This is a genomic window from Micromonospora terminaliae (assembly GCF_009671205.1).
Taxonomy (GTDB): Bacteria; Actinomycetota; Actinomycetes; order Mycobacteriales; family Micromonosporaceae; genus Micromonospora; species Micromonospora terminaliae.
In genome coordinates, this window is record NZ_CP045309.1 from 3,973,513 (window position 1) to 4,030,031 (window position 56,519).

At 74.9% G+C, this 56,519-nt stretch carries 53 protein-coding genes and 1 riboswitch (2 of these 54 only partly in view); of the genes, 33 read left to right on the forward strand and 20 right to left on the reverse strand.

The features are described from left to right. A protein-coding gene (locus GCE86_RS18005; protein ID WP_154228042.1) for an orotate phosphoribosyltransferase crosses the window boundary here: on the reverse strand, positions 1-166 show its 5' portion. Its footprint begins 380 nt before the window's first position; the window shows 166 of its 546 coding nt (coding positions 1-166); its start codon is at positions 164-166; its stop codon lies beyond the left edge, outside the window. Between the two features lie 91 nt (positions 167-257). On the opposite strand from GCE86_RS18005, the gene GCE86_RS18010 reads away from it, so the two are divergent. The 5 genes from GCE86_RS18010 to fabF all read left to right on the forward strand — a co-directional run bounded on the left by GCE86_RS18010 (position 258) and on the right by fabF (position 5,079). After that, positions 258-1,523 (forward strand): PucR family transcriptional regulator, encoded by a 1,266-nt coding sequence (locus tag GCE86_RS18010; protein ID WP_154228043.1) that lies wholly within the window; start codon positions 258-260, stop codon positions 1,521-1,523. Positions 1,524-1,601: 78 nt separating this feature from the next. Then, positions 1,602-2,522 (forward strand): ACP S-malonyltransferase, encoded by a 921-nt coding sequence (locus tag GCE86_RS18015; protein WP_154228044.1) that lies wholly within the window; start codon positions 1,602-1,604, stop codon positions 2,520-2,522. A gap of 58 nt (positions 2,523-2,580) precedes the next feature. Beyond that, positions 2,581-3,525, forward strand: coding sequence for a beta-ketoacyl-ACP synthase III (locus GCE86_RS18020; RefSeq protein WP_154228045.1), 945 nt, complete (start codon positions 2,581-2,583; stop codon positions 3,523-3,525). An 85-nt stretch (positions 3,526-3,610) separates the two neighbouring features. Then, complete coding sequence (locus GCE86_RS18025) at positions 3,611-3,850, forward strand: acyl carrier protein (protein ID WP_007072348.1); 240 nt, start codon at positions 3,611-3,613, stop codon at positions 3,848-3,850. A gap of 2 nt (positions 3,851-3,852) precedes the next feature. Next, the gene (gene fabF / locus GCE86_RS18030) at positions 3,853-5,079 is read left to right on the forward strand and encodes a beta-ketoacyl-ACP synthase II (RefSeq protein WP_154228046.1); all 1,227 of its coding nucleotides are present in this window, start codon (positions 3,853-3,855) and stop codon (positions 5,077-5,079) included. Between the two features lie 56 nt (positions 5,080-5,135). Here fabF and GCE86_RS18035 read toward each other — a convergent pair whose 3' ends face one another. Then, on the reverse strand, positions 5,136-5,357 hold the full coding sequence (locus GCE86_RS18035; protein WP_154228047.1) for a hypothetical protein: 222 nt from the start codon (positions 5,355-5,357) through the stop codon (positions 5,136-5,138). Between the two features lie 117 nt (positions 5,358-5,474). Here GCE86_RS18035 and GCE86_RS18040 point away from each other — a divergent pair, with 117 nt between their 5' ends. Then, positions 5,475-6,191, forward strand: a complete 717-nt coding sequence (locus tag GCE86_RS18040) for a class I SAM-dependent methyltransferase (RefSeq protein ID WP_154228048.1) — start codon at positions 5,475-5,477, stop codon at positions 6,189-6,191. A 374-nt stretch (positions 6,192-6,565) separates the two neighbouring features. On the opposite strand, the gene GCE86_RS18045 is transcribed toward GCE86_RS18040, so the two are convergent. The 4 genes from GCE86_RS18045 to GCE86_RS18060 form a co-directional block, all read right to left on the reverse strand. Continuing rightward, positions 6,566-8,842: a DUF2298 domain-containing protein gene (locus GCE86_RS18045; protein WP_154228049.1), complete on the reverse strand. Its 2,277-nt coding sequence runs from the start codon at positions 8,840-8,842 to the stop codon at positions 6,566-6,568. Further along, positions 8,839-9,816: a glycosyltransferase family 2 protein gene (locus tag GCE86_RS18050; protein ID WP_338106355.1), complete on the reverse strand. Its 978-nt coding sequence runs from the start codon at positions 9,814-9,816 to the stop codon at positions 8,839-8,841. Before GCE86_RS18050 ends, GCE86_RS18045 begins: the two co-directional genes overlap by 4 nt. Before the next feature lie 94 nt (positions 9,817-9,910). Further along, positions 9,911-11,641 (reverse strand): glycoside hydrolase family 3 protein, encoded by a 1,731-nt coding sequence (locus tag GCE86_RS18055; RefSeq protein ID WP_244317010.1) that lies wholly within the window; start codon positions 11,639-11,641, stop codon positions 9,911-9,913. A 25-nt stretch (positions 11,642-11,666) separates the two neighbouring features. After that, positions 11,667-12,158, reverse strand: a complete 492-nt coding sequence (locus tag GCE86_RS18060; protein ID WP_154228051.1) for a DUF3145 domain-containing protein — start codon at positions 12,156-12,158, stop codon at positions 11,667-11,669. 330 nt (positions 12,159-12,488) lie between these two features. Between GCE86_RS18060 and GCE86_RS18065 the strand changes: the two genes are divergently transcribed. Then, positions 12,489-12,818, forward strand: coding sequence for a hypothetical protein (locus tag GCE86_RS18065; RefSeq protein WP_154228052.1), 330 nt, complete (start codon positions 12,489-12,491; stop codon positions 12,816-12,818). 62 nt (positions 12,819-12,880) lie between these two features. Here the strand turns inward: GCE86_RS18065 and GCE86_RS18070 are convergent, their stop codons facing one another. Further along, entirely contained in the window at positions 12,881-13,489 is a 609-nt protein-coding gene (locus GCE86_RS18070) for a carbonic anhydrase (RefSeq protein WP_154228053.1), read from the reverse strand. Positions 13,490-13,640: 151 nt separating this feature from the next. Between GCE86_RS18070 and GCE86_RS18075 the strand changes: the two genes are divergently transcribed. The 5 genes from GCE86_RS18075 (at position 13,641) to GCE86_RS18095 (ending at position 19,760) form a co-directional block, all read left to right on the forward strand. After that, the gene (locus GCE86_RS18075; protein ID WP_154228054.1) at positions 13,641-14,582 is read left to right on the forward strand and encodes an alpha/beta fold hydrolase; all 942 of its coding nucleotides are present in this window, start codon (positions 13,641-13,643) and stop codon (positions 14,580-14,582) included. Between the two features lie 109 nt (positions 14,583-14,691). Then, positions 14,692-16,806 (forward strand): HelD family protein, encoded by a 2,115-nt coding sequence (locus GCE86_RS18080; protein ID WP_154228055.1) that lies wholly within the window; start codon positions 14,692-14,694, stop codon positions 16,804-16,806. Positions 16,807-16,893: 87 nt separating this feature from the next. After that, positions 16,894-17,808: a cation diffusion facilitator family transporter gene (locus GCE86_RS18085; protein ID WP_154228056.1), complete on the forward strand. Its 915-nt coding sequence runs from the start codon at positions 16,894-16,896 to the stop codon at positions 17,806-17,808. A gap of 143 nt (positions 17,809-17,951) precedes the next feature. Beyond that, positions 17,952-18,083: riboswitch (cyclic di-AMP (ydaO/yuaA leader) on the forward strand. A 4-nt stretch (positions 18,084-18,087) separates the two neighbouring features. Further along, positions 18,088-19,155, forward strand: coding sequence for a coiled-coil domain-containing protein (locus tag GCE86_RS18090; protein ID WP_154228057.1), 1,068 nt, complete (start codon positions 18,088-18,090; stop codon positions 19,153-19,155). Positions 19,156-19,250: 95 nt separating this feature from the next. Continuing rightward, positions 19,251-19,760, forward strand: coding sequence for a hypothetical protein (locus GCE86_RS18095; RefSeq protein ID WP_154228058.1), 510 nt, complete (start codon positions 19,251-19,253; stop codon positions 19,758-19,760). Position 19,761: 1 nt separating this feature from the next. On the opposite strand, the gene GCE86_RS18100 is transcribed toward GCE86_RS18095, so the two are convergent. Then, positions 19,762-20,214, reverse strand: a complete 453-nt coding sequence (locus tag GCE86_RS18100; protein ID WP_154228059.1) for an SRPBCC family protein — start codon at positions 20,212-20,214, stop codon at positions 19,762-19,764. A 116-nt stretch (positions 20,215-20,330) separates the two neighbouring features. After that, positions 20,331-20,690 carry an STAS domain-containing protein gene (locus GCE86_RS18105; protein ID WP_154228060.1) on the reverse strand — a complete coding sequence of 120 codons (360 nt, stop codon included), beginning with the start codon at positions 20,688-20,690 and terminating at the stop codon, positions 20,331-20,333. 410 nt (positions 20,691-21,100) lie between these two features. Here GCE86_RS18105 and GCE86_RS18110 point away from each other — a divergent pair, with 410 nt between their 5' ends. The 3 genes from GCE86_RS18110 to GCE86_RS18120 all read left to right on the forward strand — a co-directional run bounded on the left by GCE86_RS18110 (position 21,101) and on the right by GCE86_RS18120 (position 23,132). Then, on the forward strand, positions 21,101-21,505 hold the full coding sequence (locus GCE86_RS18110; protein WP_154228061.1) for a hypothetical protein: 405 nt from the start codon (positions 21,101-21,103) through the stop codon (positions 21,503-21,505). Positions 21,506-21,799: 294 nt separating this feature from the next. Continuing rightward, entirely contained in the window at positions 21,800-22,477 is a 678-nt protein-coding gene (locus tag GCE86_RS18115; RefSeq protein WP_154228062.1) for a BON domain-containing protein, read from the forward strand. A gap of 103 nt (positions 22,478-22,580) precedes the next feature. Beyond that, positions 22,581-23,132: a DsbA family protein gene (locus GCE86_RS18120; protein ID WP_154228063.1), complete on the forward strand. Its 552-nt coding sequence runs from the start codon at positions 22,581-22,583 to the stop codon at positions 23,130-23,132. 5 nt (positions 23,133-23,137) lie between these two features. On the opposite strand, the gene GCE86_RS18125 is transcribed toward GCE86_RS18120, so the two are convergent. Beyond that, positions 23,138-26,053, reverse strand: a complete 2,916-nt coding sequence (locus GCE86_RS18125) for a winged helix-turn-helix domain-containing protein (protein WP_154228064.1) — start codon at positions 26,051-26,053, stop codon at positions 23,138-23,140. A 172-nt stretch (positions 26,054-26,225) separates the two neighbouring features. Between GCE86_RS18125 and GCE86_RS18130 the strand changes: the two genes are divergently transcribed. From GCE86_RS18130 to serS, 13 genes are all read left to right on the forward strand, one after another. Then, a complete protein-coding gene (locus GCE86_RS18130) occupies positions 26,226-26,636 on the forward strand; it encodes a hypothetical protein (protein WP_204342584.1) in 411 nt (136 codons plus the stop codon). A gap of 53 nt (positions 26,637-26,689) precedes the next feature. Then, entirely contained in the window at positions 26,690-27,862 is a 1,173-nt protein-coding gene (locus GCE86_RS18135; protein WP_154228065.1) for a saccharopine dehydrogenase family protein, read from the forward strand. A gap of 47 nt (positions 27,863-27,909) precedes the next feature. After that, positions 27,910-28,983, forward strand: a complete 1,074-nt coding sequence (locus tag GCE86_RS18140; RefSeq protein WP_154230569.1) for a DNA polymerase III subunit beta family protein — start codon at positions 27,910-27,912, stop codon at positions 28,981-28,983. Positions 28,984-29,149: 166 nt separating this feature from the next. Then, positions 29,150-29,641: a MarR family winged helix-turn-helix transcriptional regulator gene (locus GCE86_RS18145; RefSeq protein WP_154228066.1), complete on the forward strand. Its 492-nt coding sequence runs from the start codon at positions 29,150-29,152 to the stop codon at positions 29,639-29,641. A 538-nt stretch (positions 29,642-30,179) separates the two neighbouring features. After that, the gene (locus GCE86_RS18150) at positions 30,180-31,286 is read left to right on the forward strand and encodes a TauD/TfdA family dioxygenase (protein WP_239542910.1); all 1,107 of its coding nucleotides are present in this window, start codon (positions 30,180-30,182) and stop codon (positions 31,284-31,286) included. Positions 31,287-31,302: 16 nt separating this feature from the next. Then, on the forward strand, positions 31,303-32,877 hold the full coding sequence (locus tag GCE86_RS18155; protein WP_154228068.1) for an MFS transporter: 1,575 nt from the start codon (positions 31,303-31,305) through the stop codon (positions 32,875-32,877). Next, positions 32,874-33,803, forward strand: a complete 930-nt coding sequence (locus tag GCE86_RS18160) for a ThiF family adenylyltransferase (protein ID WP_154228069.1) — start codon at positions 32,874-32,876, stop codon at positions 33,801-33,803. Before GCE86_RS18155 ends, GCE86_RS18160 begins: the two co-directional genes overlap by 4 nt. A 78-nt stretch (positions 33,804-33,881) precedes the next feature. Further along, positions 33,882-34,286, forward strand: a complete 405-nt coding sequence (locus GCE86_RS18165; protein WP_154228070.1) for an SCP2 sterol-binding domain-containing protein — start codon at positions 33,882-33,884, stop codon at positions 34,284-34,286. Continuing rightward, complete coding sequence (locus tag GCE86_RS18170; protein ID WP_204342523.1) at positions 34,283-35,521, forward strand: acyl-CoA dehydrogenase family protein; 1,239 nt, start codon at positions 34,283-34,285, stop codon at positions 35,519-35,521. The genes GCE86_RS18165 and GCE86_RS18170 overlap by 4 nt, the downstream gene beginning before the upstream one ends. Continuing rightward, complete coding sequence (locus GCE86_RS18175) at positions 35,508-36,446, forward strand: hypothetical protein (RefSeq protein WP_154228071.1); 939 nt, start codon at positions 35,508-35,510, stop codon at positions 36,444-36,446. The genes GCE86_RS18170 and GCE86_RS18175 overlap by 14 nt, the downstream gene beginning before the upstream one ends. Next, positions 36,443-37,831 (forward strand): amidase, encoded by a 1,389-nt coding sequence (locus tag GCE86_RS18180; protein WP_163636838.1) that lies wholly within the window; start codon positions 36,443-36,445, stop codon positions 37,829-37,831. The genes GCE86_RS18175 and GCE86_RS18180 overlap by 4 nt, the downstream gene beginning before the upstream one ends. Next, positions 37,828-38,559, forward strand: a complete 732-nt coding sequence (locus GCE86_RS18185; protein ID WP_163636836.1) for an alpha/beta hydrolase — start codon at positions 37,828-37,830, stop codon at positions 38,557-38,559. Before GCE86_RS18180 ends, GCE86_RS18185 begins: the two co-directional genes overlap by 4 nt. Positions 38,560-38,669: 110 nt before the next feature. Beyond that, a complete protein-coding gene (gene serS / locus GCE86_RS18190) occupies positions 38,670-39,953 on the forward strand; it encodes a serine--tRNA ligase (protein ID WP_154228074.1) in 1,284 nt (427 codons plus the stop codon). Here serS and GCE86_RS18195 read toward each other — a convergent pair. From GCE86_RS18195 to GCE86_RS18210, 4 genes are read right to left on the reverse strand one after another with little or no spacing between them, the layout of a single operon-like run. Continuing rightward, positions 39,937-40,854: a cytochrome c biogenesis CcdA family protein gene (locus tag GCE86_RS18195; RefSeq protein ID WP_154228075.1), complete on the reverse strand. Its 918-nt coding sequence runs from the start codon at positions 40,852-40,854 to the stop codon at positions 39,937-39,939. The genes serS and GCE86_RS18195 overlap by 17 nt on opposite strands. Beyond that, positions 40,851-41,423: a redoxin domain-containing protein gene (locus tag GCE86_RS18200; protein WP_154228076.1), complete on the reverse strand. Its 573-nt coding sequence runs from the start codon at positions 41,421-41,423 to the stop codon at positions 40,851-40,853. The genes GCE86_RS18195 and GCE86_RS18200 overlap by 4 nt, the downstream gene beginning before the upstream one ends. Positions 41,424-41,444: 21 nt before the next feature. Continuing rightward, positions 41,445-42,911: an NADH-quinone oxidoreductase subunit NuoF family protein gene (locus GCE86_RS18205; RefSeq protein WP_154228077.1), complete on the reverse strand. Its 1,467-nt coding sequence runs from the start codon at positions 42,909-42,911 to the stop codon at positions 41,445-41,447. After that, complete coding sequence (locus GCE86_RS18210; protein ID WP_244317012.1) at positions 42,908-44,611, reverse strand: ferric reductase-like transmembrane domain-containing protein; 1,704 nt, start codon at positions 44,609-44,611, stop codon at positions 42,908-42,910. The genes GCE86_RS18205 and GCE86_RS18210 overlap by 4 nt, the downstream gene beginning before the upstream one ends. A 254-nt stretch (positions 44,612-44,865) precedes the next feature. Here GCE86_RS18210 and GCE86_RS18215 point away from each other — a divergent pair, with 254 nt between their 5' ends. Next, a complete protein-coding gene (locus tag GCE86_RS18215) occupies positions 44,866-46,311 on the forward strand; it encodes an alpha-amylase (protein ID WP_154228078.1) in 1,446 nt (481 codons plus the stop codon). 73 nt (positions 46,312-46,384) lie between these two features. Beyond that, positions 46,385-47,299: a L,D-transpeptidase gene (locus tag GCE86_RS32395; RefSeq protein WP_154228079.1), complete on the forward strand. Its 915-nt coding sequence runs from the start codon at positions 46,385-46,387 to the stop codon at positions 47,297-47,299. Positions 47,300-47,305: 6 nt separating this feature from the next. On the opposite strand, the gene GCE86_RS18225 is transcribed toward GCE86_RS32395, so the two are convergent. The 5 genes from GCE86_RS18225 to GCE86_RS18245 all read right to left on the reverse strand — a co-directional run bounded on the left by GCE86_RS18225 (position 47,306) and on the right by GCE86_RS18245 (position 52,370). After that, positions 47,306-47,929 carry a response regulator transcription factor gene (locus GCE86_RS18225; RefSeq protein ID WP_154228080.1) on the reverse strand — a complete coding sequence of 208 codons (624 nt, stop codon included), beginning with the start codon at positions 47,927-47,929 and terminating at the stop codon, positions 47,306-47,308. Next, positions 47,926-49,080: a sensor histidine kinase gene (locus tag GCE86_RS18230; protein WP_154228081.1), complete on the reverse strand. Its 1,155-nt coding sequence runs from the start codon at positions 49,078-49,080 to the stop codon at positions 47,926-47,928. Before GCE86_RS18230 ends, GCE86_RS18225 begins: the two co-directional genes overlap by 4 nt. 21 nt (positions 49,081-49,101) lie before the next feature. Further along, entirely contained in the window at positions 49,102-49,908 is an 807-nt protein-coding gene (locus GCE86_RS18235; RefSeq protein ID WP_154228082.1) for an ABC transporter permease, read from the reverse strand. Between the two features lie 30 nt (positions 49,909-49,938). Further along, entirely contained in the window at positions 49,939-50,835 is an 897-nt protein-coding gene (locus GCE86_RS18240; protein ID WP_154228083.1) for an ABC transporter ATP-binding protein, read from the reverse strand. 83 nt (positions 50,836-50,918) lie between these two features. Next, on the reverse strand, positions 50,919-52,370 hold the full coding sequence (locus tag GCE86_RS18245; protein ID WP_154228084.1) for an MFS transporter: 1,452 nt from the start codon (positions 52,368-52,370) through the stop codon (positions 50,919-50,921). 111 nt (positions 52,371-52,481) lie between these two features. Here GCE86_RS18245 and GCE86_RS18250 point away from each other — a divergent pair, with 111 nt between their 5' ends. From GCE86_RS18250 to GCE86_RS18260, 3 genes are read left to right on the forward strand one after another with little or no spacing between them, the layout of a single operon-like run. Further along, positions 52,482-53,222 carry a TetR/AcrR family transcriptional regulator gene (locus GCE86_RS18250; RefSeq protein WP_154228085.1) on the forward strand — a complete coding sequence of 247 codons (741 nt, stop codon included), beginning with the start codon at positions 52,482-52,484 and terminating at the stop codon, positions 53,220-53,222. Between the two features lie 43 nt (positions 53,223-53,265). Continuing rightward, entirely contained in the window at positions 53,266-54,117 is an 852-nt protein-coding gene (locus GCE86_RS18255) for an alpha/beta hydrolase (protein WP_154228086.1), read from the forward strand. Between the two features lie 54 nt (positions 54,118-54,171). Next, entirely contained in the window at positions 54,172-55,314 is a 1,143-nt protein-coding gene (locus tag GCE86_RS18260) for a site-2 protease family protein (protein ID WP_154228087.1), read from the forward strand. A gap of 86 nt (positions 55,315-55,400) precedes the next feature. Here GCE86_RS18260 and GCE86_RS18265 read toward each other — a convergent pair whose 3' ends face one another. After that, on the reverse strand, positions 55,401-56,519 hold the 3' portion of the coding sequence (locus GCE86_RS18265) for an FAD-binding protein (RefSeq protein ID WP_154228088.1). The gene runs 108 nt beyond the window's last position; only the last 1,119 of its 1,227 coding nucleotides appear in the window; the start codon falls outside the window, past its right edge; it ends in the stop codon at positions 55,401-55,403.

Sequence of the window (56,519 nt, forward strand, 5' to 3'; positions counted from 1 at the left end):
GGCCGGCGGCGACCCGGTCCAGCAGCACGGGGTCGGCCTCGAACCGGTACTTGTCGAAGTACTCGTCGGCGACCCGGCCGGAGCGGAGCAGGAAGCGTCCGGTGAGTCGGCAGGTGGCGTCGATGTCGCGGGCGAGGTCGGCGAGGGCGCGCGGGGTGTCGGTCACGAGAGATCATTGTCACCGGTCGCCGCCGTAGCCCGGCCCCCGGGCGGGCCTCGGAGTGGAGCCGCTGGTCAGGGCGTGTCAGGCTGGTGCCGTGAGCGAACCGGGCGGGACCGAGCTGTCGGCGACGCTGCGCCGCATCGAGCGGGCGGCGGGCGCGCTGTCGACCGCCAGCGTGGCGCGGATGGACGAGACGCTGCCCTGGTTCCGGGAGCTGCCGGCCGACCAGCGCTCCTGGGTCATGCTGGTCGCCCAGGCCGGCGTCCGGTCGCTGGTGCAGTGGCTGCACCAGGGCGGCGGCGCCACCGACAGCACCCAGGAGGTGTCGGACGAGGTCTTCGCCGCCGCGCCGCAGGCCCTCGCCCGCTCGATCACCCTCCAGCAGACCGTGGCGCTCATCAAGGTCACCATCGAGGTGGTCGAGGAGCAGGTGTCCCACCTGGCCGTGAAGGGTGAGGAGCAGCTCCTGCGGGAGGCGGTGCTGCGCTTCTCCCGGGAGATCGCCTTCGCCGCCGCCCGGGTCTACGCCCGCGCCGCGGAGACCCGGGGCTCCTGGGACGCCCGGTTGCAGGCGTTGCTCGTGGACGCGCTGCTGCGCGGCGACTCCCCCGACGTGCTGGCCAGCCGGGCGGCGGCGCTGGGCTGGTCGGACGCGCCCCCGGTGGCGGTGGCGGTGGGCCGCTCCCCGGGTGGCGAGGTGGCCGCCGTGCTGCACACCGTCTACCGGCAGGCCCGCCGGATCGGCGTCGAGGTGATCGGCGGCGTGCACGGTGACCGGCTGGTCATCGTGCTGGGCGGGGCGGCCGACCCGGTGGCGGCCACCGAGAAGCTGCTCACCGCGTTCGGCGAGGGTCCCGTGGTGGTCGGACCGGCCGTGCCCAGCCTGGACGAGGCGACCGACTCGGCGCGCGCCGCGCTGGCCGGCTTCCGGGCCGCGCCGGCCTGGCCGACCGCGCCCCGCCCGGTCTCCGCCGCCGACCTGCTGCCCGAGCGCGCCCTCGCCGGCGACGCCGAGGCCCGCCGCCGGCTGCGCCACGACGTGTACGCACCCCTGGCCCGGGCCGGCGGCGAGCTGCTGGAGACGCTGGACGCCTTCTTCGCCGCCGGTGGCACGCTGGAGAGCGCGGCCCGGGCACTCTTCGTGCACCCGAACACCGTGCGTTACCGGCTCAAGCGGGTCGCCGAGGTGGCCGGTTTCTCGCCGCTCACGCCGCGGGACGCGTTCACCCTGCAGGTGGCCCTGACGGTCGGCCGGCTGGACCCGGTGGTCCCGGGCGTCGCACCGGTCCCGACCCAGACAATGGGCCCAGCGACGGGCAAAACGCCACAGACAGGTGATGATCGGCGCCGATCTTTGTAGGTATCCTCCAAACCTTCTAGTGCGGTTTCGTGCCGTGCGTTACAGCGCGACCCGCGAGTATCCGTCACAGTCGTAGACGTGCTCGCCGTACTCTCACCCGGACAGGGTTCGCAGAAGCCCGGTTTCCTGACGCCCTGGCTCGACCTGCCCGACGCCGCGGCGCGCCTGCGCTCGTGGTCGGAGCTGGCCGGGGTCGACCTGCTCCACCTGGGCACCGAGGCGGACGCGGACGAGATCAAGGACACCGCCCGCACCCAGCCGCTGCTCGTCGCCGCCGCACTGCTCGCCGCCGAGCACCTCCCGATGCAGGACGTCGGGCTGGTCGCCGGCCACAGCGTCGGCGAGCTGGGCGCCGCGGCCCTGGCCGGGGTGCTGCCCGCCGAGGCGGCCGTGACCCTCGCCGGCGCTCGGGGCCGGGAGATGGCCGCCGCCTGCGCGCTGGAGCCGACCGGGATGGCCGCCGTGCTCGGCGGCGACCCCGACGAGGTGCTCGCCGCCCTGGAGTCGCACGGGCTGCACCCGGCCAACCGCAACGGCGCCGGCCAGATCGTCGCCGCCGGCGCGGTGGCCGGGCTGGAGAAGCTCGCCGCCGAGCCGCCGGCCCGGACCCGGGTCATCATGCTCAAGGTGGCCGGCGCCTTCCACACGCCGTACATGGCCCCGGCCGAGGCCGCGCTGGCCGAGGTGGCCGCCGGCATCACCCCCGCCGACCCGGCCCGGATCCTCCTCTCCAACCTGGACGGCACCGCGGTCGAGGACGGCGGGGAGCTGGTCCAGCGGCTGGTCCGCCAGGTCACCGCCCCGGTCCGCTGGGATCTCTGCATGCGCACGATGGCCGACCTCGGCGTGACCGGCGTCATCGAGCTGCCGCCGGCCGGCACCCTCGCGGGCCTGGTGAAGCGGGAGCTCAAGGGCCCGGGCGCGCCCGAGATCGTCACCCTGAACACCCCCGACGACCTGCCCGCCGCGCGGGACCTGATCGCCCGGCACAGCGCGTGAGCACGAACAACGAGCCGACCCTGCGGGTCCCGCAGTCGCGAACGGAAGGTAACCACTGATGCCCGGCAGCCGGATCGTCGCGATGGGGCACTACCAGCCCTCCCGCGTGGTCACCAACGACGACCTCGCCCAGATGGTCGACACCAACGACGAGTGGATCCGGGACCGGGTCGGCATCGTCACCCGGCGGATCGCCGGTGACGAGACGGTTGCCGACATGGCGACCGCCGCCGCCGGCAAGGCGCTGGCCAACTCGGGCCTCACCGCGGCCGACATCGACCTCGTCGTGGTGGCCACCTGCACCTCGGTGGACCGCAGCCCCAACGTGGCCTGCCGGGTCGCGGCCAAGCTGGGCATCAACGCGCCGGGCGCGTACGACATCAACACCGCCTGCTCCGGCTTCGCGTACGCGCTGGGCACCGTCGACCACGCCATCCGGGCCGGCGCCGCGCGCAACGCGATCGTCATCGGCGCCGAGAAGCTCTCCGACTTCACCGACTGGACCGACCGCTCGACCTGCATCATCTTCGGCGACGGCGCCGGCGCGGCCGTGGTCACGGCGACCGCCGAGGGCGAGCCGGCGGGGGTGGGCCCGGTGGTGTGGGGCTCGGTGCCGGAGAAGAGCGACGCGGTCCGGATCGAGGGCTGGCGGCCGTACATCGCGCAGGAGGGGCAGGCGGTCTTCCGCTGGGCCACCACGGCGCTGGCCCCGCTCGCGCTCGAGGCCTGCGAGAAGGCCGGGGTCGCCCCGTCGGAGCTGGCCGCGTTCGTGCCGCACCAGGCCAACGCGCGGATCATCGACGGGATCGCCAAGCGGCTCGACATCCCCAACGCGATCGTCGCGAAGGACATCGTCGAGTCCGGCAACACGTCGGCGGCGAGCGTGCCGCTGGCCCTGTCGAAGATGGTCGAGCGGCGCGAGGTGCCCTCCGGGGCCCCGGTGCTGCTGTTCGGCTTCGGCGGTGGCCTGACCTACGCGGGTCAGGTCGTCCGCTGCCCCTGAAGACCCCCTCGGGCGTGAGCGCCGAGGTGTGACGACCGGCGTCGCCGGCCGTCGAGTGAACCCCCGATGAGAGGAACCAACCGCAATGACCCGTGACGAGATCACCGCCGGCCTCGCCGAGATCCTCGAAGAGGTTGCCGGGGTGAACCCGGACGACGTGGCCGAGGGGAAGTCCTTCACCGACGACCTCGACGTCGACTCGCTCTCCATGGTGGAGGTCGTGGTGGCGGCCGAGGAGAAGTTCGGCGTCAAGATCCCGGACAACGAGGTGCAGAACCTCAAGACCGTCGGTGACGCCGTCAGCTACATCGAGGCGCAGTCCTGATCATGAGTCGCCCCGACGTCGTCGTCACCGGGCTCGGCGCGACGACCCCGCTCGGCGGGGACGTCGCGTCGACCTGGGACGCCATGCTCGCCGGCCGCTCCGGGGTGAGTGCGCTCACCCAGGAGTGGGCCGCGCAACTGCCCGTGCGGATCGCCGCGCAGCTCGCCGTCGAGCCGTCGACGGTGCTGGACCGGGTCAAGCTCCGTCGGCTCGACCGCTCCGAGGCGATCGCCATCGTGGCGGCGCAGCAGGCCTGGGCGGACGCCGGCCTGGCCGACTCCGGGCTGGACCCGGAGCGGCTGGCGGTCAGCGTCGGCTCCGGCATCGGCGGCGCCACCACCCTGCTCGCCCAGGACGACATCCTGGAGGCGTCCGGCCCGCGGCGGGTCTCCCCGCACACCGTGCCGATGCTGATGCCGAACGGCCCGGCCGCCTGGGTCGGCCTGGAACTCGGCGCCAAGGCCGGGGTGCACTCGGTGGCCAGCGCCTGCGCGACCGGCGCGGAGGCGATCGCGCTGGGGCTGGACATCATCCGTTCCGGCCGGGCCGACGTGGTGGTGGCCGGCGGCACCGAGGCGGTCATCCACCCGCTGCCGATCGCCGGCTTCGCGTCGATGCGGGCCATGTCGACCCGCAACGACGATCCGGAGAAGGCGTCCCGCCCCTGGGACAAGGGCCGCGACGGCTTCGTCCTCGGCGAGGGCGCGGGCGTGGTGGTCCTGGAGCGCGCCGACCACGCCGCCGCCCGCGGCGCCCGGGTCTACGCGCGCCTCGCCGGCGCCGGCATCACCTCGGACGCGTACGACATCGTGCAGCCGCACGCCGAGGGCGAGGGCGCCATCCGGGCCATCGCCAAGGCGGTCGCGGACGCGGACGTCGCGAAGACCGACATCCGGCACGTCAACGCGCACGCCACCTCGACCCCGGTCGGCGACATGCTGGAGATCGGCGCGCTGCGCACGGCGGTGGGCGACCACCCGCTGCTGACGGCCACCAAGTCGATGACCGGGCACCTGCTCGGCGCGGCCGGCGCGCTGGAGTCGATCGCCACCATCCTGGCCATCCGGGACGGCGTCGTGCCGCCGACGATCAACCTGGACGACCCGGACGACGGGCTCACCCTGGAGGTCGCCGCGCACAAGGCGCGCCACCTGGAGATCCCCGCGGCGCTGAACAACGCGTTCGGCTTCGGCGGGCACAACGTGGCCCTGGTCTTCACCCGGGCCTGAGCACCACGCACCCGTCCGGGCCCGCGTCCTGTCAGGACGCGGGCCCGTACCGCGTCTCAGCCCCGGTTGCGGGGATGCTGCCGGGCGGTCCGTTCGTTGCCCCGCCGGTAGTTGCCGGTCCACCGGGCCATCACCAGTTGCGGGTCGTCGCCGACCTCGGCGAGGAACTGCGCGGCGCGCCCGCCTCGCAGCGTGGCGGCGACCCGGCCGTGGTGGGTGATCACCACGGAGCCGTCGGCCCGTTCGTCGTAGCGGAAGCCCTGCGCGCGCTCTCCCATGGGCGCCCACCCTGCCAGCGCCCGCGCCGGGTCGCACCCGGATTTGCCGGCGGGCCGGTCCGGGCCGGCCGCGGTCGTTAGGGTGAGGACCGCCGAGCCGTCGAGGAGCACCCGCCCGTGGAAGCGACCGAGATCCGCAAGCTCGCCGCGCTGGAGGACACCCACTGGTGGTACCGGGAGCGGCGGGTCCTGCTGGGCCGGGCGCTGCGCCGGTTGGCCGCGGCCGGCACCCGCCCGGGACGGGCGCTGGATATCGGCGCGGCCGGCGGCGGCAACACGCGGGTGCTGCGGGCGCACGGCTGGCGGCCCCTCGCGCTGGAATACAGCGCCGAGGGCGCCGGGGTGGCCCGGGAGCGGGGCCTGGCCGTGGTCCGGGCCGATGCCCGGCACCTGCCGGTGCCCTCGGCCGGCCTGGGCCTGGTGGTCGCCTTCGACATCCTGGAGCATTTCGACGAGGACCATCTCGCCGCCGCCGAGATCCGGCGGGTGCTGCGCCCCGGCGGGACGGCGCTCATCGCGGTGCCGGCCGACATGCGGCTCTGGTCGGCGCACGACGTGGCGGTCGGGCACGTCCGCCGCTACGACCGCGCCGGGCTGCGGGCCGTCGTGGCGAAGGCCGGCCTGGTGGTCGACGAGCTGTGGAGCTGGAACGTGCTGCTCCGCCCCGTCGCCGCCTGGCGGCGGCGCCGCTCGACCGGCTCGGATCTGGACGCGCCGCACCCGCTGGTCAACCTGGGGCTGCGCACGGTCGTCACGGCCGAGCGCCACCTGCCGGTGCGGGCGCTGCCCGGGGTATCGCTGATGCTGCGCGCCCACCGCCCCGCCGGCGGCTGAGCCGCAACGGGCGGCCAACCACTCTGCGTGACAGAGCTTTCCTCAGCCTCAGATTCACGCTGTGTGAGCGTCGCCGGTTGCCGATTTTCGTCTCATTTGCCCTACCAAGGACCCCGGACCAGGCACTCTTCCACGTTGGACGACGGAGCCCGGAACCCCACCCCGCCGCCTTTGCTCTGCAGCCATGAACGCAGCAGTGACCGCGCGTGCCTGCTGCGTGGAGGGCTGCAGAGCAAAGCGTCGGAGGGGCCCTCCTCCGCCCCCAGCCGGTTCATCACGCTGCGTCACTGCTGGCGCCGTGTCGGCCGCGCTGACCCCTTGGCGGGATCGCCGGCTGCGGCGACGAGCACCCCCGGGCCACCGCGAGCGCACCCTCAGCGCAGCCGGTAGACGGCCGTCCGGGAGTTCTCGAAGCGCAGGTCGGCCAGCGTCCGCAGGGCCGGTGACTCGGCGCCGACCTGCCGGTCCACCACCAGCCAACGCACCCCGTACCGGTCGCGCAGGTCGGCCAGGCCGGTGGCCGTGGGGGCCGTGAAGGCCTCGTCGTTGGCACGCTGCCGGTCGGTGTCCCAGAACGGCGCGTAGGGGCCGTCCGGCCGGCCGACCATCCGCGGCGCGAACGCCCACCCCTCGACCAGCACGGACCGCTCGGCGTAGCCGCTGAGCCAGAACGACCGGGCGTCGCACCACCCGTCCACCACCTCCCGGCAGTGCGCGTTGGTGGCGAGCACGTCGCCGGGGGCGCTGTGCGCGTGGACCCAGCGGGCCGCCTCGACCCGGGAGGCGGGCATCGCCACCACCGGGTACGCGCCGCCGTTCGGGTAGACCCGGGTCGCCGCGGCGTCCAGTACCAGCCCCGGCGCACCGGCGGTCAGCACGGCGGTGAGCAGCACGAGCCCGCCCCGGCCGGCCAGCCCCGGCCAGCGCCCCACGAGGGCCGGCCAGCAGAGGAACACCAGCACCGCCGGAACGGTCAGCACGGCCGCCCAGCGCAGCAGCGGCAGCACCGGGGCGTACGCGGGAACGGCCGGCGAACTGGTCGCGGAGCCGAGCTGCACCGCGGTGAGCAGCACGGCGAACCCCGCGGTGCCGGCGCCCAGCAGCCACCGGCCCCGGGGGGAGAGGGCGGCCCGCTCGGCCACCTCGGCCCAGCCCCAGGCGGACAGCAGCACCCCGAACGCGAAGCCGGTGCGGGTGAAGTACTGGTTGCTGCTGCCGGGGTGGCCGACGAGCAGGTAGATCGCCGGGCCGGCGAGCGCGCCGCCGAGCAGGAACACCTGCACGGGCTCGAGCCGCCCCCGGCGCAGCCGGAGCAGGGCCGCGGCGCCGGCCACCCGGAGCTGGAGATTGAGCAGGAACGCCAGACCGACCAGCGCCCACCACAGCGCCGTCCCCCCGGCCGATCGGCCGGCCGGCACGTAGGGGCGCAGCCCGGAGAAAGGGGCGAGGACCACGCCGTGGCTCTCGAAGGCGAACAGCACCGCTGTGGCGAACCCCTGCGCGGCCAGGGCCAGGCCGGCCGCGACCAGCGCCTTCCGGGGCAGCCGGCGGCACAGCACCAGGGTCGCCGCGGCGGTGAGGGCGAGCGCGGCCAGCACCACCGGCAGGGAACTGGCCTTCGCGCCGGTGGACGCGGCCAGGAAGAGGACCGCCAGCGCCCAGGCGCCGCGTCCCAGCGCGGGCACGGCCACCCCGCGGGCCCGGCCGACGAGCTCACCGAGCGCGGCGATCAGCGGGAGCAGCAACACCCAGCTGTACGTCATCGACGGGCTGCCCCAGACGATGAAGGTGGCCTGGCTGCCGAAGAGCTGGCGCCAGCCGTTCTCGAAGCCGAACTCGCCCACCGTGAACAGCAGCGCGGCGGCCACCACCCCGGCGTACGGGCGGCCGGTGATCCGCCAGCCGACCACGGCCACCAGCACGGCGGCGAGCGCGCAGAGCGCCGGCACGGCCAGCCGGAACAGCACCGTGGGCAGGTCCACCCCGCTGACCAGGCTGGTGGCGGCCAGGTGGGCGAAGCCGAACCAGTGGTAATGCAGCGGCTCCCCCGCGACCTGCGGCACCTCGGGCGGCACCTGGTGGGTGGCCGCCCCGGCGATGGAGAGCTGGAAGGCCAGGTCGATGTACTGGGCCTGCCCCTCGTCGGTGGGCAGCACCGGGTTGACGGCGAGGAACGAGCCGTACAGGTAGAGGGTGAACCCGGCCACCACCCCGGCCAGCGACCAGGCCCACCCCACCGGCGCCACGGTCGGGTACCGCACCCGCCAGTGCCGGCGCAGCCGGGGCACGGCCGCGAACGGCGCCACCACGGCGAGCGGCCAGAGCCGCAGCCAGCCGGGCAGCCCCGCCGCGGTGAAGCCGGCCCACGCCACGAGCTCCAGCACCAGGCCGACGGCCGCACCCATGGCCAGGTCCTCGACCAGGGTGTGCGGCCGGCGGCGCAGCGCGCGGAACACCAGCGTGCCGGGCAGCAGCACGGCCAGCGCCGCGTACGCCGTCCAGCGGGCGATCGCGCCGGCCGGGGTGCCGGCGGCCAGCAGCACCGCGGCCACGGCGGCGTACCCGGCCACGGCCGGGGCAACGCGCAGCGCGGCCGGACGGCGGCGCGGGTCGACGGCCGCCGTGGCGGCGCCGGTGGCGACGGCGGTCACCGCAGGCTGTCGGCCAGCTCGGCGGGATCCGGGTGGGCGGCGGCGCTGTCGGCGGCCACCAGGTACGCGGGCCGGCCCTGCACGGCCGTGTAGATGCGGGCCACGTACTCGCCGAGCAGGCCGAGGCAGAGCAGCTGCACCGCGCCGAGGAAGAGGATCGCCACGTAGAGCGAGGGCCAGCCGCTGACCGTGGCGCCGGCGAACCAGGCCAGCACGGCCACCACCACGAGCACCCCGCAGACGGCCACCCCGGCCAGGCCCAGCCAGGTGGCCACCCGCAGCGGGGCGGCGGAGAAGCTCGTGACGCTCTCGGCGGCCAGCCCGGCCATCCGGGACAGCGGGTACTTCGTCCGGCCGGCGGCGCGTTCCTGCCGCTCGTAGGTCACCTCGGCGCTGGGGAAGCCGAGCCAGGGCACCACCAACCGGAGCACCGGGCTGCGCTCGGGCAGCTCCCGCAGCGCCTCCACGACGGCCCGGCTGAGCAGCCGGAAGTCGCCGGCCTGGGCGGGAACCTGCTCGCCGACCACCCGCCGGACCAGCCGGTAGTAGCCGGCGGCGCTCCACCGCTTGAACCGGGTGTCCCGGCTGCGATCGGCGCGCACGGCGTAGACCACGTCGAGGCCGTCGGCGCGGGCCCGGCGGAGCAGCTCGACGATCACCTCGGGCGGATCCTGGAGGTCGGCGTCGATGCTGACCACGTACGCGCCCCGGGCGCGGAGCAGGCCGGCGTGCAGGGCAGCCTGGTGCCCGCTGTTGCGGCGCAGCCGGAGCACCCGCAGCTCGGGCCAGCCGACCCGCAGCGCGGCCAGCGCCGCCGGGGTGGCGTCGGTGCTGCCGTCGTCGACGGCCACCACCTCGTACGCCTCGCCGAGCCCGTCCAGCACGCCGCGCAGCCGCAGGGCGAGCAGCGGGAGGACGGCCTCCTCGTTGAACATCGGCACCACCACGGACAGGGCCGGCTGCGGCGCGGTCACGGCACTCGACCCCCCGGACTCCCTGGCGGCGGACGGGGCCGACGCTACCAGTCGGGCAGGTCGTGACCGGGCCGGTCGCCCCGCCTCGCCCCGGTCAGGTGCCGCAGGTGGTGGCGGGCAGGCCGGACACCTTGACCGGGGAGTGGCCGGTCGGGCGGGCCTTGCCGGCGAGCACCGCGGCCAGCGCGGTCATCGACGCCCGGGTGGACGAGTAGGTGGCCAGGAGGGTCGGCGACTTCGCCCCGGCCAGCACGTACGGGGTGTCCATGGCCACCGTCACGGTCGCGTCGGCGCGCAGGTCCTTGCTGCCGTCGCCGTACCCGACGAGGTGCACCACGGTGCCGCCGCTCGGCACCACCTTGACCCCGGCCGCGGTGAGCGCGTCGGCCAGCGCGGCCCGGGTGCGGTCCCGGCCCGCGGAGGCGGTGACGGTGACCGGGCCGGCGACCGGGCTGCCGCACCGGCCGCGCAGGATGGTCACCGCGGCGGCGGCCAGGTCGGCGGCGGCCTTGCGGTGCGCGGGGCTGTCCAGCGTCGACAGGGCCGGCGCCGGCCGGTCGGCCAGCTTGAACTTCATGGTCAGCACCCGGGTGACCGCCTCGACCAGCCGGGTCCGGGGCAGCGAGCCGTCCTTGAGCGCGGCGCGCAGCCCGTCGTACGCCTGGCCCACGTTCGGGGTCATGAGGATGAGGTCGTTGCCGGCGTTCAACGCCCGGACCGCGGCCTCCCCCGGCGACCACCGCTTGGCCGGCGCCATGTTCATCCCGTCGGTGATCACCACGCCCTGGAAGCCCAGCTGCCCGCGGAGCACGTCGGTGAGCAGCTTGTGGGAGAAGGTGGCCGGGGTGCCCGGGTCGACCGCCTTGACGTCCAGGTGGGCCGACATCACGGCCATGGCCCCGGCGTCGATCCCGGCGTGGAACGGCGGGAACGCGACCCGGTCCAGCACGGCGCGGGACTGCCCGACCACGGGCAGGTCGGTGTGCGAGTCGGCGGCGGTGAGGCCGTGCCCGGGGAAGTGCTTGACGGCGGCGCCGACCCCCTCGGCCTGGAGGCCGCGGACCGCGCCGGCCACCTGGGCCGAGGCGGTCGCCGGGTCGGCGCCGAAGGAGCGGGAGCCGATCACCGTGCTGCGGGTGGCCAGCACGTCGGCGACCGGCGCGAAGTCCAGGTTGACGCCCATGGCGGCCAGCTCGGCGCCGGCGGCCCGCCAGGCGGCCTCGGTGAGCGCCGGGTTGCCGGCGGCGCCGGCGGCGAGCGGGCTGGGCAGCAGCGTCACCCCGTCGGTGATCCGGGTGACCACCCCGTACTCCTGGTCGGTGCCGACCAGGAAGGGGGCGGCGCCGGCGGGCAGCCGGCCGGCGGCCGCCCGCAGGCCGTCGGTCAGGGCGCGGACCTGCTTCGGGTTGTCGACGTTGGTGGTGGCCTGGTTGCCCGAGGTGGGGTCGTCGGCGCTGAAGCCGACCAGGATGAGGCCGCCGAGGCGGTACTTCGCGACCATCTCCGCGGGGGTGCCGACCCCGGCCAGAGCGCGGTTGCCGGCCGCCGAGCCGGGCGAGACCTTCGTGGCGGAGCTGCCGTACGCGTAGGGCATCAGCACCTGGCCGACGAGATCCTCGTCGGAGAGCGTCGCCACCAGGGCGGCCGCCCGGGCGGCCGGGTCGGCGCCGGTCGGGGTGGGGGCGGCCGACGACGGGGCCGGCGCCGGGCTCGACGGGGCGGGTCGGGGCCGTTCGGGCTCACCCGAGCACCCGGAGACGAGCAGCGCGGTCAGTGCGGCGAACGCGACGCCGACGCGACGCGGGGAAATCGACACGCGCCCCACCGTATCGGGGCAACTTGACCTTCCGTCAGCCCACCCGGGTGAGCAGCGTCACGGGGGCGCCGTCCCCGGCGTAGCGGTAGGGCTCCAGTTCGGCGTCCCACGCGGTGCCGAGGGCCTTGTCGAGGGCGTGGGCGAGCGCCTCCGGTGCCCGGGCGGAGGCCATGATGCTGCGCAGCCGGTCCTCGCCGAGCTGGATGTCACCGGCCGCGCCCACGGTGGCCCGGAACAGGCCGCGCCCCGGGACGTACATGAACCGCTCGCCGTCGACTCCGGGGCTGGGCTCCTCGGTCACCTCGAAACGGATCATGGGCCACTGCCGGAGGGCAGCAGCCAGTTCGGCGCCGGTCCCCGGGCTGCCGGTCCACCCGCACTCGGCGCGGCGCGCCCCCGGATCGACGGGCTGGGCCGTCCAGTGCAGGTTGACCGGCGCGGCGAGGACGCGCGCGATCGCCCACTCGACGTGCGAGCACACGGCGAGCGGGGTCGAGTGGACGTATACGACGCCACGCGTTGGCACGGTGACCTCCCGGTGAGCCGAGGTGCGTCTTCCCCTACGACCTCGTCCACACGAGTGGCCTCTGGAACACATGATGACCCGTGTGACGGATGGTGCGCCAGCGAATCGGAAAATTCGCCGGTGCCGGTGACCGGGAAATACCCGGGAGGCTGACCCGGTTGTGCTCCCTGACGGCGCGATGACCAGCCAGGCGTCGAGGTCGTGTACAGTTCTCTGGGCGGTTCTGTGCCGCCGCACGTCTTCGCGGGCTGACGCTCACCCCGGGCGTCAAACCGCACATCAGCCCCCGGACGGTTTCCGTCCTCCCGTACGTCTGCAAGGAGTACCTCCGTGGCGAGCAACACCTCTAAGACCGCGCGCGCGTCAGTCCGGGCCGGCCAGGCTGGCCAGGGTGGCGCCCTCAGCGTGCTGGGCGAGTTCAAGTACCTGATCCCGCTCAACGGCGGCAAGCACGCCTACGTGCGCAACCTGACCAACGGCAAGACCGCGCACCTGCGCACCGACTCCGACGCCTTCGTCGAGGAGATCCGCGTGCTGGCCGCCGCCGGCCACGCCGCCAAGGTCCGCGCCGAGATCAACGCGCTGGCCGCCACCCACCCGGACCACGGCTGGGACAAGACCGAGAAGCGTCTCGTCGAGGCCGGCGTCTTCGAGGGCTGAGCGCCCTCACCCGCGACACCACGAACCGCCCGCCGGGTCACCCGGCGGGCGGTTCTGTCTGCTCACTCCTCCGGGAGCAGCGCCACCTCGCCGGTGGCCAGGTCGTAGAGGGCGCCGACCACGGCCACCTGCCCGGCCGCCACCGGGCCGGCCAGCAGGTCCTCGGCGCGCAGGGCGGCCACCGTGCGCCGGACGTGCCGCCGCACGGCCAGGGGGTGGGCGGCCGGGTCGTCCACGCCCACCTCGTGGACCGCCGGTGTGATCCGGTCCACCACGTAGCCCAGCGCACCACCGGGTCGTTCCCCGGCGCGCAGCGCGTCGACCGCCGCGCCCACCGCGCCGCAGCGCTCGTGCCCGAGCACCATCACCAGCCGCACGCCGAGCTGCCCGACCACGTACTCGATCGAGCCGCAGACCGCCCGGTCGAGCACGTGCGCGCCGGTGCGGATCACACAGATCGAGCCGAACGTCTGGTCGAAGATCGCCTCCAGCGGCACCCGCGAGTCGATGCAGCCCAGCACCACGGCGTACGGCTGCTGGTCGCCGGAGGCCACCGCGGCGGCCGCCGTCACGTCGTGGCCGTGCACCGGCTGCCCGCTGACGAAGCGCCGGTTGCCGGCGAGCAGCTCGGCCAGGGCGGCCCGGGGCGTCCGGGCGGCGGGGGTGGGCATGCCCTCCAGCCTGGTCACCGATCCGGCGCCGTGCGGCGGGGTTGGGAATCTTCTCACCACCCCGGTTGCCGTGCTGTCATGACGGGTACGCCGGTGTTACCGCCGGGTCACTCCGGTGTGACGGACACCGGCCGGCCCGGGGAGGTGGCACATGCCGGAGCATCTGGAGGTGCGGCTTCCGGACGGCGTACGCCTGCACGTGACCGCGACCGGGCCGGTCGACGCCGAGGTCACCGCCGTCCTGCTGCACGGCTGGACGCTGGACGGGCGCAGCTGGCACCACCAGCTCGCGGGGCTGCGCGACCGCTTCGGCGACCGGGTCCGGGTGCTCACCTACGACGCCCGGGGGCACGGCCGGTCGAGCTGCATGGCGCTGCGCACCGCCACCCTGGCCCAGCTCGGCGACGACCTGGCCGCCGTGGTCGACCAGCTCGTCCCGTCCGGGCCGATCGTGCTGGTCGGGCACTCCATGGGCGGGATGACCGTGATGGAGTACGCCCACCGTCACCCCGACCGGTTCGCCGACCGGGTCGCCGGCCTGGTCTTCGTCTCGACCACCGCCGAGGGGCACACCCACACCGTCTACGGGCTGTCCCCGCGGATCGCCCGGCTGATCCGGCTCGCCGAGACCACCGGCGCCGGGGTGCTGGCCCGCTGCGGCGCCTGGCGCCCGCCGCACGCGCTGCTGCGGGCGCTCCGCCCGAGCATCCGCTGGATGCTCTTCGGCGACCGCTGCGACCCCGCCGACATCCGGCTGGTCACCTCGGCGGTGGCCCGTGCCTCGCTGCGCTCGATCGGCGGGTTCCGCGCCTCGATCGGGGCCCAGCACCGGCTGGACACCCTCGCGGCGCTCGGCCGGTTGCCGGCCGCCGCGCTGGTCGGCGACCGGGACCGGCTCACCCCGCCGCCGTGCGCCGAGTCGATCGCCGCGGCGCTGCCCACCACCGAGCTGACCGTCTGCCCGGGCGCCGGTCACATGCTCATGATGGAACGTCCCGACGAGGTGACCGCGACCGTCGCCGGGGTGCTGGGCCAGGTGCTCACGGGGACGGGGGCGGGCGCGTCCGGGCACGGGGTGGGAACGCCCGGATAACGGGCAACCCGCACGGGCGGGCGACGGGCAGCGGCATGGCCCCGACACGGGCCGGGTGGGCGGCCCGTACCCTCATTCAGCCCGCCGTCTGACCACAGGAGCCCCCGCGTTGAGCGACCAGACCACCCTGGAACGGGAGATCGCCGTCGAACAACGGCATCTCGACCGGGTGTACGCCCGGCTGGCCGAACTGCGTCGGTCGGCCGCCGACGCCGAGCGGGAGGGCTACCGGCTGGCCCGGGTCGGCAACTTCGGCGCGCTGGTCGAGCGGGACGCCATGGTCTTCCATGCCGCGCAGCGCCGGCACGTGCTGGACGCCGAGCACGAGGGGCTGGTCTTCGGCCGGCTGGACCTGCGGACCGGGCAGGTGCTGCACGTGGGGCGGCTCGGGGTGCGCGGGGAGAACGCCGAGACCCTCGTGGTGGACTGGCGCGCGCCGGCCGCCGCGGCGTTCTACCAGGCCACCCCGGCCGAGCCGCAGGGCGTGGTGCGGCGGCGCACGATCCAGTCGTCGGCCGAGAAGGTCACCCGGATCGAGGACGACCTGCTGGACCCGGAGTCCGCGCCGCCGGAGATGGCGGTGGTCGGCGACGGGGCGCTGCTGGCCACCCTGTCCCGGGCCACCGGCCACGGCATGCGGGACATCGTGGCCACCATCCAGCGGGAGCAGGACGAGGCGATCCGCTCCCCCGGCAACGGGGTCACGATCGTGTCCGGCGGCCCGGGCACCGGCAAGACGGCCGTGGCCCTGCACCGGGCCGCGTACCTGCTGTACTCCGACCGCGCCCGGTACGCCGGCGGCGGCATCCTGGTGGTCGGCCCGTCGAGCGTGTTCGTGCAGTACATCGCCTCGGTGCTCCCCTCGCTCGGCGAGGAGACGGCCACCCTGCACTCGCTCGGCTCGCTCTTTCCGGGCGTGTCGGCGACCCGGACCGACCCGCCCGAGGTGGCGGCCGTGAAGGGGTCGCTGCGGATGCGCCGGGTGCTGGAGCGGGCGGTCCGGGACGGGGTGCCCGGGTCCCCCACCGAGCTGCGCCTGCTCTACCGGGGTGAGCTGCTGCGGTTGGAGCGGACCGAGCTGGACGCGATCCGGGACCGGACGCTGTCCCGGGGCGCGCGCCGCAACGAGGTGCGCCGTGCCGCCTTCGACGCGGTCCTGGCGGCGCTCTGGGCGCAGGCCCGGACGCTGCGGATCGGCCGGCTGCCGGAGCAGCCCGCGTTCGAGGACGAGATCATCGAGCGGCCGGAGTTCCGGGAGTTCCTCAAGGCCTGGTGGCCGCGGTTGCACCCGCGCCACGTGCTCGGCTGGCTGGCCCGCCCGGAGCGGCTGCGCCGGTACGCCGGCGGGGTCCTGTCCGGGGCCGAGATCCGGCTGCTGACCGGCGCGTACCGGAGCCTGGACGGCGACGGGCCGACCATCGCCGACGTGGCGCTGCTGGACGAGCTGGACGCGCTGCTGGGCCAGCCGGTGCGGCGGGCGAAGCCGAAGCGGGACCCGTTCCAGCTGGCCGGCGGTGTCCGCGAGCTGAGCACGGCCGCCGACCGGCAGCGGGCCGCCCGGGCCGCCGCGCGGGAACGCCCGGAGGACTACCGCGACTACGCCCACGTGGTGGTCGACGAGTCCCAGGACGTCTCGCCGATGCAGTGGCGGATGATCGGCCGGCGCGGCCGGCTGGCCTCCTGGACGGTCGTGGGCGACCCCGCGCAGACCGCGTGGACGGGCGACCCGCAGGAGCTGGCGCGGGCCCGCGACCAGGCGCTGGGCCGGCGCCGGCGCTACCGGTACGAGCTGACCACCAACTACCGCAACTCCGCGGAGATCTTCGCGGTGGCGGCCGCGGAGATCCGCCGCGTGTACCCCGATCTCGCGCTGCCCACCGCGGTCCGGTCCACCGGGGTGGTGCCGGTCGAGCGCACCGTGCCGGCCGCCGACCTGCCCGCCGCCACGGCGGCCGCGGCCCGGGCGCTGCTGGCGGACGTCGAGGGCACGGTCGGCGTGATCACGCCGGTGCCGCGCCGGGACGAGGTGGCCGGCTGGCTGGGCGACCTGGGCGGCCGGCTCCAGGTGGTGACCAGCCTCCAGGCCAAGGGCATGGAGTACGACGGGGTCGTGCTGGTCGCCCCGAGCGAGATCCGGGCCGATCCGGGGTCGGGCGTGCGCACCCTCTATGTGGCGCTGTCCCGGGCCACCCAGCGGCTCACCACGCTCGACCCGGCCGCCTGACGGCGGCGGATCCGGCGTTCACTTGCACACATAGCGATGTGAGCATAGATTGAGCCCGGCCGGGGTGGCGGACGGGAGGGTGTGTGCGTGGGCGCAGGTCATGACCACAGCGGCGCGGTGGCCAACGCCGCGCAGCGGCACCGTGGCCGGCTGTGGGGCGCGTTCGCGCTGCTCACCGCCCTCATGGTGGTCGAGGCGGTGGCCGCGTTCGCGACCGGCTCGCTGGCCCTGCTCTCCGACGCCGGGCACATGTTCACCGACGTCCTCGGCATCGGCATGGCGCTCGCCGCGATCACCGCGACCCGGCACGCCGACACCGACCCCCAGCGCACCTTCGGGCTCTACCGGCTCGAGGTGCTGGCCGCGCTCGCCAACGCCGTGCTGCTCGGCGCCGTGGCCGTCTACGTCCTCGTCGAGGCGGTACGCCGGTTCGGCGAGCCGCCGGAGGTGCTCGCCGGGCCGATGCTCGCCGTGGCGGTGCTCGGCCTGCTCGCCAACATCGCCGCGTTCGCGCTGCTGCGCGCCGGCGCCCAGGAGAGCATCAACCTGCGCGGGGCGTACCTGGAGGTGCTGGGCGACCTGCTCGGCTCGCTCGGCGTCATCGGGGCCGCCGTGGTCATCGCGCTCACCGACTGGTGGTGGGCCGATCCACTGGTCGCCGTGGCGATCGGGCTCTTCATCCTGCCGCGCACCTGGCGGCTCGGCCGCGCCGCGGTCCGGATCCTCGTGCAGGCCGCTCCCGAACACCTCCAGGTGACCGCCGTGCACGACCGGCTGGCCGCCGTGCCCGGCGTCGCCGAGGTGCACGACCTGCACGTCTGGACGCTCACCTCGGGCATGGAGGTGGCCTCGGCCCACCTGACCATGACCCCGGGCGCCGAGGTCGGCGAGGTGCTGGCCGCCGCGCGGACCGCCCTGCACGAGGACTTCTCGATCGATCACGCCACGTTGCAGATCGAACCCGGAGCGTCGCCGGGAGCCTGCGGCGCAGTCGAGTGGTAATTAGGGCAATCTTAAATCCAAGTGACTATTGTGCACTTGTGCCGGTTTTGCCCGGGACACCGGCTCCGACCTGCGGAGCCGGCCCGGCACAGCGCCGGTAGGCTCGACCGCGGCCTCCGCCGGGCGGCGCACACCGGCGTCCGCGGCGGCCAGCGCCTAATCGCCCGCACGGGCGAGCCGGGGAACCATGTTCGTGGGGTGCATCCGCGTCAGCGGTAGGGATCTTCCGTCCCGAACCCGTCAGCTAACCCGGTCGGCGGCTGACGGAAGGACACGTGAATGCCCCCAGTGGCACCTGTACGACGGACGGTCGCCCGGTTGGCGGCCCTGCTCGTCGCGACGCTCGCCCTCGGCGTCGCGACCGCGCCGGTCTCCCCCGCCTCGGCGGCTCCGGCGACCGGCCTGCTCGCCGCCGCACCCGGCGACGACGAGGGCGGCACCCCGGCGCTTCGCGCCCAGCTCGACGCCGCCAGCAAGGGATGGCTCGAGGCGCGGGCCGCGTTGAACCGCTCGGTGACCCGGCAGCAGCAGCTCACCACGCAGCTCAAGACGATCAACGGCGAGTTGACCGTCCGCGACGCCAAGGTCGGCGAGATCGCCGGGGTGGCGTACCGGGCCGGGCGGCTCGGCACCGCCGCGGCGCTGCTCGGCAGCAGCAGCCCGGAGGGCTTCATGGACCGCGCCGCGGCGCTGGAACAGGTGGCCGCGCACGAGGACCGGGTGCTCCGCGACCTCATCGAGACCCGGGACGAGGCCACCCGCACGCAGACGGCGCTCACCGGCGAGATCCAGGAACAGCGCAAGCAGGTCGCCACGATGGCCAAGCGCAAGCAGCAGGCCGAACGCGCCCTGGAGGTGGCGAACGACCGGGCGTCCAGCAGCGGCGGCGGCAGCGTGCAGGGCACCTCGTCGGCCAACGCCGAGCCGGCCAAGCGCAACGCCGACGGCTCCTGGCCGCCCGAGTCGTGCAGCGTCAACGACCCGACTCCGGCCGACGGCTGCATCACCCCGCGTACGCTGCACGCGCTCCAGCAGGCCCAGGCGGCCGGCTTCACCCGCTACGTCTCCTGCCACCGGCCCAGCGGCTCGGGCGAGCACCCGAAGGGGCGGGCCTGCGACTTCGCCGCGCAGAAGGACGGCTTCGGCGGGGTGGCCAGCGGCGGCGACAAGACGTACGGCAACAACCTGGCCGCCTACTTCATCCGCAACGCCGACGCGCTCGCCGTGCTCTACGTGATCTGGTTCAAGCAGATCTGGCTGCCCAGCAGCGGCTGGAAGGCGTACAGCGGGGGCAACGGGGACCCGTCCAGCGACCACACCAACCACGTGCACCTGTCGGTGTACTGATCGCGCCGGCGGCACCCGGCTACGCCCCACGACGTACGCCGGGTGTCGCCGCGCGGCCCACGACGCGGCGCCCCCACCGGCCGACCATCGGGGGCATGACTCGACTCTCCCCCACCGGGCGCAAGGCCCTGCTGACCCTGCACCTGCTCACCTCGCTGGGGTGGCTCGGCGCCGACCTGGTGCTGCTGGCCCTCGGCGTGGCCGGGTTGCGCGGGGCCGACCCCGAGGTGGTCTATCCGGCGGCCGCGCTGCTGGTCACCTGGCTGTTCGCCCCGCTGAGCGTGCTCGTCTGGCTGGTCGGGCTCGCCAGTGCGCTGTTCACCCCGTGGGGGCTGCTGCGCTGGCGCTGGGTGCTGGTGAAGTTCGCGGTCACCACCGTGGTGGTCGTGCTCGTGCTGTTCCTGCTCACCCCCACGGTCCGGCACCTCGGTGCGCTGGCCGGGGCGGCCGGCACCCACGAGCGCGTCGACCTCGTGGTCGCGCCCACCGTCTCCAGCACGCTGCTGCTCGTCGTCACGGTGCTGTCCACCTACAAGCCGTGGGGCCGGTTGCGGCCGGCCCGGCCGGCGGCCCGGCGACCGGTGGTCGCGGGGCGGCGCGGCTGAGTCAGGCCGCCCCGCCCTCCAGCGTGGCGCCGAGCCGGCTGGCCAGGCCGAGGTGGGCCGCCCGGGCCTGCCGGAACGCGTAGCCGAACAGCGGCGCGGGCGCGGACAGGGTGATCTCCACGTCGATGCGCACCACCCCGTCGGGCTCGTCGCGCAGCCGGGTGTGGTTACGCACCGTGGTGGCCGGCTGCTGCCGGGCCACGGTCACGACCTCGTCCTCGTTGGCGATGAGCACGTCCGCCTGGTAGGTGACCGGGAAGTGCAGCGGGCCGAGCGCGAGCCGGTCGGTGATCGCGTAGCTCGCCAGCGCGCCCGGACGGGGCGGCAGCTGGCGGACCCGGACGATCAGCGGATGCAGCTCGCCCTGCCGGCTCAGGTCGCCGAGCAGGGCCACCGCGTGCGCCCGGGTGCACCGGGCCTGCACGGTGTAGCTGAAGCTGTCGCTGCTGAGCAAGCGGCACCCCTTCACCGTCGTGGGTCGGCACGATCGTCCCGTACCGGAGCCAGGCTCGCAACGGGTCGAAAGTCCCAGGCCGCGCGGCAGGTCGGCGAGCGGTGAGGGGTGGGCGCTCAGGCGCCGGGAAGCACCTCGGGAGCGGCGTCGGCGAACCAGGGCTCGGGCGCGCCGAACAGGCCCAGCAGGCCGGTCACCCAGAGCTGCCGGTGCACGAACCGGCTGGGCTCGGTGACCACCAGCTTGACGCCGCTGACCTCGCAGGTCTGGAAGCCGGCGACCATGGCGCTGATGCCGACGGAGTCGATGAAGCTGACGAGCCGCATGTTCAGCTCAATCCGGGAGGGGCGGCCCTTGGCGAGCACCTCGGCGATCGCTTCCCGCACCTCGTACGCGGTGTCGACGTCGATCTCCCCTCGCGGAGCGATCTGGACGACACCACCCGGCAGCACCGACTTCACGATCGACAGGCTCACGCGAGCACCTCCACTCGCCCGTACGGGCGCCTCATCAGTACGCGGGCCGCGACCGAGAGTATTCCTCCGACCGCCTCGGTCGCCACCCCTCGGGATGAGCAATTCGCGTACTGGGCACACCTGGGCATCCCAATCCGGACCTTCGGGCTCCTCATTTTCCCCGCGGTGCGGGGCGCAACCGGTCGATCGGCCGGGGCGGGCCCCGGCCGATCCGCCGACCCAGGGTAGCGGGCCGGCGCACCCCCGGGTGGCACCCGCCCCCCGGCGCGTTGGGGTGGTTCGTCCCGTCCCGCTCCGACACGATGGTTTGCGCGGTGTCCGGCCGGGGCACTGCCCGGGTGAGCGAACCGCCGGATGACACCGGAGTCCGGACCGGCCGCCGGGCTTCGGCACCCCGAGGAGGTAACACGATGTTCGGATCCACCCTGCTGGACCGCCGCAGCAAGCCCGAGCGGGTCGCCGACCAGGCATGGCAGCACCTGCTCACCGCCGTCGGCTCGGCCGGCGACAGCGTCCGGGACGCCGCCCGGTCGGCCCGCCGGAACTCCTCCGGATTCGCCGACGACGCCACCGACCTGGTCGGCTCCGCCGCCGAGGAGGCCCGCCGCCGCGCCAGCCTCGCCTTCGACGCGCTCGCCGGCCGCCGGCCGGCGCTGCCCTGGACGCTGCTGATCGCCGCGGCGCTCGCGGGCGCCGCGATCGGCTGGGCCGCCGGCACCGCCGCCCGGGCCGCCGGCAGCCGCGAACGGGACGTCGACGAGATCGAGTTCGTCGACGTCGACCGCCCCAACTCCCCCGCCGGCCTCGACGGCTGAGGCCGCACCGCACCCGCACCGACGGCGGCGCTCCCGGGCTCGGGGGCGCCGCCGTCGCGCGTCGGGACGCGGTGACGCTGGCCGGGGCGCGCTCGGCCCGGCGAGCACATCGGCGTACCCCTCTCGTCGCGTCTCGGGAGGCCGAGCGTGCTGACCAAGATCGAGGAGGGCGGCTGTCCACCCGGATCGGGTGAGGGCGGGTCACCCGGCGCGCACACAGGATCGGAGTTGCGGGACTCCGTGCCGGTGGCGGAGCCCGGCCGAACCGCGAAACCGACCCCGGAGGGAGCCAGCATGGCCACCGCGACGACCACCCGTACCGACCAGGAGATCCAGTCCGCCGTCCTCGACGAGCTGACCTGGGAGCCCCGGGTACGCCCCAACGAGATCGGGGTGACCGTCACCGAGGGGGTGGTGACGCTGGCCGGATCGGTGGACAGCTACGCCAAGAAGTGGGCCGCCGAACGGGCCGCGCACCGGGTGCCCCGGGTGCGGGCGGTCGCCAACGACCTGGCCGTCCGGATCGCCACCTCGGCCGAGAAGAGCGACCCGGAGATCGCCACCGCGGCCAGCCGGGCCCTGGAGTGGGACGCCTTCGTGCCCATCGAGGCGCTCGACGTGACCGTGGCCGACGGCTGGGTCACCCTGCACGGCGAGGTCGAGTGGGAGTACCAGCGCCGCGCCGCCGAGCGCTCCGTGGCCCGGCTCACCGGCGTACGCGGGGTGAGCAACGGCATCACCGTACGGCCGAGCACCGGCCCGGACGGGCGCGACCTGGCCGAGCGGATCGTGGACGCCCTGGCCCGCAACGCCGCCACCGAAGCGGAGGGGATCAGCGTCCGCGTGCACGGCGACACCGTGGTGCTGGAGGGGTTGGTCCACTCGTCCGGCGAGCGCGCGGAGATCGAGCGGGTGGTGTGGAGCGCACCCGGCATCCGGGAGGTGCAGAACCACGTGACCGTGGGCCGCTGACGCGGACCACCCGGGCCGGGTGATCCCGGCTCACCCCGGCGCGCGCGAGGCTGGGAACCATGACTGATCCGAACGCCACGCCGGATCGGCGGGTGATGGCCCGATGACCACGCCACTGCAGGTCACCACCGCCCGGCTGCGGCTGCCGGTGACCGGGACGGACCACGCCCGCGGGCCGGCCGACGCGCCGGTCACCCTCGTGGAGTACGGCGACTTCCAGTGCCGGTTCTGCGGGGCCGCGTACACCAACCTGGCCGAGGTGCTGCGCCAGCGCGCCGACACGGTCCGGCTGGTCTACCGGCACTTCCCCATCGCCAACGTCCACCCGTACGCCGAGAGCGCCGCGGAGACGGCCGAGGCCGCCGGCCGGCGGGGCCGGTTCTGGGAAATGCACGACTGGCTCTACGAGCATCAGGACCAGCTCGACCCGGTGCACCTGTCGCTCGGGGTGGAGCAGCTGGGGCTGCCGCCCGACGAGGTCGGCGCGGAGGTGGGGCGGCACGCCCACGCCGACCGGGTCCGGCAGGACTTCGTCGGCGGCATCCGCAGCGGGGTCGACGCCACACCCACGCTCTTCGTCAACGACGTACGGCACGACGGCGGCTACGACGTGGCCGACCTGCTGGCCGCCGTGGACGGCGCCGGGAACGCCTGACCCGGTCAGATCAGCCGTAGTTCGCGCGCCCGCCGGACGGCCTCCCGCCGGCGGGTCGCGTCGAGCTTCCGGTAGATGTTGCGCACGTGCGTCTTCACGGTGTTGACCGACAGGGACAGCTCGCCCGCGATCTCCACGTTGGACAGGATGCTCTGCAGGTAGCGCAGGATCGTCAGCTCCCGCTCGGTGAGCGGCTCGTCCAGGGTCCGCTCCGGGCGGGCCGGCCGCTCCGGCGACTCGTCGGCCCGCCGTTCGTCCGCCCCGCGGACCAGGTCGCTCACGGTCGCCCAGTGCGCCGTGCCGGCGTCGAGGTGCGCGGCCAGCAGGTCGCGGACGGCCGGTTCGGCGCGGGTGAAGACCCGCCGGTAACCCTCGGGCTCGGCCAGGTCGAGCACCTGCTCCAGGACCCGCCCGGCCCGGCGCTCGTCGCCCGCGGCGCCGGTGAGGACCGCGTCGAGCAGCCCGGCGGCGAGCCGCACGGGCAGCGGCCAGGCATCGGCGTCCGGGCCGGTCCAGTCCGGCAGCCCCCGGCCGGCGGCGCGCGGGTCGCCGGCCGCCAGCCGTACCCGCGCCAGGGCCACGTCGAGAGCCGCCTGCCCACCGTCACGCGTTCCGTCCCCGTCGACCGGCCGGGCGTCGGCCGCCGGTCCTGTCGCCGGGCCCGCCGGGCCGGCCGCCGTCGCGCCCGTCGGGCCGGTTCCCGCCTCGGTGAGCAGGGCACGGGCGCCGTCCAGGTCCCCGACGGCGGCGCGCACCTGGGCCTCGTCGGCGACCAGCCGGGCCCGCAGCTCGGGGCCGGGCGCGCTCTCCCGGGCCGCCGCGAGGGCGCGCAGCGCCGCGGCCGGTTCACCCCCGGCCGCCAGCAGGCCGGCCCGGCAGAGCGCGGCCAGCGCCGCCCCGCCCGGCTCCGTGGTCGCCGGACCGGCCAGGGTCAGGTTGGCCGCGGCCTCCGCCGGCTCGTCGCGGTCCCAGGCCACCAGGGCCAGTGCGAGGTACGCGTACCCGCAGTCGAGCCGCGAGGACCAGCCCTCGCAGGGCGGCATGGCCAGCGCCTCCCGGGCGGCGCGTTCGGCCGACCGCAGCGCGCCGTGCGCCGCGTCCAGCAACGCCGACCGGCTGGCGCAGACCAGCCCGGTACGCGGCCGGCCCGCCCGCCGGGCAGCCGCCAGCGCGCCGGAGAAGTGCCCGGCCGCCTCGGGCAGCCGGCCCTCCGCCAGCGCCACCAGCCCCAGCGCGGTGCCGGCGACGGCCCGTACGTCGGCCTCCTCCGCCACGCCGGCCCGCGGATCGTCCCCGGGGCCGGCCGGGGCGGCCGTGGCCAGCAACCGCCCGGCCGTCCGGCGTACCTCGTCGTGGTCCCCGGCGAGCCGGGCCAGGGTCAGCTCCAGCGCCGTGGCCAGCCGCCGGAACCGGTCCCGCCGCGGGGCGGGCAGGTCCCGGGCGTGTTCGACGGCCGCCCGCAGCCGATCCCCGGCCGCCTCGACGTCGCCCGCGTACGCCCGCTCGGCCGCGCCGGCCAGCGCCAGCTCGGGATCGCGGCGCACCGCCTCGACCGGCGGCTCGGGCGGGGCCGGGGCGGCGGACCGGTCCCGCTCGTACGGCGCCAGGTCGGGCCAGCGGGCGATCAGCAGCTCGGTGGCCGCGTCCCACTCGCCTCCGGACAGCGCGTGCCGCAGCGCCTCGGCCGGCCGGTCGTGGCCCGCGTACCAGCCGGCGGCGCGCCGGTGCAGGTCGCGCAGCTCGTCGGCGGGGAGCCGGTCCAACTCGTCGCGGAGCAGGTCGGCCAGCAGAGGGTGGCACCGGTACCAGGGCGGGCTGCCCCCGTCCTGCTGCACGAAGCCGCCCTCCCGGGCCAGGTCGGCCAGCACCTGGCCGGCGTCAGGCCGCCCGGTCACCGCGTCGGCCAGGTCGGCGCAGACCGCGGAGGCCACCGCGCTGCGCCGCAGCACGTCCCGGGCGGCCGGGTCCAGCGGCGCGAGCACCTCGTCGCGGAGGTAGCGGGCGACGTCCGGCCGGTCGCCGGTGAACCCGTCGACCGCGCGGGCCGGGTCGGCCTGGGCGCGCAGCGCCAGCGCGGCGAAGCGCAGGCCGGCCGGCCAGCCCCCGGTCCGATCGGCCAGGCGGGGCACCGCCGCGGCCGGCAGCGGCACGCCGTGCGCGACCAGCAGGTCGGCCACCTCGTCGGGGGTGAACGCCAGCTCGCCGGGACCCACCTCGGTCAGCTCGCCGGCCAGCCGCCACCGGTGCAGGGCCAGCGGCGGGTCGGTCCGCGTGGCCGCCACGAGCCGCAGCCGTCCCTCGCTGTGCCGGAGGAGGAACTCCAGCCCGGTCAGCGCGGCCGGGTCGGTCACCCGGTGCAGGTCATCCAGGACGAGCAGCACCGGGCGCTCCCGGGCCGCGAGGGCCGCGGCGAGCACCTCCAGCTGGTCCGGCCGGGGCGGGCCGTCCGGCACCGGCGGCCGGGGGCCCTCGTCCGGGACCCCCTCGGCGGCCTCCCGCAGCGCCGCCGCCAGGTAGGCCCAGAGCCGCTCGCCGGTGTCGCCCTCCTCGACGGTCACCCAGGCCGGCGGGGGCTCGGCCGGTACGGCCCGGGCCCAACCGGCGAGCAGGGTGGTCTTGCCCCAGCCGGCCGGCGCGAGGACCAGGGTGACCGGCCCGGCGGCGCCCTGGTCGAGCCGGTCCAGCAGCCGGGGCCGGACGAGCACCGGCTCGGGCAGCGCGGCCGGCGCGAGCCGGGACGCCAGCAGCGGCGCGCCGGCCGCACCAAGGCCGCCCGCCGAACCGCCCCCGCCCGGCACCCCACCGGCCCCCGCCGTGGCGGCGCCACCCGGGACGACCGGCGGTGGATCCGCGACGTCCGTGGCTCCGGTGAATTCGGTCGGTGTCCCGCCGACCTCGACGCGGTCAGCCTCCTCCGGCATGCGGCCCCTCCCCCGGTCGGTGCGGGCAGCGGTTACCCGGACCGGGCCGGTTCACCCCTTCGGGGCGAACCCCGCTCACCCGATCCGGTCGCACCGTGGAGGCACGCGGGCGGCCGGCCGTCGGAGCCGGCCGCCCGGGACCCTGGACGGACGGGAGGGGCCGGTGGGACGGATGCGACGCCTGGCCGGCGGGGGGCTCGCCGTCGCGGTGGCGGGCGCCCTCGTACGCCGGCACCGGCACCGGCCGGCCACGGCCGCACCCGAACCGCGGCCCGGGCGCTGGCAGGTCGTGACGGTGGCCGGCCGGCCCGAGGAGGTGCTTCCGCGCGGGCGCCGGCCGGAGCCGCTGCGCCGGCTCGGCGGCGGGGTCGAGCTGTGCGCGGGCCCGGCTCCCGGCGGGCGGGGCACCGAGCTGGCGGCCCGCCTGCCCAACGGCGGGGCGGCGCTGCCGGGACTGGCCGCCCACCTGGTCGGCGACGATCCGGGCCGGTTCCTGCGCCAGGTGCTGCGGGAGACGAAGCAGCTCGTGGAGACCGGTGAGGTGCTGCGGGCGGACCGCTCCCGGCTCGACGGGCCGGGCTGAGCCGGCCCTCCGCGCCCCGTGATCCGGGCGGCTCCGGATGGCACACTCGGCGGATGCGCGACGACCGCCCGTACGATCTCGTCCTCTTCGGCGCCACCGGGTTCACCGGCGGCCTCACCGCCGAGTACCTGGCCCGGCACGCCCCCGACGGGCTGCGCTGGGCGCTCGCCGGTCGCAACCCGGGCAAGCTGGCCGGGGTGCGCGACCGGCTGGCCGCCATCGAGCCGGGCCTGGCCGAGGTGCCGCTGCTCACCGCCGACGTGACCGACCCGGCGTCGCTGCGGGCCGTGGCGGAGAGCGCCCGGGTGGTGGCCAGCACCGTCGGCCCGTACGTCCACCACGGCGAGCCGCTGGTCGCCGCCTGCGCCGCCGCCGGCACCGACTACCTCGACATCACCGGCGAGCCGGAGTTCGTCGACCTCATGTACGTGCGGCACCACGCCGAGGCGGTGCGCACCGGTGCGCGGCTCGTGCACGCGTGCGGCTTCGACTCGATCCCGCACGATCTGGGCGCCTGGTACACCGTCAAGCACCTGCCCACCGACGGGCCGGTCACCGTGGACGGTTACGTCCGGGCGGGCGGGCGGTTCTCCGCGGGGACGTACCACTCGGCGCTGACCGCGTTCTCCCGTACCGGGGAGATGAGCCGGGCGGCGAAGGCGCGCAAGGCGGTCGAGCCGCGCCCGGAGGGCCGCCGGGTCCGGGCGGTGCCCGGCCGGGTCGGCCGGGTCCGGGAGTTCGGGCAGTGGGCGGTGCCGCTGCCCACCATCGACCCGCAGGTGGTCCGCCGGTCGGCGGCGGCCCGCCCGGAGTACGGCCCGGACTTCCGCTACCGCCACTTCGCGGCGGTGAAGCGGCTGCCCACCGTGCTGGCCGCCGGGGTGGGCCTGGCCGGGGTGGTCGGGCTCGTGAAGCTGCCGCCGACCCGGCGCTGGCTGCTCGGCCGGCTCTCCTCCGGTCAGGGGCCGAGCGCGGAGCAGCGGGCGAAGTCGTGGTTCCGGGTACGGTTCGTCGGCACCGGCGGTGGTCGGACTGTCCGCACCGAGGTGGCCGGCGGCGATCCCGGCTACGACGAGACCGCCAAGATGCTCGCCGAGTCCGCGCTCTGCCTGGCCCTCGACGACCTGCCCCCGACCGCCGGGCAGGTGACGCCGGTGACCGCCATGGGCGACGCCCTGCTCGACCGTCTGGTCCGGGCCGGGATCACGTTCCGGGTGCTGGCTTGACCCTCGACCGGGTCGAGGGCCCAGGATCCGGCGTCGTGGAGAGCGAACTGCGCAGCATCGGCGAACTGGCCCGGGCCAGCGGACTGACGGTGAGCGCGCTGCGGTTCTACGACCGGTCCGGCGTGCTGGTGCCGGCGCTGGTGGACCCGGCGACCGGCTACCGCTGGTACGCCGACGACCAGGTGGCCCCGGCCCGCCTCGTCGCCGGGCTGCGCCGGGTCGGCATGCCGCTGGCCGGGATCGCCGAGGCGCTGCGGCACCGGCACCGGCCGGCCGTGGTGCACCGGTTGCTGGACGCGCACCTGCGCCGCCTGGAGGACGGCCTCGCCGACGCCCGCCGTGAGCTCTCCCGGATCCGTACCCTGATCGATCCGGAGGAGACCCCCGTGACCCCGACCCGACTCGTGCTGTCCCGCACCGACCTGGCCGCCGCCGTGGACTCCGTCCGGTTCGCCGTCGGCAGCGACCCGGAGCTTCCGGTGCTCTCCGGCGTGCTGGTGGAGGTCGAGCCGGACGGCGTCCGGCTGGTCGCCACCGACCGGCACCGGCTGGCCGTGGCCCGGGTCGGCGGGAAGGTCGACGGCCCGCCCGTCCGCGCGCTCCTGCCGGTGGACGCCGTCGACGAGCTGCGCGCCCTGCTCGACACCGGCGCCGGGATCACCCCGGACGCACACCTCACGGTCGGCCCCGACCGGGTGGCGGCCGCGGTGGCCGGGCGGCCGGTGACCGCCGCCGCCCTCCCGTACGACTTCCCGGACTACCGGCGCCTGCTGCACGGGCAGGTCGGCGAGGTGCCCACCCACCGGATCCCGGTGGACGTGCCGGCGCTGCGGCGGGCGCTCACCGCCGACGCCGCTCCGGTGCTGCTCCGCGAGTACGCGGGCGTCGACCACGAGGTGGTCGTGCTCGGCGTGGACGACCGGGGCGGGCTGTGCGTGCTCGGGCCCGACGCCCCGGACGGCCTGCGGGTGGGGGTGAACCGGGAGTATCTGCTCGACGCCCTGGACGCCGGCGGCCGGGGCCAGCTCGTACTGGAGCTGGACGGACCGATCGGCCCGCTGGCCGTGCGCCGCCCCGACGACGAGGACGTCTTCTCCATCCTCATGCCGGTCCGCCTCTGACGCGCTGGTCCCCGACCGGCGGTGACCCACCGGCCACCGTCGGGCCGACCCGCTGCTCAGGGCGCCTGTGTCGAGTGTCGGGTGCCCCTCCGCCGTGCGACAGTGGCCGTGGGGTCGGCCGTCCGTGGGCACCGGCCGGACGGACAGTCGCGGGGAGGGACCGTCAGTGGGCACGACCAGCAGGGCCGACGTGGCGCGGCAGCAGGAGATCAACGGGCGGGTCAGCACCCTGCTCCAGCACGCGGCGTCGGTGATGGTCGCCCGGAAGGCGGACTGCCTGGCGCCATTCGACCTCACCGTCACCCAGTACACCGCCATGCTGATGCTGCGCTGCAATCCCGGGTCGTCGAGCGCCCAGCTCGCCCGCCTGTGCCGGGTCACGCCCCAGTCGATGAGCGTGGTGACCGCCGCCCTGGAGCAGCGCGGGCTGGCGCAGCGGACTCCCGCGGCGATCCACCCGCGGGTCATGGCGCTGACCCTGACCCGTCGGGGCGCCATCCTGCTGAACCGGGCCGATCTCGCCGCCCGTGAGGTCGACGCCCGCTACGAGGAGGAGTTCACCGCGGACGAGCTGGCCGCGCTGCGGCACCTGCTGGAGCGGGCCCGGCGGGTGCTCGACGACCCCCGGAAGTCCGCGGGCGCCCCGTCCGGTGGGTGACGTCCGTCGGCGAATCAGCCGTCCGGCAGAGTCGTGCGGAAATGTTAGGCGCGTCACTCCAACCGGTCCGGAAGTCGCGAAAAAAGCAGATTCATAAGTTTGTCCGTTGGTCCACCGCCGACGCGAAAGGGAGCTGATCCAGCGCGTCGGCCTGTCACATTTACGCAACCTCGTTGACGAATTCCGCTAGGCGGAACAGGCGCACCTTGCCGGGCTGCGCCGCCCGCCCGGAGCCCGACCGGGCCTCCTGCCTGCCGATCTGCGCCCGCTCCCCCGCCGCCGGGCGAGGCGCGGCCGGCTGTCACGTCGGCCGGGAAATTTGACTCGTCAGTTTTATCGGCGGCCCCGACACGAGCCGGCAATATCGCGCCACGCGTCGCTCCACCGCGTATGTGCGCTTCGTTCAATCATTCACCGCCGAGATGTCGACGACCTGACATTGCTTTTCCCCGTCCGTCCCGAGCAATTGATGTAGTGTGATTCGCGATCAGGATCCTGAGCGTGATCAGTTGACTGAGACGGGGGAGGACCTGTGTCGATGGATGAGGTCGCCATGGTGACGGACGACGAGGGTCGCTCGTGGCCCGTCGGGCAGGCGCAGCGCGCGGCTTTCGTGCTGGCCGACGACGACCGCGAGTGCCTGCGGGCGGTGGCGCGGGGGATCGCCGCCCGGCACGCGGACCGGCCCTCGGGTCTGCACCTGGACGACGACGACCTGATGGTCGACTGCAAGCTGCGGATGCTGCGGGAGGGCCCGGAAGCGCTGGTGCGCGCGCTCACCCAGTTCCGCTACCGCAGCAACCCCGACGGGGTGCTGCTGCTGCGCAACGTGCCGATCGACGACGTGCTGCCACCCACTCCCGAGCAGGGCAACTACGACGGTGATTGGCAACGGCTCGAGGTCGCGACGATGACCCAGCTCGCGGTGATGAACATCCTCGGCGACGTGATCTCGTACGCCGACGAGAAGGCGGGCCGCATCATCCAGGACGTGGCGCCCGTGCTCGGCGCCGAGAAGCGGCAGGAGAACACGGGGAGCTGCTTCCTCGAGCTGCACACGGAGGACGGGTTCCACCCGCAGCGGCCACGTTTCATCAGCCTGCTCGCCCTCCGGCCGGACCACGAGCGGGTGGCGCTCACGCTGGCCAGCGGCATTCGCCGGGCGCTCGCCGGGCTGGACGGCGGGACCCGCGAGGTGCTCACCCAGCCGATCTACCGGATCCGGCTGGCCAGCTCGTTCGTCGGGGACCGGGAAGACGTCTACGCCGGGCCCGTCCCGGTGCTCAGCGGCTCGCCCTCCGATCCGGAGCTGTGCGTCGACTTCCACGCGATGACCACCGAGGACCCGGAGGGCCGGCGGGCGTTGGCCAGCCTGCGCCGGGCGATGCTGACCAATCTGGTCGGTCACGTCCTCGAGGCCGGGGACCTGCTCATCGTCGACAACGACAAGGCGGTGCACGGTCGCACCGGCTTCGCCGCCCGGCACGACGGCCGGGACCGGTGGTTGCGCCGCTCCTTCGCCGTGCCCGACCTTCGCCGGTCGACCGCCGATCGGCTGCCGCGTTCGCACGTGCACCGGCGGATCTTCAAGTCCAGGATCGACCAGTCGCGTGCCGACCGGCGCCCCGCCTACAGCAACGACTAGACAAGGAACATTCACAATGACGACGAGATCGGAACGTCAGGGCCTGCTGCTCGTGGTCGTCGGCGCCTGCTTCCTCATGGTGATGATGGACAACACCATCCTCAACGTGGCGTTGCAGGCCATCCAACGGGACCTGCGGGCCGACAACTCCCAGCTCCAGTGGGCGGTCGACTCCTACATCCTGGTCTACGCCTCGCTGATGTTCACGGCCGGCGTGATCGCGGACCGGTGGGGGCGGCGGCGTACCCTCGCGGTCGGACTTGCCGTTTTCGCCCTGGCCTCGGCGTTCTCGGCCTTCGCCGACAGCCCGGACGCGCTGATCCTCTGGCGTGCCGTGATGGGCGTCGGCGGCGCGGTCGTGCCTCCGGCCACCCTGGCCATCATCAAACACGCGGTGCCGGAGGACGAGCACGGCAAGGCCATGGGGATCTGGGCGGCGCTCGGCGGGCTGTCCGTGGCGTTCGGCCCGATCCTCGGCGGTGCGCTGCTGGAGCGGTTCTGGTGGGGCTCGGTCTTCCTGATCAACGTGCCGGTGGCGGTCGCCTGTCTGGCGCTGCTGTTCGTCGTGGCCCGGGAATCCCGGTCCACCGCCCGGTTCCACCTCGATCTGCCGGGCCTGCTGCTGTCCACCGCCGCGATCGCGGCGATCGTCTACGGGGTGATCCGGGCCGGCGAGGACAACGACTGGTTCGCGCCGGCCTCCGCCGGGATGGTGGCGCTCGGTCTCGTGCTGACCGTCGTGCTGATCCTGGTGGAACGGCGCACCGCGCACCCGGTGCTCGACGTGAGCCTGTTCCGCAGCGCGCCGTTCGCGGGCGGCACCACGGCCGTGTCGCTCGCCTTCTTCGCCCTCACCGGCGGCACGTTCCTGCTGGTCTTCTACGTGCAGCTGGTTCTCGGCCACACTCCGCTGGAGCTGGGCCTGATCCTGTTGCCGGTCGCGGTGGGCAGCGTGCTGTCCGCCGTGACGAGCGCGGGGATGGTGCGGCGCTACGGTTTCCGGCTCACCGTGAGCGGGGGCCTGGTGCTGCTGGCGGTGTCCTTCGGCGGCCTGCTCCTCGCCACCACGACGTCGCCGCTGTGGCGACTCGAGGCGAGTCTCCTGGTGGCCGGCCTCGGCATGGGCTTCGTCATGGGTGCCACGACCACGCTGGCGATGTCCGCGGTGCCCACCCAGAAGGCGGGCGTCGGCGGCGCGGTCAACAACACGGTCCGGCAGGTCGGTGCGGCGCTCGGTGTCGCCGTGATGGGCTCGGTGCTGTCGATGACCTACCGCGACCGGGCCGCCGAGGTCCTCGACGTGCTGCCGGCGGGGCAGCGCGAGCGGGCCGGGGATTCCCTCGGTGCCACGCTGTTCGCCCTCGGGGGCGGCTCCCCGGCGGGCGGTGCGGCCGGCCCGGAGACGCTGGCGCTGGCGGACCGCGCGCGGGATGCGTTCGTGGGGGCGATGCACGTGACCCTCGGGGTGGGCATCGCCGTGCTGCTCGTCGGTGCGCTGCTCGTGCTCGTCTGGGTTCCCGCGCGGCTCACGCCCCGGCCCGCATCGCCGGACCTGCCGCTGGACTCCGCGCTGACCGGGGAGACCCGATGACCGGGGCTGTGGTCGACCAGGACGTCTGCTCGCCGCAGGCGGCGCGGGCCCTGCCGCCCGAGGAGTTCCAGCGCATCTTCGTCGACCGCAACCGGGGCGTCGTGGACGCCGCGGACCAGGCCCGGATCTCCGCCGCCCGGATCCTCGTGGCCGGCTGCGGGTCGATCGGCGGCGCCGCGGTGGAGCCGCTCGTCCGGCTCGGCTTCCGGTCCCTGGCGCTGGCCGACCTGGGCACCTACGAGCTGACGAACCTCAACCGGCAGAACGCCACGGTCGACGACCTGGGCCGCAACAAGGCCGCCGTGGCGGCCGACCGCGCCCGGGCGATCAACCCGCACGTGGCGGTCGACGTGGCCACGGACGGGGTCACCGAGGAGACGCTGGACGCGCTCCTCGCCGGCGTCGACGTGGTCATCGACGGCGTCGACGTCACCACCCGCTCGGGGCTCGCGGCGAAGGGACTGCTGCACGAGCGGGCCCGGGCCCGCGGCCTGCCGTTGATGACCGGGTGGGACATGTCGGGCACGCAGTATGTCCGGGTCTACGACTACCGGCGGGAGCAGCGGCTCTTCGGGGGTGCGGTGACCCGGCGGCAGCTCGACGAGATGCCGCTGTGGGAGCTGCTCGCCCGGCTGGTGCCGGCTCGCAAGGTGCCCCGGGACCTGGTCGGCCTGATCCGGCGCGGCCTGCACCGGGACGAGTTCACCTTCCCGCAGTTGGTGCAGGCGGCCGACATGTTCGGCGTCCTGGCGGCGACGCTCACGGTCCGCCTGGTGACCGGGCGGCCCGTGCCCTCGTCGGCGACGGTCGACGTCCACCGTCTCGCCATGCCGTCCGGCGAGCGGCTGTGGGACCGGCTCCGCCAACCGGTCGAGGTGGCCGGTCTGCTGCTCGCCATGACCCGCGGAGCCCGTCGCCGCCGCTGATCCGCCCGGCCCGTCCATCCAGCGCCCCTCCGCGGGGCGAATTTATCGAAGTTCATCGATTCTAGGGGAGGAATCGCCATGTCCGTCTACCCAGACTCGTCCACCGCCTACGCGGTCTTCGGCGAGCTGTTCACGATTCTCGCCGCCGACGAGGAGTTCACCGAGCGGCTGCGGGACGCCGACCTGACCCTCCGCCTGGTGCACACCAAGCCGGACTGCGTCATCCACGTCACGCCGGACCAGGTCCGTTTCGGCGACGACGCTCCGGAGGACGCCTCCGTGATCATCAAAATGAGCTGCGACACCGCCCACCGGCTGTGGTCGGGCACCCTGCTGATGCCTGCGGCCGTCGCCCTCGGCAAGGTGCGCATCAAGGGCAAGGTGGCCAAGGTCCTCGAACTGGTGCCGATCCTGCAGCCCGCCTTCGACCGCTACCCGCAGCTCGTCGCGGCGCAGGGCCTGGTGGACGGGGCCGCGAAGTGACGGCGACCACCGTGCGGGCGGAGCCCGCCGAGACCGACCTGAACTTCGACCAGATCCCCCGGTCGGTCCAGCGGTTCGTGGACGAGGTCCGCGAGTTCGCCCAGGACGTCCTCGCGCCGCGCGCCGTGCGACTCGACCAGCAGGCCGCCGAGGAGTTCGACTGGGAGGTCATCCAGGCCGGGCACGACATCGGGCTGACGCGCGCGCTGCTCCCCCGCGAGCTGGGCGGGCTGGGGGTCGGGGTGCTCGGCCTGGCCATGGCCATGGAGGAGCTGGCCGCCGCCGACCCGGGCATCGCCCTGGCCTTCGGGGCCACCATGCTCGGTCAGACCCCCGTCCTGCTCACCGGCGATCCCGGCCTGCAGAAGCGCTACCTGTCCGACTTCTCCGGGCCCCGGGCGATCCTGGCCTGCAACGCGGTCGCCGAGGAGGAGGCGGGCAGCGACCTGGTCATCCCGCAGCACTTCCCGGACGCGCGGATGCGTACGACGCTGCGCCGCGACGGGGACGGCTACCGGCTCGACGGGCACAAGCGGTTCATCACCAACGGCGCCGTGGCGACCTTCGCGGCCGTCTATGCGAACCTGGAGGGTCACCCCGGTGCCACCGGCCTGACCTGCGTCATCGTGCCGCTCGACGCACCCGGGGTACGCCGGGGCGACGTGCTGGACAAGATGGGCTACCGCAACTGCCTGGGCAGCGAGCTGTGGTTCGACGACGTCCACGTGCCGGCGCGCGACGTGGTCGGCGGCGAGGGCCAGGGCGCCGCCATCAACGTGGCGCAGGGCAACATGGCCCGGTCCTCGGTCGCGGCGATCTCCACCGGCATCGCCCGGCACGCCCTGGAGATGGCGGTCCACTGGGCCGGCGAGCGGGTGCAGGGCGGCAAGCTGCTGCGCGAACACCAGATGACCGCGCGCCGCCTGGCCGACATGGCCGTCGACGTGGACGCGGCGCGGCTGCTCTACCAGCGGGCCGCCGTCAAGGTCGACACGCAGCTGCCGGCTCCCGAGCGGGAGCCGGCGATGGCGAAGCTCTTCGCCGACCGGGTGGCCGTCGAGACGGCGAGCACGGCCGTCGCGCTCATGGGCTCCCGTGGCTACATGCGGTCCTACGGGTTGGAGAAGGTCCTCCGCGACTCGTTCGGCACGCGGATCTTCGAGGGCACGCCCGAGGCGCTGGCCCTGGCGATCACCGACTGCCTCTACCGGGACGACGACGATGACGACTTCTAAGCTCACGGCGGTCCCCGGCGACCAGCACCGGGACGGGCCGCTCGACCACACGTACGCGCGGGCGCTGGTCGCCCTGCACCGCTCCCTGCGCTACCCGGATCTCCCCGCGACGGTGGGCTCGGCCGCGCTCAGCCGGGTCGAGCAGCTGGGCGACGGGCTCACCACGGTCGCGTTCAGCTCCGACGCCGTGGAGGAACGCCACCTGCGGGCCGTGTTCGGGTTCCGGCTGGCCGAGTTCATCGACCTGTCGATGATGAGTTCGCGCACCGCGCGGGAGACCGCGTTGCTGGCGGAGCCACCGGACTCCACGGTCGTCCACACCGTCTGCCTGGACGCCGACGGCCGGATCCTCGGCTACGTCGGCCTGCTCGGCTCGCGGGACGTGCTGCCGCGGCGGCTGGACGACCCGGCCCGGAGCCGCTTCCCGGTCGAGGCCGCGCACGACGTGGACCTGCTCGCTCCGTTCGCCGAGCGGGGGCTGACCACGCAGCAGGTCTTCGAGATCAAGCGGTTCGTGCGGGCCGCGGACGTGCCCGCCGGCCAGCTGCGGGACCGGGTGCCCTGGCACCTGATCCTCGCGCTGGGCCGGTCGGTGCTGGCGATGGGCCGACCGCTGCTCGTCGGCGACAGCCGCGAGAACGGCGCCCTGCGTCACCTGCGGCTCATCGGGTTCGATCCGCTGGTCATCCCCGACACGAGGCCCCGGCTGCCGCAGACGTCGCTGATGTGGTCGAGCTACCTGGTGCCGGTGCCGGCGGTGCCGTTCGCCAGCCTGGTGCCGGAGGACCTCGCCCGTTATCTCGAGGCCATCGAGGAAGGGCTCACCGGCCGCCATGACGAGTCCTGGCAGCGCCGGCTGATGGCGCGGCTGTCGGCCACCCGGCGCGGTGGCCGCCAGGCGGACTCCGGCGAGGTCGTCTCGTGACCGCGCTGCACGAGCTGTCCGCGATCGAGTGCGCCCGGTTGATCCGGGACGGGTCGGTGACCTCGGTCGAGGTGACCGGGCACCACCTGGACCGGATCCGGCGGCTGGACCCGGCGCTGGGCGCCTTCGTGACGGTGACCGGTGACCTCGCGCTCCGCCAGGCCGAGGAGGCCGACGCGGTGCTCTGGGCCGTGGGCCCGGACAACGTCGGCGCGCTGCACGGGGTGCCGATCGCGCTCAAGGACAACCTCGACGTCGAGGACGTGCTCACCGGGTGGGGCTCCGTGGAGCGGGACGAGGAGGCGGTGGGCGACGACAACGTGGTGGCCCGGGTGCGGCGGGCGCACCTGCCCATCCTGGGCAAGACGCACCTGCCCGAGTTCGCCCTGCCCTGCTACACGGAGAATCTCGTGGGCGGCGACACGGCGAACCCGTGGCGGGCCGCGTTCTCACCCGGCGGCTCCAGCGGCGGTTCGGCCGCGGCGGTCAGCGCGGGCCTCGCGCCGCTGGCTCTCGGCACCGACGCGGGCGGGTCGGTGCGCATCCCGGCCTCCTGCTGCGGGCTCGTGGGGGTGCGTCCCAGCAACGGCGCCGTGAGCAACGGGCCCTCGGACCCGGCGCCCACGGGCCTGTCCGTGCCGGGGGTGCTGGCCCGGGACGCGCTCGACGCGTCCGCCCTGCTGGACGTGGTCGCCGGCGCCATGGCCGGCGACCTGACCACCGCCCGCTCGTGGCGCGACCCGGGGCGGCGGCTCCGGATCGGGTTGAGCACCGACCCGATGGTGCCCGGCCTGGCGGTGGCGGAGGAGTGCGCGGCCGCCGCGGAGAAGCTGGCCGTGGACCTTCAGGAGTCCGGGCACGAGCTGGTGCGGGTGGACCTGGGCCAGGACGTGGCGGTGGCCGCGGCCTTCCGGGACGTGTGGTCCGTGGTCGCCACCTCCTTCGAGGTCGACGACGAGGACAACCTCACCCCGTTCACCCGCTGGCTGCGGGAGCAGGGGCGGGGGGTGAGCGGCGCACGCCTGCACGAGTGCCTGACCCTGTTCCGCGGCGTGGCCCGGATGCTGGAGGACATGGTCTTCGGCACGGTGGACCTGCTCGTCACACCGACGCTCGGCCTCCCGCCGCAGCCCCGCGGGGCGTTCCGCCTCGTCCGCGACGAGGAGGAGAACTTCCGGGCCATGACGCGGTTCATGCCGTTCACACCGATGTACAACATCGCCGGGATGCCGGCGGTCAGCGTGCCGGTCAGCGTGGTGGACGGGCTGCCCGTCGGCGCGATGCTCGGCGGCCCGTACGGGAGCGAGCGGCGGATCCTGCACGAGGTGGCCGAGGTGCAGGCTCGGGCGGGGGCCACGGCCGGGCTCGCGCCGGGATGGGCGTGACGGCGCGGGTGGCCGGCGGGGCCGTGCTGCTGCACGGGTTCGCCGGTTCCCCGTCGAGCATGCACCCCTTCGCCCGGGCACTGGCGCCGCACGTGCGCCGGGTGGCCGTGCCGGTGCTCCGGGGCCACGACACCCGGTGGTCGGATCTGCGGGCGGTGAGCTGGCGGGACTGGTGCGACGACGCGCGTGCCGCCGTCGACGACGTGGCCGGGGCCGGCCCGGTGGCCGTCGTCGGCCTGTCCATGGGCGGAGCGTTGGCGCTCCGGCTGGCGGCCACGCATCCGGCCGTCAGTCACGTCGTCCTGGTCAACCCGTCGATCACGATGCGGAATCCCCTGCTGCCGCTGCTGCCGGTGCTCCGGCACGTGGTGCCGAGCATCGCCAACGAGCGGCCGCAGGTACGCGACCCGTCGGCGCGGTACGCGGGTTACCGCCGCATCCCCCTCGCCGCCGTGCAGCAGATGACCCGGCTCTGGGCCGACGTGCGGCCCCGGCTTCCGGCGGTCACGCAGCCGATCCGGGTGTTCCGTTCGCTGGCCGACGGGCCGGCCGGCCTGCGGTCGGTGGAGGTGATCCGGCAGGGGGTGCGCTCGGCGGATCTCGTGGAGGTTCCGCTCGCCCGGAGCGGGCACGTCGCGACCCTGGACCACGACGCGGAACTGATCTTCGCGCACACCACGGCGTTCCTCACGGGCCGCCCGGCCCCGCCCACCGGCCGCTCGGCCTGACGGGGACCCGTGGGAACGGGCATCCCGCCGCCCGGCCCGGGCGCGACGGGCCGCGACGGTAGCATCTGGGGGTCCTACCTGACTGCCTGGACGGAGGCGTACGGAGCAGCATGCTCGACATGGAGTTGATCCGGAAGGATCGCGAGGCGGTGGCGACCGCGCTGGCGAAGCGTCTGGATCCCGCCGAGGTCAACCGGGCGCTGGACGAGATCCAGCGGCTCGACCAGGAACGCCGCGCCCTCATCACGGAGATCGACGCCGAGCGGCAGCGCCGCAAGGCCGAGGCGCGCGCGTACGCGGAGGCGAAGCGGTCCGGCGCCACGCCGGAGCCGGTCGCGGAGTCCGAGCGCAAGCAGCTCGCCGAGCTGGAGTCCCAGCTGGACGAGGTGCAGTCCCGGCTGCGCACGAGCATGAGCGAGCTGCCCAACCTGCCCGCCGACGACGTGGTCGCCGGTGGCAAGGAGGCCAACCGGGTGGTGCGCACCTTCGGCGAGCCGCCGGCCGTCGAGAAGGTGCGGGACCACGTGGAGCTGAGCCGGGCGCTCGGCCTGGTCGACCACGAGCGCGGGGTGAAGCTCGGCGGCTCCGGCTTCTGGATGTACACGGGCCTGGGCGCCCGGCTGGAGTGGGCGCTGGTCAACTGGCTCATCGAGCAAAACATCCAGGCCGGCTACGAGTTCCTGCTCCCGCCGCACCTGCTGCTGGACACCGCCGGCTTCGCGGCCGGCCAGTTCCCGAAGTTCTACGACGACGTCTACCACCTGGACAAGCAGTCCGCCCCGCGCGGGCAGTTCCTGCTGCCCACCGCGGAGACGGCGATCCTCGGCGCGTTCCAGGACGAGATCCTGGAGACCGCCAAGCTGCCGCTGAAGGCGTTCGCCTACACCCCGTGCTACCGGCGCGAGGCCGCCGGCTCCCACTCCGACGAGCGCGGCACCGTGCGCGGCCACCAGTTCAACAAGGTGGAGATCTTCCAGTTCACCCTGCCGGAGCAGGCGGACGCCGCGCTGGAGGCCATGGTCGGCCACGTCGAGGGCCTGGTCGAGAAGCTGGGCCTGCACTTCCAGACCAGCCTGCTCGCGGCGGGCGACTCCAGCGCCGCCATGAAGAAGACCCTCGACGTCGAGGTCTGGATGCCGAGCACCGGCAAGTACAAGGAGGTGTCGTCGGTCTCCTGGGGCGGCGACTACCAGGCCCGCCGGGCGGCCATCCGCTACCGGGAGCCGGGCGGCAAGCAGACCCGGTTCGTCCACACCCTCAACGGGTCGGCGCTGGCCACCAGCCGGCTCTTCCCGGCCATCCTGGAGCAGTTCCAGCAGCCCGACGGCTCGGTCGTGGTCCCCGAGGTGCTCCGCGACAAGCTGGGAACGGACCACCTCACCCCGATCCGCTGACGGGTTCCGCCCCGCGATCTTGCACTTCCGGCCCGCAAGGAGTCCGGCTTGCGGCCTCTGCCGGGGCCACGAGTGCAAGATCGCGGGGGCGGCGGCGGGCCGCGAGCAGCAGCCCGGCCAGGGCGGCCGTCAGCAGGGCCGGGCCGGCCCAGTTCAGCGTGCTGGTCAGGGTCTGCTGCACCTCGGTCGCCGCACGCACCACCGGGTCGCCGAAGGCGTCGTGGCGGCCCCGGGCCAGGCGCACCTCGTACCAGCCGTACCAGGCGACGTAGCCGCCCGCGACCAGCAGCACCAGGCCGCTGAGGCGGGGCACCCACGCGCCGGCGCCGCGCAGCCGGGCCACCAGCCGGCCGCGCAGCAGCGCCACGCCGAGCGCGGCAACACCGACCACCAGGCCCATCCCGATCGTGTACGCGCCGAAGAGCGCCAGCCCGCGCAGCGTCGAGCCGGCCCGCAGGCTGGTCACCACGATCGCCAGGAACGGTGCGATGGAGCAGGTCAGCGAGGTCAGCGCGTACGCCGCCCCGAACAGGACCATGGACGGCCAGGTGCGGGTGAGCCGGGGCGCCCGGGCGAACGGGCGCGCGGTGGGCAGCCGCCGGCCGGCGAGCAGCCAGCAGCCGGCCAGCGCGAGCAGCACGCCGAGGGTGACGGTGAGCCAGGGCAGCCGGGGGCGCAGCCAGTCGGCCAGCGGTGCGACCGCCAGCCCGAAGGCGCCGAAGACCAGCGCGTACCCGAGGGTCAGCCCGGCCGTGGCGGTGAGCGCGCGGCCGACCGCGCCGCGACCGTCGGCGGGGCCGGCGACCAGCAGCGAGAGGTACGCGGGCAGCATGGCGAAGCCGCACGGGTTGACCGCGGCGAGCATGCCCGCGGTCAGCGCCAGCAGCAGCCCGCCGGTCATCCCCGGGCCAGCGCGTCGACCTGCCGGGTCAGCGGCTCCCCGTCCAGGAAGCCCTGGTGGACCACCCGGCCGTCGCGGTCCACGACCACGAAGGTGCTCTGCTCGACCACCTCGAACCGGCGCCACAGCACGCCGGAGCGGTCGTCGAGCTGCGGGGTGCCGGCCAGCTCGAACTCGCTGACGAACTCCTTCATGGCCTTCTGCTCGCCCAGCCCGGCGACGCCGACGATCGGCACGGTGTCCCGGTACTTCGGGGCGATCTCGGCGACCGTCCACGCCTGGCTCGCGCAGGTGGCGCACCAGGGCGCCCAGAACCACAGCACCACGGGCCTGCCGGCCAGGGTGGCGGCGCTGAACGCCGCACCGTCCAGGGTCTTCGCCGTGAACGACAGCGTCTCGGGCACCCGGGCCGGGACCACCGGGACGGCCGGCGACGCGGACGCGGGCGGCGCGGGGGCCACCGCGCCGACCGGGGTGGCCCGCTCCGGCCCGACCGCGCAGGCCGCCGCGCCGGGGAGCGTGGCGGCCAGCACGGCGGCGATGAGCAGGCGGGCGGTGGGTCGCGGCATCCGCGTCTCCTCCGGTTTGGGCTACTCGGCCTTGACCAGCCGGAGCGCGAGTTCGGGACAGACCTTGACCGCCTTGAGCGCGCCCTCCCGCAGCCAGGTCGGCACGGGGGTGGCGGGGAAGGCGGGATAACCGTTGCCGTCGAGCCGGATGAAGTCCGGGACCACGTGGGCACAGAGGCCGTGCCCGTCGCAGCGGGACCAGTCGAGGGTGAGCTTGCGCGGGTTGGCGTCGGGCGCGCCGGGCAGGCCCATGACGCCCTTGACCCGCTTGCCGCAGCCCTCGCCGGTGGCGTGCAGTCGCAGGTCCTCGGCGAACACCTCCATGGCGGAGAGCGCGAACCGGGCGGTGCCGTCGGGGTGGCTGCACGCGCCGCGCCCCTTCACGTCGCCGGCCGCCGCGCGGACCACCTCGACGGGGGCGCTGCCGGAGACCGCCAGGTCGACGGCGCGGGCCAGGTCGGGCAGGCCCATCTTGCACGGGCCGCACTGGCCGGCGGACTCGCCGGCCAGGTAGCGGACCACCTGGGCGGCCTCGCCGAGCGGGCAGGTGTCGCGGGGCAGCGGGATGATGATGCCGGCGCCGAGCGTGCCGCCCACCGCGGCCAGCCCCGTGCGGGAGACCTCGGCCCGGTCCGCCGCCTCCGGCGTGATCCACTTGCCGTGGTAGCCGCCCATCAGGATGCCCGGCCCCTCGGGCACCTCACAGAGCTCCAGGATCTCTCGCAGCGGGGTGCCGGCCGCGCACTCCACCACGGCGGGCCGGTTGGCCGCCCCGGTGACGGTGAGCAGCACGGTGCCCGGCTCGTCGTCGGTGCCGAGCGCCGCGTACTCGTACGGGCCGATCCGGGCGGCGACCGCGAGCTGGGCGTACGTCTCGGCGTTGGAGAGCAGGGTGGGCAGCCCGTTCACCCCCGAGTCGCTGGAGCGCTTCTTGGTGCCGGGCGGGATGTGCGGCAGCCCGTTGATCCCGTTGACCAGGGCGCCGCCCTCCCCGGAGATGAACCGGTGCGGCACCGTGACGATGGTGGTCGGCACCGGCATCCGGCGCTCCTGCAAGGCCTCCGTGAGCGAGGGCCGGCCCACGTCGTCGTCGGCGACCCCGATCACGATCTCCTCGGCGTCCAGCGCGTACGCGGCCAGCGCGGCGCCGTCCAGGACGAGGTGCGGGGCCCGGGTGAGCAGCACCTTGTCCTTCCAGCTCGCCGGCTCCCCCTCGGTGGCGTTGACCACCACCACGGCGGCGAGGTCCTGCCGCTCGCAGGACTCCAGCACGGCGCGCAGCTTGCGGGCGAACGGGAAGCCGGCCCCGCCCTTGCCCTTGAGGTCGATCGCCTCGGCGAGCCGGAGCAGGGCGGCCGGTTCCATCGGCCCGATCGGGCCGTGCACCTCCTCGTGTGCCGGCAGGTCGAGTCTCCCGAACTCGGCGAAGCCGGCGGTGAGCCGGGGCTCGCCGACGCAGGCCACCGGCGGCACGGTCGTGCGCATCACTTGGCCTCACCCCGCAGCCCGGCCCAGTACGCGCCGTCCACGGCATCGGCGTTGGCCCGCTTGCGCCGGCTCGACCGGCCCTCGCCGGAGGCCCGCATGGCCCGCCGGGAGGCGAGGTCGACCAGGGTCGGGGTGTCGTCGACGAAGGCGTCGTCGGGGGCGTAGCGGGCCGGCGGGCGCCAGTAGTCCGGCTCCTCCGGGAGGTCCTCCTCCGCGCTGTGCCGGCCGCTGCCGCTGCGCGGCGCCGACGAGATCGGGCTGCCCGAGATCGGCCCGGCTGAGATCGGCCCGGCCGAGATCGGCTCGCCGGAGACCGGCCGGCTCTCCCAGCGGCGCGGGCTGTCCCACGGCTCCTCCGGCTCGTCCGTCCGGCGGGGCGGGGCCGAGTAGCGCGCGACCTCCGCCGGGGTGGAGTAGCGGGTGCCGGTGTCCGGCGGGGCCGAGTGCCGGCCCTCGCTCTCCGGCGGGGCGGAGTAGCGGGCCTCGGTCTCCACGCGGGAGCGGCGCGGCGCCCGCTCCTCCTCGTCCCGGTAGCGGCGGCCGGTCCGCTCGTCGTCGCGGCGGCGGGCCACGGCCTCGCGCTGCTCACGCCGGGCCACGCTCTCGCGCTCCTCGCGTCGGCCCACGGTCTCCCGCTCCTCGCGCCGCCGGGCGGCCGGCGCCGGCTCCGCGTCGCGCCGCCGGGCCGGGGAGACCGGTGCCTCGGCGCGCCGCCGGCTGGCCCCCGCGCGGACCGGCTCGCGCAGCGTCCCGGGCTCCGGCACCACGGGTACGGCGAACCGCTCGGGATCGCGGCGCCGGGCGGTGCCGGCCGGCGCCGTCCAGGTGGCGGTGGCCTCGGCCCAGCGACCCTCGCGGCCCCGGCTCTCCTCCTTGCCGGTGGCACGGCGGCGGGTCAGCCCGGCGAGCAGGCCGGTGCGCTCCTCCCCCTTGCCGGCCATGGCCTGGTTCAGCGCGGCGGCCTGGTGCTGCTCCCGGCTGCGCTTGCCGAGGTGGACGGAGAGGCGGACCAGCAGCGCCACCACCACGAGCAGCACGCAGGCCAGGTAGCTCAGCACCACCCAGGTCTTCGCCGCGCGTCCGGCGTTGAGGCCGTGGAGCAGCGCGAACGGCCAGGAGACGTACGCCATGGAGTGCAGCGCCCGCCACATCCACCGTGGACCGGCGCCGGCGAACCGGACCCGCACGATGCCGGTCCAGAGCACACCGACCATGAGCAGCGCGGCCACGGTGCCCAGCCCGACGTAGATGCCCCGGCCGGCGACGAACGGCACCAGCGCGTCGGTGGGCCCGGCCCGGCCGATGGCGACCTTGGTGATCACGTGGCAGACGAGCCCGGCCACGCCGAGGACTCCGGTGGCCCGGTGCGCCGACTGGAGCAGCACCCGGTGCCGGATGAGCAGCACCAGCCGGTCGGTGGCGAGCAGGCCCATCATCACGGTGAGACTGAGCGAGACCAGGGTGACCACCCCGGCGAAGAACTCGGTGAAGAAGAACCCGTACGTGTACATGACGGCGCCGGCGCCGGCCAGTTCGAGGCCGGCCCACGCGACGGCGAGCGCGGACGCGGTGAGCGCCACCATCGCGGATCTCGACATCGTCCGGGCACCACGGCTGGTGGTGGCGGTCCGGACGGTCGTCGCCTTCTCGTTCTGCTGTGCCCGGGCCATCTGCTCCTCGATCGTCTCGCGGCGGCGCACCCACCGGCCGACCCTGCTCCCTCCTCCAGTACGGACGGACGGCTCGGGCGGATCACCTCCGGTGGCGAATTTCTCGGCCGATCCGTCGAACCGACCCGGCCCGGGGCGCGTGTAGCGCCTGTCGCAACGACACATGTCCATACGTTGACATTTCTTGCAACACGCTTGTAGCCTTGCCGAAAATTTCAGGCCGACTTGCAAGAACTCGGCACCGACGTTCTCCCCCGCACCGCCACACCCCCGCAGGAGTCCCCATGCATCGACGCCGATGCCGTGCGGCAGCCCTCGCCCTGGGCCTGGCCGCCGGCCTGCTCGTCCCGACCACCGTGGCGGCACCCCCGGCCGCCGCGGCCACCCCCGGCAGCAAGAAGGTCATCGTCCAGCTCTTCGAATGGAACTGGGCCTCGGTGGCCAGCGAGTGCACCAGCACGCTCGGCCCGAAGGGCTACGGCTACGTCCAGGTGTCCCCGCCGCAGGAGCACGTGCGCGGCAACCAGTGGTGGGTGGCCTACCAGCCGGTGAGCTACCGAATCGAGTCCCGCAAGGGCACCCGCGCCCAGTTCCAGGCGATGGTGAACACCTGCCACAACGCCGGCGTGAAGGTGCTCGTCGACGCCGTGGTCAACCACATGTCCGGCCAGGACAACGGCGGCACCGGGTGGGCCGGCAGCACCTACGGCCACTACGACTATCCGGGCACCTACTCCAGCCAGGACTTCCACTACTGCGGCCGCAACGGCAACAACGACATCGCCAACTACGGCGACCGGTACGAGGTGCAGAACTGCGAGCTGGTCAACCTCGCCGACCTGAAGACCGAGTCGGACTACGTGCGCGGCCGGCTCGCCGCGTACCTCAACGACCTGCTCTCGCTCGGCGTCGACGGCTTCCGGCTGGACGCCAGCAAGCACATGCCGGCCGCCGACATCGCCAACATCCGGAGCCGCCTGTCGCGGTCGGCGTACCTCGTGCAGGAGGTCATCTACGGCGCCGGCGAGCCGATCCAGCCGACCGAGTACACCGGCAACGGCGACGTGCACGAGTTCCGCTACGGCAAGGACCTGGCCCGGATGTTCACCAGCGAGCGGCTGGCGTACCTGCGGAACTTCGGCGAGTCCTGGGGGTACCTGCCCGGCGGCTCGGCGGTGGTCTCCACCGACAACCACGACACCCAGCGCGACGGCGGCGTCCTGACCTACCGCGACCGCGGCGAGTACGCCCTCGCGAACGCCTTCATGCTCGCCTGGCCGTACGGCACGCCGGCCGTGATGTCGAGCTACACGTTCAGCAACAAGGACCAGGGCCCGCCCTCGGACGCCGGCAACAGGACGACGAACACCACCTGCTACTCGGGCTGGGAGTGCGAGCACCGCTGGCGGGTCATCGCCAACATGGTCGGCTTCGCCAACGCCACCCAGGGCGCCGGCGTCGCCAACTGGTACGACAACGGGTGGCAGCACATCGCCTTCAGCCGGGCCGGGAAGGGCTACCTCACCATCAACGACGAGGACTTCGCCGTCAGCGGCCGCTCCTACTACACCGGCCTGCCGGCCGGCCGCTACTGCGACGTCATCCACGGCGACTTCAGCAACGGCTCGTGCAGCGGTCCGGTGATCACCGTGGACGCCGGCGGCTGGTTCCCCGCGACCGTCAACGCGCACGACGCGATCGCCATCCACATCGGCGCGAAGCTGCCCTGACCAGGGACGACACCGGCCCCCGGCGCCGCCGTTTCGCGGCCCGGGGGCCGTGCGCCCGATTACAGTATCGATCGTGCTGTTTGACCGTTTGTTCTCGCGCTGGACGTTCGGCTGGCTGCTCGCCGCCGTCGGCGTACCGGTCCTGCTGGCGGCCGCGCTCCTGGTCGGGCGGACCCTCACGGGCGGTCCGGCTCCGGCGCCGGTCGCGGGCGCACCTACCGCGGCGCTGCCGCCCGCCCCGGAGGAGCCGAGCCCGTCGCCCGAGGAGTCCGTGCCGGCCGCCGCGCCCGCACCGGACGACCTGCCGGTGGTCACGTACGACCCGGCGCCCGGTGGTTTCCCCGCCGACCCCGGTACGGGCGACACCCGCCCGCTGGCCGAGGGGCTCACGCCCACCCGGGAGGTGGCCGCGTACGACGCGCCGGGCGGCCGGCCGCTGGCCTTCCTCGCGCCCACCATCAGCGGCGTCGAGCTGACCGTGCCGATCGTCGAGCGGCGGGTGGGCTGGACCGCCGTCCTGCTCCCCTCGGCCAACCGGCGCATCGCCTGGCTGCCGGCCGGCGGCTGGGACACCGTGGCGTTGCGCGACCAGATCGTGGTGGAACGCCGCCCGCACCGGCTCACCTGGTACCGGGACGGCCAAGCGGTGCGCTCCTGGGAGGTCAGCCTCGGCGCGCCCGGCCAGTCGACGCCGCTCGGTCGCACCTTCGTGCTGGGCCGCACCCCACCCCCGCAGGACGTCTACGGCGGCGTGGACATCTTCGCCCTCGGCGCGATCCCCGACGACCCGGACGCGGTGCCGACCGGCCTGCGCGGCGCCCACATCGGACTGCACAGCTGGTACACCGACGACACGCTCGGGAAGAACGTCACCAACGGCTGCATCCGGCTGACCCGCAGCGGGCAGCGGCAGCTCCTCGCCGAGCTGCGTCCGGGGACCGCGGTCGTGGTGGTGGACCAGCTCCCGGCCCCGCCGGCCACCGCCTGACCCGGCTCAGTCGCCGAGCAGCCAGCCGTTCTCCTCGGCCACCCGCACCGCGTCGGCCCGGTTGCGGGCGCCGGTCTTGCCGATCGCCGCCGACAGGTGGTTGCGCACCGTCCCCTCGGAGAGGTGCAGCGTCGCCGCCAGCTCCGCCACCGTGCCGCCGCCCCGGGCCGTACGCAGCACCTCGGTCTCCCGCTCGGTGAGCGGGCTCGGCCCGGTGGCCAGGGTCTCCGCGGCGAGCGACGGGTCGACCACCCGCAGCCCGGCGTGCACCCGGCGGACCGCGTCGGCGAGCTGCCGGGCCGGGGTGTCCTTGACCACGAAGCCGTTCGCGCCCGCCTCCATGGCCCGCCGCAGGTAGCCGGGCCGGCCGAAGGTGGTCACCACCAGCACCCGGCAGCCGGGCAGGGCGGTCCGCAGCGCCGCGGCCGCCGCGACCCCGTCGAGGCCCGGCATCTCCACGTCGAGCAGGGCCACGTCCGGCCGGGTACGCAGCGCCTCCGGCACCACCTCGTCGCCCCGGCCCACCTCGGCCACCACGGTGAGGTCCGGCTCCAGCGAGAGCAGCGCGGCGAGCGCGCCCCGGACCAGGGCCTGGTCGTCCGCGAGCAGCAGCCGGATCGGCTCGGTCATCCGGTCGTCCCCCGTCCGTCGTCGGGCAGCGTCACCCGGAGCAGGAACCCGCGCCCGTCGCGTGGGCGGCCGACGGTGACCGTGGCGTCCAGCCGCCGGGCCCGCTCGCGGAGCCCCACCAGGCCGTGGCCGGCCGCGTCCGGGTCGCCGGCCGGACCCCGGCCGTCGTCGCGGATCTCCACGGCCGTCGGGTCGATCCGGATCTCGCAGCGCCGGGCCCCGCTGTGCCGGACCACGTTGGTCACTCCCTCGCGGACCGTCCAGCCGAACAGCTCGTCCCGCTCCGCCGGCAGCGACGGCACGGTCTCGGGCAGGTCCGCCGCGACGCCCGCGGCGGCCAGCGCCGAGCGGGCGCCGGCGAGCTCCGTCGCGAGGCTGACCCCGCGGTACGCCCCGACGGTGCCCCGCACGTCCGCGAGGGCCTGCCGGGCCAGCCGCTCGATGTCGGCGACCTCGGTGGCTGCCCGGGCCGGGTCCAGCTCCAGCAGCCGCCCGGCCAGCTCGGCCTTGACGGCCACCACGGTCAGCGAGTGCCCGAGGATGTCGTGCAGGTCCCGCGCGGTGCGGGCCCGCTCCTCGGCCACCGCCAGCCGGCGGATCTCCTGCTGGGCGCCCTGGAGTTCGGCGTTGCGCTGCGCGAGCCGGCTCACCCCGAACATGGCGAACGAGGCGAGCACGACGGCGAACACCACGGTCCCCTCGGCCTCCCAGCCGGGCACCAGCGCCGCCGTGACCGGCGGGGTCAGCGCGGCCAGCACGACCACCAGCAAGGACTCCCACAACGGCAGCAGGAACACCGCCGCGGCCGCCACGAAGACCAGTGTGGTCAGCCAGTCCCCCTCGGTGCCCGGTATGCCCGCGAGGCCGAGCGCGAGCAGCGCCGCCAGGGCCGTCCACGCCCGACCGCGCGGGATGGTCCGGTGGGCCTGCCGGCGGCCGCGCGCCCACTCGAACACCCGGACGTAGAGCACGCCGAAGGCGACCAGGGTGACCGCGCCCAGCACCCGGCGCCAGACCTCCGGCTGGTGCAGGGCGGTGAGCAGCGGGATGTTGAGGAAGAAGAGCCAGACCGCGGCCAGCAGCCAGCCGGTGATCCGCCAACGACGGCTCACCGGCTGGCTCGGCTGGTGCGGCAGGCCCACGGTGAACACGCTAGCCTCCGCCGCCGCGCGTCAGACGCGGGTGGTGTCGCGGCGGAACAGCCGGGCCGCGCCGAGCCCGAAGAAGGCGGTCCAGGCGGACACGTTGGCGACCGCCGCCCAGTCCACCCCGTCACCGGTCAGCGGCGCGCGGGCGAGCTGGCCGACCCCGTACACCGGGGTGAACTTGGCGATCTGCTGCATGGCGTGGGGCAGGATCTCGAGCGGGACGAACAGCCCGCCGAACATGGCCAGGATGGCCAGCGCCGGGCCCATGAACTGCATGACGTTCGCGGCCGGGGCCAGGTAGCCGACGAAGAGGCCCAGGGCGGCGAAGACCAGCGAGCCGATCCAGGCGGTCAGGCCGGACTCGATCCAGACGTGGGCCGGCATCCGCACACCGGCGGCGGCGCCCACGGCGAACTCGACCAGGACGCCGAGCAGGCCGAGCACCATGGCGGTGGCCACCTTCGTCGCCACGTACGCGGCCGGGCGCAGCGGGGTGAGCCGCAGCTGCCGGCTCCACCCCAGCGCCCGCTCGGTGGCGACCGCCGCGCCGGCGCTCGTGGTGGCGACCATGGCCGCGTAGACGGCCAGGCTGATCATGATCCAGGCGGTGACGGGCAGGCCGTTGTCCAGGTTCTGCCCCTTCTGCGGCAGGCCGAACAGCAGGAAGAACACCGCCGGCATGATCAGGATGAAGATGAGCGTGCGGCGGTTGCGCAGCACCCGGCGGATCTCGATGCCGAGCACGGGGGCGGAGAAGCCGCCCAGGGCGGGGGGCCGGCGATTCCCGGCCTCCCGGGTCGAGGTGGTGGCGGACGAGGCGGTGACGGTCATCTCAGGCTCCGGGGTCGTTCGCGGTCGGCGTCAGGCGGTGGTGGTGGTGGTCAGGGCGAGGAAGGCGTCCTCGAGATTGCGCGAGGTGATCTCCAGGTCCCGGGCGTCGGTCCGGGTCAGCAGGTGCCGGGCCACGACATCGGAGTCCTCGGTGTGCACCAGTACGGCGTCGCCGCGCACCTCGACCGACTGCACGCCGGGCAGCGCCGCGAGCGCGGCCTGGTCGGCGCCGGGCAGGGTGGCCCGCACCACCCGGCCGGCGGCCAGGTTCTTGATCTCGGCGGTGGTGCCGTCGGCGACCACCCGGCCCTGGCGGACCAGCACGATCCGGTCCGCGTACGCGTCGGCCTCGTCCAGGTAGTGGGTGGCGAACAGGACGGTCCGGCCGGAGCGGGCGTCGGCGCGGATGGCCTGCCAGAAGTCCCGGCGCCCCTCGACGTCCATCCCGGTGGTCGGCTCGTCGAGCACCATGAGGTCGGGGTCGGGCAGCAGCGCGAGGGCGAAGCGCAGCCGCTGCTGCTGGCCGCCGGAGCACTTGCCCACCGGGCGGTCGGCGATGTCGGCGATGCCCGCCCGCTCCAGCACCTCGGTCACCGGCCGGGAGTGGCCGTAGAAGTGCGCGGTCATCCGTACCGTCTCGGCGACGGTGAGGTCCTTCAGCAGGCCGCCGGTCTGCATCACGGCGGCGATCCGGCCGAGGCGGACGGCGTCGCCGGGCGTGCCGCCGAAGACCCGGACGGTGCCGGCGTCCGGGCGGGCCAGCCCGAGCAGCATGTCCACGGTGGTGGTCTTGCCGGCGCCGTTGGGGCCCAGGAAGGCCACCACCTCGCCCGGCTCGATCCGCAGGCTGAGCCCGTCGACGGCGGTCACCGTGCCGAAGGTCTTGGTGAGTCCGGCCAGCTCGACGGCCGGTGCAGTGTCGGTCATGACAACGATGCTCCGGGGACCGGCGGTCCGGTCCCCGGAGCGGTCGTCATCTTCCGACCGTGACATTTGTCAGGGACCGGCGGTTAGTGCCCGCCCGCCCCCTCCCGGGCGCGGCGCGGCAGCAGGAACGCGCCGGCCACGGTGACCAGCAGCAGGCCCAGCTCGGCCAGCAGGGTGACGCGCACGGCGTGCGACACCGAGTCGGTCAGCCCGTCGAAGAAGACCGTGCCGAGCAGCGCCACGCCGAGCGCCCCGCCGAGCTGCTGCACGGCGGTGAGGGTGCCGGACGCCGAGCCGGTCTCCGCCTCCTCCACTCCGGACAGCACGATGTCGAAGAAGGGCGCCATGACGAGGCCCATGCCGAAGCCGACGGCCAGCAGCGCGGGTGTCATCCGCCACGGGGTGACGTCGGCGCCGGCCACGGTGAGGGTGAGCAGCATCCCGGCGACGCCGGCCAGCACCACCACGAGTCCGAGGTGGATGAGCCGACGGCCGAGCCGCTGGGCCAGGCCGGCGCCGGCGAGCACGAAGGCGGCGACCATGCCGAGCGCCTGGGGCACGCCGGCCAGCCCGGCGCGCAGCGGCGACCAGCCGAGCCCGAGCTGGAGGTAGAGGCTGAACACCAGCGAGAAGCCGGCCAGCGCCGTGAAGAAGGCCAGGCCGGCGACCAGCCCGCCGGTGAAGGCGCGGCGGCGGAACAGGGCGGGCACCACGAGCGGGTCCCGGCCGGCCCGCTGCCGGCGCTGCTCGTAGCGGGCGAAGACCGCCAGCACGACGACCGCGCCGGCCAGCATGGCGAAGCTCCACGCCGGCCAGCCCAGCTCGCGGCCCTGCACCAGCGGGTGGACCAGCAGGAACACCGCGACCGAGAGCAGCACGACGCCGGGCAGGTCGAGCCGGGTGGCGTGGCTGGGGCGGGAGGCCGGCAGGAAGCGGGCCGCGCCGAGGGCGGCCAGCAGGCCGAGCGGGACGTTGATCAGGAAGATGGCGCGCCAGCCGGTGCCGCCGAGGTCGGCGTCGACCAGCCAGCCGGCCAGGATCGGCCCGCCGACGGCGGAGATCCCCATCACCGGGCCGAACGCGCCGAAGGCGGCCGCGAGCTGCTCCGGCGGGAACATCTCCTTGATGAGGCCGAGCCCCTGCGGGAGGAGCAGCGCGCCGAGCAGGCCCTGCGCCACCCGGGCGCCGATCAGCGTGCCGGGACCGGCGGCGAGCGCGCAGGCGGCCGAGGCGGCGGTGAAGCCGAGCACGCCGACCAGGAACATCCGGCGCCGGCCGTAGAGGTCGCCGAGGCGGCCGCCGGTGACCAGGCCGACGGCCATGGCGAGGGTGTAGCCGGCGCCGATCCACTGGATGACGGTGGGCGAGCCGCCGAGATCGGCCCGGATCGCCGGGCCGGCGAGGTTGGTGACGAGCACGTCGAGCAGGTCCATCACCTCGGCGGCCAGGATCACGGCGAGGGCGATCCAGCGCCAGCGGTGGCCCGCGGCGGACGGCGCCGCGGGGTGCGGCGCCGTGAGTTCGGTGGTGGTCATGGGTCCCCCGATCGGAAGCGAACGGTGTTCGTTAACGAACACCGTTCTATCAACGAACGGCGTTCGCGGCAAGTACGATGTTCGAGTCCACCCGATCCCGGAGGTCGTCCCGTGAGCGAAACTCCCGCGCCCCCGTGGCGTACCCGGCCCCGCGGCCGCTCGGCCCGGCGGCCGCTGAGCCAGCAGGCCGTGGTCGACGCCGCCCTCAACCTGATCACCCGGGAGGGCCTCGGCGCGCTGAGCATGCGGCGGGTCGCCCAGGAGCTGGGCACCGGCGCGGCCTCGCTCTACGCCCACGTCTCCGGCAAGGAGGAACTGCTCGAACTGCTGGTCGACCGGGCCAGCGCCGAGATCGTCGTACCGGATCCGGAGCCCGCCCGGTGGACCGAGCAGATCCGCGAGGTGGCCCTCCAGGCGTACCGGGTCTACGCCACCCACACCAACCTGGCGCTCGCCTCCCTCGCCACCATCCCGACCGGCCCCAACGCGCTGCGGGTGACCGAGGGCATGCTCGCCATCCTGCTGGCGGGCGGGGTGCCGCCGCGCCCGGCGGCCTGGTTCCTCGACCGGCTCTTCCTCTACATCGCCGGCGACGCCTACGAGGGCGCCCTGTACGAGGAGAAGGTCCGCGCCTCCGGTCAGGACCGGGAGACCTGGTGGGCCGAGCTGTCGCAGCAGCTGCGCACCTACTACGGAGACCTGCCGCCCCGGACGTACCCGAACATCACGACCCACCTGGACGACCTCATGGAGGGCGGCGGCGACGAACGCTTCCTGTTCGGCGTGGACCTGCTGATCCGGGGCGTCGCCACCCACGTCCCGCCCGTGAGTGAGGGCGGCCGGGCCGGGTAACCAGCGCCGACCGTCAGTCCTCACGGCACCGGGAGGTCAGGACATGAGCGCACCGACGGCACGGGTCGACACCGTGGTGCTGATCCACGGTCTCTGGATGACCTCGCGCAGCTGGGAGCGCTGGGTGGACCGGTACGCGGCGCGCGGCTTCCGGGTGCTCACCCCGGCCTGGCCGGGCATGGACCAGGACGTCGAGCGGCTCCGCGAGGACCCGACGCCGATCGCCGCGCTGCGGATCGCCGACATCGTCGACCACTACGCGGAGATCATCCGCGACCTGCCCCGGCCGCCGATCATCATGGGGCACTCGTTCGGCGGCCTCATCGCCCAACTGCTCATGGACCGAGGCCTCGGCGCCGCCGTCGTCGGCCTGCACCCCGCGCCGGTGAAGGGCGTGCTGAAGCTGCCGCTGAACACCCTGCGCTCCGGGTTCCCCATCCTGCGCAACCCGGCGAACCGGCACCGCGCGGTGCCGTTCACCCCCGAGGACTTCCGGTTCAGCTTCGGCAACACGATCAGCCGCGAGCAGTCGGACGCCGCCTGGGAGCGGTACGCCGTGCCCGCCGCGGGCCACGTCTTCTTCGAGGGAGCGTTCGCCAACCTGGACCCGACCTCGGCGACGGCGGTGGACACCAAGCGGGCCGACCGCGCGCCGCTGCTCGTGACGGCCGGCGGCGAGGACCACGTGGTGCCGGCGTCCCTGGCGGCCTCGTGCGCCAACCTCTACCGCGGCTCGGAGGCCATCACCAGCTACCGGGAGTACCCGGGGCGGTCGCACTTCGTGGGTGGCGAGCCGGGCTGGGAGGAGGAGGCCGACTTCGCGCTGGAGTGGGCCGTGGAGGCGGCCAACGAGTACTCGCCCAACGTCGTCAGCACGGCCCCCCGCCACCGCTGACCCGATCCCACGCCGGCGGGGTGTGGCTCCGCCTTCGACGGGTAAGACGGGGCCATGAGGGCGAGCTTCCGGCTTGGCCGGATCGCGGGCGTACCCGTCGGGGTCAACTGGAGCGTCCTGGTCATCTTCCTGCTCATCGCATGGGCGCTGTCCGCCAGCCAGTTCCCCCGCGCGTACCCGGGTCACTCGACCGTGGCGTACTGGGCCGCCGGGCTGGCCGCCGCGATCGTCTTCTTCCTCGGCCTGCTCGCCCACGAGGTGGCCCACGCGGTGGTCGCCAAGCGCAACGGCATCGAGGTCGCGAGCATCACGCTCTGGCTCTTCGGCGGCGTGTCCGAGCTGAAGGGCGAGGCCCGCGACCCGGGCGCGGAGCTGCGTATCGCCGGGGTCGGGCCACTGGTCAGCCTGATCATCGGGCTCTTCTTCGGCGCGATCGCCGTGCTGCTCGCCGTGACCGGCGCGCACGGGCTGCTGCTCGGCTCGCTGTCCTGGCTGGCCGGCATCAACGTGCTACTGGCGATCTTCAACGTCCTGCCGGCCGCCCCGCTGGACGGCGGCCGGCTGCTGCGGGCCGCGGTGTGGAAGGCCACCGGCGACCGGACGAAGGCGTCCGTGGTGGCGGCCCGGGCCGGGTGGGTCCTCGGCGCGCTGCTGATCGGGCTGGGTCTCTGGCAGTTCCTGGTCGGCCGCGGGCCGAGCGGGCTCTGGCTGGCGCTCATCGGCTGGTTCCTGATCGGGGCGGCCGGCCAGGAGGAGCGCCAGGCCCGGATGGGCAGCGCGCTGAGCGGCATCCGGGTCGCCGAGGTGATGACCCCGCAGCCGCAGACCGCCTCCGGGGAGATGACCGTCGCCGACTTCGTCGACCACTACCTCTTCGCGTACCGGCACTCGGCGCTGCCGCTCACCGAGCAGGGACGGCCGGTGGGGCTGGTCACCCTCGACCGGGTCCGCGCCATCCCGCCGGACCGGCGTGCGGCGACCACCCTGGCCGAGGTCTCCTGCCGGGCCGACGACCTGGTGCTCGCCAAACCCGACGAGCAGCTCACCGACCTGCTCCCCCGGCTCAGCGAGTGCGCCGACGGCCGGGCGCTCGTGGTGACCGACCAGCAGCTTGTCGGGATCGTCTCGCCCAGCGACATCAGCCGTGCCGTGCAGCGCGGCCACCTGCGCGAGCAGATGACCGGCAGCCGCTCCTAGCCCTCGCCCAGCAGGCCGCGCAGGTGCGCGCGGGTCCAGGCCGCGACGGTGAAGGAGTCGGTGACCACGGGTGACCTGCCGGTACGTCAGTATCGCGGGAAGTAACGGTCCAGCAACGCGGTGCGGAACTTGCCGGCCGGGTCGAACTCGCGCAGCAGGGCGCGGAAGTCGTCGTGGCGCGGGTAGGCGGCGGCCGGGTCGCGGTCGAAGAGCTTGCCCCAGTGCGGGCGCGGGGCGAACGGGGCGAGCCGCTCCTCCACCTCGGCCAGCACCGGGGCCACCGCCGCCGGGTCGCCGACCCAGGTGAAGTGGACGGCCAGGGTGTCCCGCTCGTAGTTCGGGCTGAGCCACAACCCGTCCGCGGCCACCGTGCGCAGCTCGCAGACCTGGAGCACGGCGGCGATCCGCTCGGCCGCCGGGTCGAGCGCGGCCAGCGCCGCGGCGGCGTCGGTGCGGGCCAGGTGCCACTCGGACTGGAGTTCGTCGCCGCTGCTCGGGGTGAAGCCGAGCCGGAAGTGCGGCAGCCGCTCGTGCCACGGCCCGGGCGCGCCGAGCTGGACCGTGCAGTTCTCAGCCGGCATCCCGGGCACCGGGTGGTGGGGCGTGCCGGCGGCGCGGGTGTCCAGCCAGTCGGCCGGGGGCGGCGGCTGGTCGGCCCGCTGCTTCAGCCACACCTGGTCGAACCGCGGCGACCGCCAGCCGGTGAAGACGCTCACGCTGTAGGCCGCGTCGAGGGCGGTGTCCAGTGCCGCGCGGGGCAGACCGAGCCGGACGTACTGCCGCACCTCGAAGGCGGGCACCACGTCGAGGGTGAGCCGGGTGACCACGCCCAGCGCGCCGAGGTGGACGACCAGCCCGGCGAACCGGGGGTCGCTGCGGTCCACTGTGAGCAGGTCGCCGTCGGCGGTGACCAGTTCCAGCGCGGCCACGGCGGTGGCCAGGTTGCCGTGGGCCGGTCCGGAGCCGTGGGTCGCGGTGGCGACCGCTCCGGCCACCGAGATGTGCGGCAGGGAGGCGAGGTTCGCCAGGGCGTACCCCTCGGCGTGCAGGGCGGTGGCCAGGTCGCCGTAGCGCAGACCGGCGGCGACCGTGACGGTGCCCCGGTCGCGGTCGAGCGCGACGGTCGGCGGGAGGCCGGCCACCGACACCTGCTCACCGGTGGTGTCGCCGAGCCGGTTGAACGAGTGCCCGGTACCCACCGCCCG

Coding starts and splice junctions, on each gene's coding strand:
- GCE86_RS18150 (WP_239542910.1), top strand. CDS start 30,180: ATGGATGAGGTCGCCATGGTGACGGACGACGAGGGTCGCTCGTGGCCC.
- GCE86_RS18120 (WP_154228063.1), top strand. CDS start 22,581: ATGACCACGCCACTGCAGGTCACCACCGCCCGGCTGCGGCTGCCGGTG.
- GCE86_RS18135 (WP_154228065.1), top strand. CDS start 26,690: ATGCGCGACGACCGCCCGTACGATCTCGTCCTCTTCGGCGCCACCGGG.
- GCE86_RS18240 (WP_154228083.1), bottom strand. CDS start 50,835: ATGACCGACACTGCACCGGCCGTCGAGCTGGCCGGACTCACCAAGACC.
- GCE86_RS18155 (WP_154228068.1), top strand. CDS start 31,303: ATGACGACGAGATCGGAACGTCAGGGCCTGCTGCTCGTGGTCGTCGGC.
- GCE86_RS18215 (WP_154228078.1), top strand. CDS start 44,866: ATGCATCGACGCCGATGCCGTGCGGCAGCCCTCGCCCTGGGCCTGGCC.
- GCE86_RS18225 (WP_154228080.1), bottom strand. CDS start 47,929: ATGACCGAGCCGATCCGGCTGCTGCTCGCGGACGACCAGGCCCTGGTC.
- GCE86_RS18125 (WP_154228064.1), bottom strand. CDS start 26,053: ATGCCGGAGGAGGCTGACCGCGTCGAGGTCGGCGGGACACCGACCGAA.
- fabF (WP_154228046.1), top strand. CDS start 3,853: ATGAGTCGCCCCGACGTCGTCGTCACCGGGCTCGGCGCGACGACCCCG.
- serS (WP_154228074.1), top strand. CDS start 38,670: ATGCTCGACATGGAGTTGATCCGGAAGGATCGCGAGGCGGTGGCGACC.
- GCE86_RS18035 (WP_154228047.1), bottom strand. CDS start 5,357: ATGGGAGAGCGCGCGCAGGGCTTCCGCTACGACGAACGGGCCGACGGC.
- GCE86_RS18165 (WP_154228070.1), top strand. CDS start 33,882: ATGTCCGTCTACCCAGACTCGTCCACCGCCTACGCGGTCTTCGGCGAG.
- GCE86_RS18070 (WP_154228053.1), bottom strand. CDS start 13,489: ATGCCCACCCCCGCCGCCCGGACGCCCCGGGCCGCCCTGGCCGAGCTG.
- GCE86_RS18130 (WP_204342584.1), top strand. CDS start 26,226: ATGCGACGCCTGGCCGGCGGGGGGCTCGCCGTCGCGGTGGCGGGCGCC.
- GCE86_RS18025 (WP_007072348.1), top strand. CDS start 3,611: ATGACCCGTGACGAGATCACCGCCGGCCTCGCCGAGATCCTCGAAGAG.
- GCE86_RS18245 (WP_154228084.1), bottom strand. CDS start 52,370: ATGACCACCACCGAACTCACGGCGCCGCACCCCGCGGCGCCGTCCGCC.
- GCE86_RS18175 (WP_154228071.1), top strand. CDS start 35,508: ATGACGACTTCTAAGCTCACGGCGGTCCCCGGCGACCAGCACCGGGAC.
- GCE86_RS18075 (WP_154228054.1), top strand. CDS start 13,641: ATGCCGGAGCATCTGGAGGTGCGGCTTCCGGACGGCGTACGCCTGCAC.
- GCE86_RS18200 (WP_154228076.1), bottom strand. CDS start 41,423: ATGCCGCGACCCACCGCCCGCCTGCTCATCGCCGCCGTGCTGGCCGCC.
- GCE86_RS18255 (WP_154228086.1), top strand. CDS start 53,266: ATGAGCGCACCGACGGCACGGGTCGACACCGTGGTGCTGATCCACGGT.
- GCE86_RS18115 (WP_154228062.1), top strand. CDS start 21,800: ATGGCCACCGCGACGACCACCCGTACCGACCAGGAGATCCAGTCCGCC.
- GCE86_RS18235 (WP_154228082.1), bottom strand. CDS start 49,908: ATGACCGTCACCGCCTCGTCCGCCACCACCTCGACCCGGGAGGCCGGG.
- GCE86_RS18020 (WP_154228045.1), top strand. CDS start 2,581: ATGCCCGGCAGCCGGATCGTCGCGATGGGGCACTACCAGCCCTCCCGC.
- GCE86_RS18195 (WP_154228075.1), bottom strand. CDS start 40,854: ATGACCGGCGGGCTGCTGCTGGCGCTGACCGCGGGCATGCTCGCCGCG.
- GCE86_RS18260 (WP_154228087.1), top strand. CDS start 54,172: ATGAGGGCGAGCTTCCGGCTTGGCCGGATCGCGGGCGTACCCGTCGGG.
- GCE86_RS18095 (WP_154228058.1), top strand. CDS start 19,251: ATGACTCGACTCTCCCCCACCGGGCGCAAGGCCCTGCTGACCCTGCAC.
- GCE86_RS18110 (WP_154228061.1), top strand. CDS start 21,101: ATGTTCGGATCCACCCTGCTGGACCGCCGCAGCAAGCCCGAGCGGGTC.
- GCE86_RS18090 (WP_154228057.1), top strand. CDS start 18,088: ATGCCCCCAGTGGCACCTGTACGACGGACGGTCGCCCGGTTGGCGGCC.
- GCE86_RS18160 (WP_154228069.1), top strand. CDS start 32,874: ATGACCGGGGCTGTGGTCGACCAGGACGTCTGCTCGCCGCAGGCGGCG.